Source organism: Streptosporangium sp. G12 (genome assembly GCF_052983175.1).
In genome coordinates, this window is sequence record NZ_JBRIQO010000025.1 from 1 (window position 1) to 57,319 (window position 57,319).

At 71.6% G+C, this 57,319-nt stretch carries 48 protein-coding genes and 2 riboswitches (1 of these 50 cut by a window edge); of the genes, 26 read left to right on the forward strand and 22 right to left on the reverse strand.

The annotated features are described in order from the left end of the window. Positions 1-261: 261 nt before the first annotated feature. Positions 262-1,425: a serine hydrolase gene (locus ACVCAG_RS33190; RefSeq protein ID WP_440087423.1), complete on the reverse strand. Its 1,164-nt coding sequence runs from the start codon at positions 1,423-1,425 to the stop codon at positions 262-264. 809 nt (positions 1,426-2,234) lie between these two features. On the opposite strand from ACVCAG_RS33190, the gene ACVCAG_RS33195 reads away from it, so the two are divergent. Both ACVCAG_RS33195 and ACVCAG_RS33200 read left to right on the forward strand, forming a co-directional pair. Continuing rightward, on the forward strand, positions 2,235-3,422 hold the full coding sequence (locus ACVCAG_RS33195) for a TIM barrel protein (protein ID WP_440087422.1): 1,188 nt from the start codon (positions 2,235-2,237) through the stop codon (positions 3,420-3,422). A 167-nt stretch (positions 3,423-3,589) separates the two neighbouring features. After that, complete coding sequence (locus ACVCAG_RS33200; protein WP_440087421.1) at positions 3,590-6,916, forward strand: PQQ-dependent sugar dehydrogenase; 3,327 nt, start codon at positions 3,590-3,592, stop codon at positions 6,914-6,916. 138 nt (positions 6,917-7,054) lie between these two features. Here the strand turns inward: ACVCAG_RS33200 and mctP are convergent, their stop codons facing one another. From mctP to ACVCAG_RS33225, 5 genes are all read right to left on the reverse strand, one after another. Further along, positions 7,055-8,650 carry a monocarboxylate uptake permease MctP gene (gene mctP, locus ACVCAG_RS33205; RefSeq protein ID WP_440087420.1) on the reverse strand — a complete coding sequence of 532 codons (1,596 nt, stop codon included), beginning with the start codon at positions 8,648-8,650 and terminating at the stop codon, positions 7,055-7,057. Between the two features lie 4 nt (positions 8,651-8,654). After that, the gene (locus tag ACVCAG_RS33210; RefSeq protein WP_440071415.1) at positions 8,655-8,867 is read right to left on the reverse strand and encodes a DUF3311 domain-containing protein; all 213 of its coding nucleotides are present in this window, start codon (positions 8,865-8,867) and stop codon (positions 8,655-8,657) included. Positions 8,868-9,394: 527 nt separating this feature from the next. Then, positions 9,395-9,949, reverse strand: a complete 555-nt coding sequence (locus ACVCAG_RS33215) for a VOC family protein (RefSeq protein ID WP_440087419.1) — start codon at positions 9,947-9,949, stop codon at positions 9,395-9,397. A gap of 101 nt (positions 9,950-10,050) precedes the next feature. Next, complete coding sequence (locus ACVCAG_RS33220; RefSeq protein WP_440087418.1) at positions 10,051-10,872, reverse strand: MBL fold metallo-hydrolase; 822 nt, start codon at positions 10,870-10,872, stop codon at positions 10,051-10,053. 156 nt (positions 10,873-11,028) lie between these two features. Beyond that, complete coding sequence (locus tag ACVCAG_RS33225; RefSeq protein WP_440087417.1) at positions 11,029-12,219, reverse strand: cytochrome P450; 1,191 nt, start codon at positions 12,217-12,219, stop codon at positions 11,029-11,031. Between the two features lie 362 nt (positions 12,220-12,581). On the opposite strand from ACVCAG_RS33225, the gene ACVCAG_RS33230 reads away from it, so the two are divergent. After that, positions 12,582-13,496 (forward strand): SDR family oxidoreductase, encoded by a 915-nt coding sequence (locus ACVCAG_RS33230; RefSeq protein ID WP_440087416.1) that lies wholly within the window; start codon positions 12,582-12,584, stop codon positions 13,494-13,496. 76 nt (positions 13,497-13,572) lie between these two features. On the opposite strand, the gene ACVCAG_RS33235 is transcribed toward ACVCAG_RS33230, so the two are convergent. Together ACVCAG_RS33235 and ACVCAG_RS33240 are read right to left on the reverse strand one after the other, a co-directional pair. After that, positions 13,573-14,760, reverse strand: coding sequence for an HTH domain-containing protein (locus tag ACVCAG_RS33235; RefSeq protein ID WP_440087415.1), 1,188 nt, complete (start codon positions 14,758-14,760; stop codon positions 13,573-13,575). Positions 14,761-14,899: 139 nt separating this feature from the next. Beyond that, a complete protein-coding gene (locus ACVCAG_RS33240) occupies positions 14,900-16,585 on the reverse strand; it encodes a CocE/NonD family hydrolase (RefSeq protein ID WP_440087414.1) in 1,686 nt (561 codons plus the stop codon). 355 nt (positions 16,586-16,940) lie between these two features. On the opposite strand from ACVCAG_RS33240, the gene ACVCAG_RS33245 reads away from it, so the two are divergent. The 3 genes from ACVCAG_RS33245 (at position 16,941) to thyX (ending at position 21,504) form a co-directional block, all read left to right on the forward strand. Beyond that, a complete protein-coding gene (locus ACVCAG_RS33245) occupies positions 16,941-19,082 on the forward strand; it encodes an anthranilate synthase component I (RefSeq protein ID WP_440087413.1) in 2,142 nt (713 codons plus the stop codon). Positions 19,083-19,205: 123 nt separating this feature from the next. Beyond that, entirely contained in the window at positions 19,206-20,699 is a 1,494-nt protein-coding gene (locus ACVCAG_RS33250; protein WP_447191063.1) for an amidohydrolase, read from the forward strand. 112 nt (positions 20,700-20,811) lie between these two features. Beyond that, positions 20,812-21,504, forward strand: a complete 693-nt coding sequence (gene thyX / locus ACVCAG_RS33255) for an FAD-dependent thymidylate synthase (protein WP_440087411.1) — start codon at positions 20,812-20,814, stop codon at positions 21,502-21,504. Between the two features lie 104 nt (positions 21,505-21,608). Here the strand turns inward: thyX and ACVCAG_RS33260 are convergent, their stop codons facing one another. Further along, complete coding sequence (locus tag ACVCAG_RS33260) at positions 21,609-21,938, reverse strand: hypothetical protein (protein ID WP_350977370.1); 330 nt, start codon at positions 21,936-21,938, stop codon at positions 21,609-21,611. A gap of 347 nt (positions 21,939-22,285) precedes the next feature. Continuing rightward, positions 22,286-23,401, reverse strand: a complete 1,116-nt coding sequence (locus ACVCAG_RS33265; protein WP_440087410.1) for a globin domain-containing protein — start codon at positions 23,399-23,401, stop codon at positions 22,286-22,288. A 489-nt stretch (positions 23,402-23,890) separates the two neighbouring features. Between ACVCAG_RS33265 and ACVCAG_RS33270 the strand changes: the two genes are divergently transcribed. Together ACVCAG_RS33270 and ACVCAG_RS33275 are read left to right on the forward strand one after the other, a co-directional pair. Next, positions 23,891-24,577 (forward strand): gamma-glutamyl-gamma-aminobutyrate hydrolase family protein, encoded by a 687-nt coding sequence (locus ACVCAG_RS33270; RefSeq protein WP_440087409.1) that lies wholly within the window; start codon positions 23,891-23,893, stop codon positions 24,575-24,577. Between the two features lie 212 nt (positions 24,578-24,789). Next, positions 24,790-25,704 carry an alpha/beta hydrolase gene (locus tag ACVCAG_RS33275; protein ID WP_447191064.1) on the forward strand — a complete coding sequence of 305 codons (915 nt, stop codon included), beginning with the start codon at positions 24,790-24,792 and terminating at the stop codon, positions 25,702-25,704. 133 nt (positions 25,705-25,837) lie between these two features. Here ACVCAG_RS33275 and ACVCAG_RS33280 read toward each other — a convergent pair whose 3' ends face one another. From ACVCAG_RS33280 to thiC, 4 genes are all read right to left on the reverse strand, one after another. Further along, positions 25,838-26,254 carry an SRPBCC family protein gene (locus ACVCAG_RS33280; RefSeq protein ID WP_447191065.1) on the reverse strand — a complete coding sequence of 139 codons (417 nt, stop codon included), beginning with the start codon at positions 26,252-26,254 and terminating at the stop codon, positions 25,838-25,840. A gap of 80 nt (positions 26,255-26,334) precedes the next feature. Beyond that, positions 26,335-27,516: an acyl-CoA dehydrogenase family protein gene (locus tag ACVCAG_RS33285; RefSeq protein WP_440087406.1), complete on the reverse strand. Its 1,182-nt coding sequence runs from the start codon at positions 27,514-27,516 to the stop codon at positions 26,335-26,337. 85 nt (positions 27,517-27,601) lie between these two features. Then, on the reverse strand, positions 27,602-28,210 hold the full coding sequence (locus ACVCAG_RS33290; RefSeq protein ID WP_440087405.1) for an rRNA adenine N-6-methyltransferase family protein: 609 nt from the start codon (positions 28,208-28,210) through the stop codon (positions 27,602-27,604). A gap of 61 nt (positions 28,211-28,271) precedes the next feature. Continuing rightward, on the reverse strand, positions 28,272-30,005 hold the full coding sequence (gene thiC, locus ACVCAG_RS33295; protein ID WP_447191066.1) for a phosphomethylpyrimidine synthase ThiC: 1,734 nt from the start codon (positions 30,003-30,005) through the stop codon (positions 28,272-28,274). Next, positions 29,998-30,110: riboswitch (TPP riboswitch) on the reverse strand. (Overlaps the previous gene by 8 nt.) Before the next feature lie 94 nt (positions 30,111-30,204). Here thiC and ACVCAG_RS33300 point away from each other — a divergent pair. The 8 genes from ACVCAG_RS33300 to ACVCAG_RS33335 all read left to right on the forward strand — a co-directional run bounded on the left by ACVCAG_RS33300 (position 30,205) and on the right by ACVCAG_RS33335 (position 40,156). Next, on the forward strand, positions 30,205-30,801 hold the full coding sequence (locus ACVCAG_RS33300; protein WP_440071431.1) for a CDP-alcohol phosphatidyltransferase family protein: 597 nt from the start codon (positions 30,205-30,207) through the stop codon (positions 30,799-30,801). 3 nt (positions 30,802-30,804) lie between these two features. Continuing rightward, a complete protein-coding gene (locus tag ACVCAG_RS33305) occupies positions 30,805-33,306 on the forward strand; it encodes a sugar phosphate nucleotidyltransferase (protein WP_440087403.1) in 2,502 nt (833 codons plus the stop codon). 290 nt (positions 33,307-33,596) lie between these two features. Further along, entirely contained in the window at positions 33,597-34,109 is a 513-nt protein-coding gene (locus ACVCAG_RS33310) for an FHA domain-containing protein (RefSeq protein ID WP_329079681.1), read from the forward strand. A gap of 26 nt (positions 34,110-34,135) precedes the next feature. Further along, on the forward strand, positions 34,136-34,786 hold the full coding sequence (ftsR, locus tag ACVCAG_RS33315) for a transcriptional regulator FtsR (protein WP_440087402.1): 651 nt from the start codon (positions 34,136-34,138) through the stop codon (positions 34,784-34,786). A 79-nt stretch (positions 34,787-34,865) separates the two neighbouring features. Further along, positions 34,866-35,336, forward strand: coding sequence for a bifunctional nuclease family protein (locus ACVCAG_RS33320; RefSeq protein WP_326639501.1), 471 nt, complete (start codon positions 34,866-34,868; stop codon positions 35,334-35,336). A gap of 144 nt (positions 35,337-35,480) precedes the next feature. Beyond that, on the forward strand, positions 35,481-36,101 hold the full coding sequence (locus ACVCAG_RS33325; RefSeq protein WP_440087401.1) for a MerR family transcriptional regulator: 621 nt from the start codon (positions 35,481-35,483) through the stop codon (positions 36,099-36,101). Between the two features lie 15 nt (positions 36,102-36,116). Then, positions 36,117-36,209: riboswitch (glycine riboswitch) on the forward strand. Positions 36,210-36,391: 182 nt separating this feature from the next. Beyond that, complete coding sequence (gcvP, locus tag ACVCAG_RS33330; protein WP_440087400.1) at positions 36,392-39,247, forward strand: aminomethyl-transferring glycine dehydrogenase; 2,856 nt, start codon at positions 36,392-36,394, stop codon at positions 39,245-39,247. 126 nt (positions 39,248-39,373) lie between these two features. After that, positions 39,374-40,156 (forward strand): hypothetical protein, encoded by a 783-nt coding sequence (locus ACVCAG_RS33335; protein WP_440087399.1) that lies wholly within the window; start codon positions 39,374-39,376, stop codon positions 40,154-40,156. Positions 40,157-40,333: 177 nt separating this feature from the next. Here ACVCAG_RS33335 and ACVCAG_RS33340 read toward each other — a convergent pair whose 3' ends face one another. After that, positions 40,334-40,684 carry a hypothetical protein gene (locus tag ACVCAG_RS33340; protein ID WP_440071437.1) on the reverse strand — a complete coding sequence of 117 codons (351 nt, stop codon included), beginning with the start codon at positions 40,682-40,684 and terminating at the stop codon, positions 40,334-40,336. Positions 40,685-40,817: 133 nt separating this feature from the next. On the opposite strand from ACVCAG_RS33340, the gene ACVCAG_RS33345 reads away from it, so the two are divergent. Beyond that, a complete protein-coding gene (locus ACVCAG_RS33345) occupies positions 40,818-41,450 on the forward strand; it encodes an alpha/beta family hydrolase (protein WP_440087429.1) in 633 nt (210 codons plus the stop codon). Between the two features lie 6 nt (positions 41,451-41,456). Here ACVCAG_RS33345 and ACVCAG_RS33350 read toward each other — a convergent pair whose 3' ends face one another. After that, positions 41,457-41,648 (reverse strand): DUF5999 family protein, encoded by a 192-nt coding sequence (locus ACVCAG_RS33350; RefSeq protein WP_329094021.1) that lies wholly within the window; start codon positions 41,646-41,648, stop codon positions 41,457-41,459. A gap of 425 nt (positions 41,649-42,073) precedes the next feature. Beyond that, positions 42,074-42,661, reverse strand: coding sequence for a TetR/AcrR family transcriptional regulator C-terminal domain-containing protein (locus ACVCAG_RS33355; RefSeq protein ID WP_440087398.1), 588 nt, complete (start codon positions 42,659-42,661; stop codon positions 42,074-42,076). 216 nt (positions 42,662-42,877) lie between these two features. On the opposite strand from ACVCAG_RS33355, the gene ACVCAG_RS33360 reads away from it, so the two are divergent. Next, positions 42,878-43,279 (forward strand): hypothetical protein, encoded by a 402-nt coding sequence (locus tag ACVCAG_RS33360; protein WP_362695838.1) that lies wholly within the window; start codon positions 42,878-42,880, stop codon positions 43,277-43,279. Positions 43,280-43,883: 604 nt separating this feature from the next. Further along, a complete protein-coding gene (locus ACVCAG_RS33365) occupies positions 43,884-44,093 on the forward strand; it encodes an MbtH family protein (RefSeq protein WP_440087397.1) in 210 nt (69 codons plus the stop codon). A 240-nt stretch (positions 44,094-44,333) separates the two neighbouring features. Here ACVCAG_RS33365 and ACVCAG_RS33370 read toward each other — a convergent pair whose 3' ends face one another. From ACVCAG_RS33370 to ACVCAG_RS33380, 3 genes are all read right to left on the reverse strand, one after another. Further along, complete coding sequence (locus tag ACVCAG_RS33370; protein WP_447191067.1) at positions 44,334-45,746, reverse strand: RNA polymerase sigma factor; 1,413 nt, start codon at positions 45,744-45,746, stop codon at positions 44,334-44,336. Between the two features lie 195 nt (positions 45,747-45,941). Beyond that, positions 45,942-46,316 (reverse strand): hypothetical protein, encoded by a 375-nt coding sequence (locus ACVCAG_RS33375; RefSeq protein WP_440087395.1) that lies wholly within the window; start codon positions 46,314-46,316, stop codon positions 45,942-45,944. Positions 46,317-46,366: 50 nt separating this feature from the next. Beyond that, positions 46,367-47,527 (reverse strand): AMP-binding protein, encoded by a 1,161-nt coding sequence (locus tag ACVCAG_RS33380; protein WP_447191068.1) that lies wholly within the window; start codon positions 47,525-47,527, stop codon positions 46,367-46,369. A 151-nt stretch (positions 47,528-47,678) separates the two neighbouring features. On the opposite strand from ACVCAG_RS33380, the gene menB reads away from it, so the two are divergent. Together menB and menD are read left to right on the forward strand one after the other, a co-directional pair. After that, the gene (menB, locus tag ACVCAG_RS33385; RefSeq protein ID WP_440087428.1) at positions 47,679-48,530 is read left to right on the forward strand and encodes a 1,4-dihydroxy-2-naphthoyl-CoA synthase; all 852 of its coding nucleotides are present in this window, start codon (positions 47,679-47,681) and stop codon (positions 48,528-48,530) included. A 197-nt stretch (positions 48,531-48,727) separates the two neighbouring features. Beyond that, on the forward strand, positions 48,728-50,386 hold the full coding sequence (gene menD / locus ACVCAG_RS33390; RefSeq protein ID WP_440087393.1) for a 2-succinyl-5-enolpyruvyl-6-hydroxy-3-cyclohexene-1-carboxylic-acid synthase: 1,659 nt from the start codon (positions 48,728-48,730) through the stop codon (positions 50,384-50,386). 116 nt (positions 50,387-50,502) lie between these two features. On the opposite strand, the gene ACVCAG_RS33395 is transcribed toward menD, so the two are convergent. Together ACVCAG_RS33395 and ACVCAG_RS33400 are read right to left on the reverse strand one after the other, a co-directional pair. Next, complete coding sequence (locus tag ACVCAG_RS33395) at positions 50,503-51,237, reverse strand: ABC transporter permease (RefSeq protein ID WP_440087392.1); 735 nt, start codon at positions 51,235-51,237, stop codon at positions 50,503-50,505. Continuing rightward, a complete protein-coding gene (locus ACVCAG_RS33400; RefSeq protein ID WP_440087391.1) occupies positions 51,234-51,920 on the reverse strand; it encodes an ATP-binding cassette domain-containing protein in 687 nt (228 codons plus the stop codon). The genes ACVCAG_RS33395 and ACVCAG_RS33400 overlap by 4 nt, the downstream gene beginning before the upstream one ends. 156 nt (positions 51,921-52,076) lie before the next feature. On the opposite strand from ACVCAG_RS33400, the gene ACVCAG_RS33405 reads away from it, so the two are divergent. The 5 genes from ACVCAG_RS33405 to ACVCAG_RS33425 all read left to right on the forward strand — a co-directional run. Further along, positions 52,077-53,177, forward strand: coding sequence for a histidine kinase (locus tag ACVCAG_RS33405; protein WP_440087390.1), 1,101 nt, complete (start codon positions 52,077-52,079; stop codon positions 53,175-53,177). Beyond that, the gene (locus ACVCAG_RS33410; protein ID WP_440087389.1) at positions 53,174-53,989 is read left to right on the forward strand and encodes a response regulator; all 816 of its coding nucleotides are present in this window, start codon (positions 53,174-53,176) and stop codon (positions 53,987-53,989) included. The genes ACVCAG_RS33405 and ACVCAG_RS33410 overlap by 4 nt, the downstream gene beginning before the upstream one ends. Before the next feature lie 141 nt (positions 53,990-54,130). Then, the gene (locus ACVCAG_RS33415; protein ID WP_440087388.1) at positions 54,131-54,613 is read left to right on the forward strand and encodes a general stress protein; all 483 of its coding nucleotides are present in this window, start codon (positions 54,131-54,133) and stop codon (positions 54,611-54,613) included. 159 nt (positions 54,614-54,772) lie between these two features. Further along, entirely contained in the window at positions 54,773-56,662 is a 1,890-nt protein-coding gene (gene dnaK, locus ACVCAG_RS33420; RefSeq protein ID WP_440087387.1) for a molecular chaperone DnaK, read from the forward strand. Further along, positions 56,655-57,319 carry the 5' portion of a nucleotide exchange factor GrpE gene (locus ACVCAG_RS33425; protein ID WP_447191069.1) on the forward strand. 133 nt of this gene lie beyond the right edge of the window, so 665 of the gene's 798 nt are visible here — the first part of the coding sequence; the start codon lies at positions 56,655-56,657; the stop codon falls past the right edge of the window. The genes dnaK and ACVCAG_RS33425 overlap by 8 nt, the downstream gene beginning before the upstream one ends.

The following is a 57,319-nucleotide window of genomic DNA, read 5'->3' on the forward strand; positions in this document are numbered from 1 at the left end:
CTCCACCGTTGGTGGGGGCCCTCAGGCATGTCCGGACCCTTTTTCCGGCCTGTTCCCGGGCTCCTTTTCCGGGACCTACCGGCGACCCGTTTCGAGGCCTGCCCGCCACCGCTTTCGGGGGCCTGTTCGGGACTGTTGCGGGGTCTGCTCGGGGCCCTGTGCGACACCTTCCCCACGGGAAACTCCAACGGGAGACTCCCGAGATCCCATCATTCCCCGGACCGGGGAAGTCCCCTATAGGGCGTTCGGCCGTCAGGCGGCTCATCGGCACATGAGCCTTCCCGCCGTCGCGATCGCCTGCCCGGCCGCCGGGGAGTTGAGCTGCACCACCACCTGGCGCCGGCCGTCCTCGCTACTCATGGCGACCCCCGAGTATCCGTAGATCATCCCGGAGTGGTTCCACACCCGGATGCCGCACGGCAGCCTGTCGGCGAAGATGCCCAGACCGTCCGCGCGCTTCAGCGCGGCCCCCTCGAGTAATCGCCTCGGCGCCGATCCTTCGGCGGATTCGCCACCGGACACGGCCTGTTTCCCGCCGAACAGTGCCTCGTAGAATGCGCCCACATCCCTCGCGGTCGACACCAGCCCGCCCGCGGACCAGAAGATCGAGGAGTTCACGACCGTCGCCCCGGGACCGTCGCCCTGCCTGCCCGTGGCGAGCCCGGGCGGCCGTAGATCTCGCGGCAGTTCGGTGTCGCGCAGTTTCAGGGGCCCTGTGACGCGCTCTCGGAGCGCCTCGGCGTAACTCTGGCCGGTGACCTTCTCGATGATGAGACCGAGAAGGATGAAGTTGCCGTTGGAGTAGCGGTTCACCCCGCTTCTGCCCGGTCTTCCGCCGTAACCGAGCAGCTCCCGCGGCGGCCAGTCGCGCGTGTACATGCCGCCGTCGACGATGGCGTCCATGAAGCGGGAGTCGGTGAGATAGTCCGGTATCCCGCTGGTGTGGTTGAGCAGTTGTTCCACGGTCACCCGGCCGGCGCCGGGAAGGACCCCGGGAAGCAGCTCGCCGAGCGTGTCGTGGAGGGCCAGCCGCCGCTCGCGTACCAGCTGGAGCGTGATCGTCGCGGTGAACGTCTTGGTGATGCTCGCGATCCGGAAGCGGTGGTCGACCCGCATCGGGGTGCGCGTCGCCGGGTCGGCGAACCCCGCGGCGGCCTCCTGGACCTTTCCGTCGTCACGGACGTGCACGACGGCCCCCGGGGAACCGGCCGCCGCCACCAGGTCGTCCGCGATCGCCTGGAGGGTGGAGGCCGAGCCGGCCGGGCCCGGTTCCGTGGGAGGATCCGGCCGCTCGGAGGAGGGCGAAGGGGGCGCGGGCGCGGGGCTCGTCGCCGAGGGAGAGGCCGGTGGTGCGGCGCCGGGCGCCGGGACGCAGGCGGTCAGTGCGATCACCAGTGAGATGGCTCCGAGTCCGGCCGCGCGCATCCGGCGTTTCCCTTCTCGTTCCTCGTGTTCCTCGCCGGGACCATGACTTCTCCTTGAGCGCGGAAACCTCGAGCGCGGAAACCTCCGCCTCCGGGCGGGAAGGATGTCAAGACGCTACAAGCGGCGAGGCGAATGGGAAAGCCCGCCTGATGAGGCCCGGTGTCGGATGGAGGTTCGGTGTCGCCGGTCGGCGAGACGCCCGGCGGCCCGTGCGACCTGATGTGCCGCCTGATGTCTTCCGGTACGTCACTGTCACCCGATGGGTGAACCAACACTTCTGCCGATTGTGAGCGAAACTTTCAGCCTTCTCCACCAAAGTGCCCGCTGGACAGGTCCCGTGACCGTTGTGGCGAGGCGAACCGCTCGTTGATCGGCGAGCCCGTAGGGCCGGTCGAGGCGGGCCGTCCGAGGGTGTTATCTGCTCATATCGTTACAAACCAAGTCTATTGCGGCGCCCTGGGAGGCGGACACCCCGATCCATCAGGGAAGATCCACCGTTCACCGGTCTGTCGGGCCTGGTGGACGGGGTCGCGCACCGGGGTGACTTCGGTTGTGGTTCGTAGAAAGTTAAATTGATCATGACAAAAGTTCTTCCAAAAACGTCAGAAGACGCGTAACTTCCACGCCAAGTTCTCTGCACAACATCAAGAGTGCGCAGTGAGTCGGCCGGCGGCGTTCGCGGGCGGATCTCCTCGGAGAGGCGATCCGCCGGGCGGGGCCCCGGCCTGCGGCGGAAAGGAGTCGGCGGTCACTCGGCTGAGGCATCGGGGATCACGGGGCTCCATCCACCCACACGGAGGTAGGAAACCATGAGTGCACACGAAGAAGAGTTCGACGAGGTCGCGGGCGCGCTGCGCCGCAGGCTCGGACTGAACCGCCGCCAGTTCCTCGCGGCCACGACAGGAGTCACCGCGGTGGCCGCCGTCTCGGCGGTGGGCCCGCTCGCGTCGGCCGCGTACGCCTCCCCCGGCGGCGACCAGGAGCGCGGTCAGGGCCACGGTCACGGCGACCGGAACGCCCTGGTGCCCGAGGCCAAGCGGGGCATCATCCTCTACACGGTCCGTGACGTGATCTCCCGCGACCCGGCGGCGAACACGAGCCTGCCGGCCGGCTTCCGGCGTGTGTTCGAGGAACTCTCGCGGATCGGCTACAAGCAGGTGGAGTTCGCCGGCTACCGCCAGCACGCGAACGCCGAGGGCGGGGCCGACCTGGAGACCGTCGAGGGTGCCAGGCTGCTGCGCCGGTGGCTCGACGACAACGGGCTCAAGGCCCAGGGCAACCACGGCTTCATCCCCGGCTCCTGGCCGCTCACCCAGGCCGACCTCGACCGCTTCAAGCTGACCCTGGAGATCGCCAACATCCTCGGCATGGAGCATGTGGGCACCGGCGGAGACCCGACCAACAGCGCCTACAAGGCGGACTGGGACCTCGCCGCCCAGAAGTGGAACGGTCTCGGCTCGATCGCCTCGGCCGCCGGGCTCAAGCTGTACACGCACAACCACGACGCGGCGTACGGCTTCCTCCTCGACGAGGGCCCGCTCGACGAACTCGGCCGGCCCACCCGCTCGTCGGGCATCAGGAAGCTGGAGTACTTCCTGCGGATCACCAGCCGCAGGCACGTCTATCTCGAGATGGACATCTTCTGGGCGCACGTGGCGCAGTACAAGCACCGCTCGTACGTCGCGGGCGACGGCTCCACCCGGGCCGACATCTTCGACCCGCTGAAGCTCGTACGACAGAACGAGAAGCGGTTCCCGCTGTTCCACGCCAAGGACGGGAAGGCCAACACGGCGACCGGCAACGGCTACGACATGGTGCCGTTCGGCACCGGTGACATCGACTACCGCGCCTTCTTCTCCAAGCTGGACATCGAGCGGCGCCACAACCCGATGTACGAGCAGGACAACGCGCCCGGAGGAGCCGAGGCGCCGGGCCGCTCGCTCCAGTACTCCGAGCTCAGCTACAAGAACCTGGCCGCCCTGCGCCGCCGTCGCTGAGAGTCCGGCGGACGACCGGGCGAACTCCTTGGAGGCCCCCCGAAGGGCACCTCGAAAAAGAACCCGGAGACGGGTTCGGCGGACCGCCACGTGATCGAAGCCGTTGCCGCGGCACGCGTGGCGGCCCGCCCTGTCCTGACACCCCCCTGAAGAAGAGGCTCAGGAAGTTGAAGCGTACCCGCGCCATGCTCGGTGGAGCACTGGTCGCCCTGCTGTTCCCCCTGGTGGTGCCCGGCACCGCCCCCGTACAGGCCCATACCGACGTCCTGGCCGCGCCCACGGACTGGTCGAACTACGAGAAGATCACGCTGACCAAGAACGTCGGCGAACCGATCGACCTGGCGGTCCTGCCCGACAAGCGGGTCCTGCACACCGCCCGCAACGGCGACATCCGGCTGACCGACGGCGCCACCGGCCTCACCAAGGTCATCAACACGATCCCCGTCTACGCGAACTCCGAGGACGGTCTCCAGACGATCGCGATCGACCCGAAGTTCGCCGAGAACAAGTGGGTCTACGTCTACTACGCGCCGAAGACGATGACGGCGCCGTACCCGGAGACGACCCCCACCGGTTCGGCGCCCAACTCGCTGCCCGCGGGCGCGGACGAGTCGTACTGGAACCAGTGGAAGGGCTACAACCAGTTGTCGCGGTTCAAGTGGACCGGTGACGCGCTGGACCTGTCCACCGAGCAGGTCATCATCAAGGTCGAGGCTCAGCGCGGGCAGTGCTGCCACGTAGCGGGCGACATGGACTGGGACGCCGCGGGCAACCTCTACCTCGTCACCGGTGACAACACCCCCGCGGGCACGCCCGGGGCCAACGGCATGGCGCCCAACAACGACGCCCCCGGGATGAACCCCGGCCTCGACGCGCGGCGCGGCGCGGGCAACAGCAACGACCTGCGCGGCAAGATCCTGCGGATCACGGTGAAGGAGGACGGCTCCTACACCGTCCCGGCCGGCAACCTGTTCCCGCCGGGGACGGCCAAGACGCGTCCTGAGATCTTCGTGACGGGCGTGCGGAACGCCTTCCGGATGGACGTCGACGACGTGACCGGCACGGTCTCCTGGGGCGACTACGGCCCCGACGCCGGGGCGGCAGACCCCGCCCGCGGGCCCCTGGGCTACGTCGAGTGGAACGTCACCCCCATCGACAAGCCGATGAACAGCGGCTGGCCCTACTGCACCGGGAACAACTTCAACTACAACGACTGGAACTTCGCGACCTCGACACCGCGCGCGTGGTTCGACTGCGCGGGAGGGCCGACGAACACCTCCCGCTGGAACACCGGCGTCGACAAACTGCCGGCCGCGACCCCGGCGGACCTCTACTACGGCGACAACAACACCCACCAGCCCGCGGAGTGGGCCGGGCTCACCGACTTCGAGCCGGCGGGCGGCCAGGGGCCGATGGGCGGCCCCGTCTACCACTACGACGCGGCGAACCCGTCGACGACGAAGTTCCCGGCGTACTGGGACAAGAAGTTCTTCTTCGGCGAGTTCTCCCAGGACTACCTCGCGGCGTTCACCGTGACGGGGCCGGACGGGCCGGTGACCAAGCTCGAACACTTCCTGCCCAACAGCGCGCTGACCACGGCGGCGATGCCGATCACCGACAGCCCGATGGACATCGAGTTCGGTCCCGACGGGTCGCTGTACGTGCTCGACTACGGCGACGGCTTCTTCCGCGCGAACCCCGACGCGGGCCTCTACCGCATCGACTACGCCGAGGGGAACAAGACGCCGCAGGCGAAGATCGTCGCCAAGCCGACGTCGAGCAGCGCCGCGCCGCTGACCGTCGCGTTCAGCGCGGAGACGTCCACCGACGCCGAGCCGGGCGCGCTGCGCTACGAGTGGGACTTCGACGGCGACGGGACCTTCGACGCCACCGGCGTGACGGCCTCGCACACCTACCCCGCGCTCGGGCAGTATGCCGCCAGGCTCCGCGTGACCGACGCGCAGGGCAAGTTCGGGCTCACCTCGACCGAGATTACCGTGGGCAACACCGCGCCCGAGGTGACCATCCAGACGCCGGGCAACGGCTCCTTCTTCAACTGGGGCGACGCGGTGCCGTTCCAGATCAAGGTCTCCGACAAGGAGGACGGCGACACCCCGGTGTGCGGCCGGGTGCAGTGGACCTTCGGCCTCGGCCACGACGCGCACGCCCACCCCGAGACCCTCGGTTCGGGCTGCTCGGGCGCCTGGCCGACGCCCGCCGACGCCCCCGAGCACGGCGAGACCGAGAACATCTTCGGCGTCGTCGTCGTGAGCTACCGGGACAACGGCGCCGGTGACATCCCCGGGGCGCTCGGCGACGCCACGCTCATCCTCAACCCCAAGGAACTGCAGGCCGAGCACGCGGACGCGAGCAGCGGCGTCACCAGGGTGGAGGACGAGAGCGCGTCCGGCCTGGCGAAGATCACGTCGTTCGACGCCGGGGACTGGATCGCGTACGACCCGGTGAACTTCGCCGGCGTCACCGGTGTGAAGACCCGCGCCTCCGGTGCGGGAACGCTGTCCCTGCGCTGGGGCTCGGAGACGGCGGAGCCGTTCGCCACCGTCACCGTGCCCGCCGGATCGGGCTGGCAGAGCGTGGACACCTCGCTCACCGGCGCCCCGACGGGCAGCGGGAAGCTCTACGTCACCTCGACCGGCGGCGTGGAGGTCGACGGGTTCACCTTCCAGGGCGACGGGGTCTCCGACGAGACGCCTCCGACCGTGTCGGCCACGCTCGCCCCGGCCGAGCCGGGCGGGGAGAACGGCTGGTACACCGGCAACGTCACGCTGACGGTCACCGCGACCGACAACGGCACGGTGGCGAGCCGCCAGTACTCGCTCAACGGCGGCACGACGTGGCTGAACGCCAACAACCCGGTCACCCTGACCGCCGACGGGACGGCCACCGCGCGCTACCGGGCGACCGACAACGCGGGCAACGTCTCGCAGGTCGGCACCGTCACGGCGAAGATCGACAAGACCGCCCCGGTCCTGTCCGTGAGCGGGGTGCAGCCCGGGAAGTACGGCGACTCCGCGTCCGTCACGCCCGTCTTCTCGGCGGCCGACGCGACGTCGGGGGTGGCGAGCGTGACGGCGGCCATCGGCGACCTGCAGGTGGTCTCCGGCAAGCCTCTCGCCCTGTCCGAGCTGGCGCTCGGCGCGCACACGCTGACCGTCACCGCGAAGGACGAGGCGGGTCACGTCACGAAGCAGACCGTCGCGTTCGAGGTCACGACCTCCTTCGCCGACGTGCGGAATCTCCTCGACCGCTTCAAGGCGGAGGGCTCGGTGCGGGGCGTCCTGCTCGGCGTCCAGCTCGACCAGGCCAGGAAGCACGCGGAGGCGGGAAGGAAGCAGCTCGCGATCGCCTCGCTGGAGGCCTTCGTGGCACTCGCCCGCCTCAAGCTCTGGGTGCCCGACACCGCGGCGCGTGACGTGCTCGTCCGGGACGGGAAGGCGCTGATCGCGCAGTTGCGCGCCCCGGCCAGCGGGTAACGACGACGCGGCGCGGGGGGAGAGCCGGACAGGCTCTCCCCCCGCGCTCGGTTCCGGGGGCCGGTGGGTGATCCTCCGGGGTCCCGGTCCTCGATCCTGAGGTTCTGGCCGCCCGGAACGGGCGGCGCGTCCGGTGGGTCAGTGGGGGGCGAGGTCGAGATCCTTGATCCTGGGGTCGCCCTCGTCGGCGAAGTAGTGGTCGGGCTGGGTGGCGTCGACGCCGTCGGTCGTCTTCATTGCGCGCGCGATGACCGTGCCGAGCGCGGCGACGGCCAGGTTGACCGCGAGCGCGAGGATGCCCGCGTAGATCGTCATCTTGGTGTCCAGGCCCAGTTTCTCCAGCGGGAACGCCGACCCGGCGAAGTGCAGCTTGCCGGTGGCCGGGTTGCCGATGTTGTAGAGCAGGAGCATCCCGGCCCCCATGCCGGCGACCCATCCGGCGATCAGGCCGCTGCGGTGGAACCAGCGGGTGTAGAGGCCGAGCGCCACCGACGGGAGCGTCTGCAGGATGATGACGCCGCCGATGAGCTGCAGGTCGATGGAGAAGCCGGTGTCCAGGAACAGGATGCACAGCACCGCGCCGACCTTGACGAGCAGCGAGGTGATCTTCGAGACACGGGCCTCGTCGGCGTCGCTCGCGTCCGGCTTGAGGTACTCCTTGTAGATGTTGCGGGTGAAGAGGTTCGCCGCGGCGATGGACATGATGGCCGCGGGGACCAGCGCGCCGATGCCGATCGCGGCGTACGCGACGCCGGTGAACCAGTCGGGGAACATCTTGTCGAACAGCTGCGGCACGATCGTGTTGTTGTCCTTGCCGATGGGCTGGATGCCGGCCGCGATGGCCATGAAGCCGAGCAGCGCGATCAGGCCGAGCAGCAGGCTGTAGGCGGGCAGCGCCGACATGTTCCGCTTGATCACGTCGCGGTTCTTGGAGGCGAGCACGCCGGTGATGCTGTGCGGGTACAGGAAGAGCGCGAGCGCCGATCCCAGGGCCAGCGTGACGTACTGCAGCTGGTTGTTCGCGTTGAGCAGGATGCCGTCGCCGGGCGGGGCACTGGCGGCGAACTTCGCCTGGGCGGAGTCGAAGATGCCCGACCAGCCGCCCTCGATCTGGGCGGGGATCGCGAAGATCGCCACCAGGATCACGACGTAGATCAGCGTGTCCTTGACGAACGCGATCAGCGCCGGGGCGCGCAGGCCCGACTGGTAGGTGTACGCGGCCAGGATCGCGAACGCGATGATGATCGGCAGGTGGCCGGTGATGCCCATCGACTTCAGCACGGCCTCGATGCCGATGAGCTGGAGGGCGATGTAGGGCATCGTCGCGACGATGCCGGTGATCGCGACCAGCAGCGCCAGCGTGGGGGAGCCGAAGCGGGCCCGGACGAAGTCGGCGGGGGTCACGAAGCCGTGCACGTGCGAGACCGACCAGAGGCGGATCAGCACCAGGAACACGATCGGGTAGACCACGATCGTGTACGGCACCGCGAAGAAGCCCATCGCGCCCGCGCTCCAGAGCAGGGCGGGCACCGCCACGAACGTGTAGGCGGTGTAGAGGTCGCCGCCGACCAGGAACCAGGTGACCCACGAGCCGAAGTTCCGGCCGCCGAGCCCCCACTCGTCGAGGCTTGCCAGGTTCTCCGGGCGGCGCCAGCGCGCGGCCACGAATCCCATGCCGCTGACCAGCAGGAACAGTGCGGAGAAGACGATGATTTCTGTCAGGTGAGCTTCCATCGGGTCACCGCCGCCGCTTCGTCATCTGGTACACGATCGTGGTGCATGTGACACCGACCGCGATGAAGGCGAGCTGGAGCCAGTAGAACATCGGAAAGCCGAAAAGCCGGGGCTCGTCGGAATTGAAGAGAAACGGGAGCAAAGGTAGGATGATCGGCACGATGAGCAGCCAGTTCCATGGGCTGTGATCGCTCCGGTTCCCGTTTGGAGTGGTCAACGCGGTCTCCTTGAGCTGGAGAAAGGGTGTCCGGGCAGGACCGTCCCCTTCGGCTGACCGGCAGCGTAATTACACGGCCGTTTCATTCAGGTCACCGAGCGCCGAGCGGCACCGGTGGCGCGACGAACGGTAGCCCGGCTCCTTCGTCGAGGTCGCCGGCGAGGTCGCGGGGGTCATGCCTCCCGGATGGGCCCACTTCGCCGACGGGATCCCACCGGTCACCGAATTCCCGGCGCGGCTTCCTTGACATGATCGAGCAAGTCCTCGTAAAGGCGTGATAGGTGAAGGCGTGTCACACGGCGCGCGATGTGTCCCACGGCGTGACACGTCACACAGCACCCGGAGCCGCCGGTCGCGGTCTCGCGCGATGCCGTCATTCCCGCCTGCGAGATCCGGCGCGATGTCCCGACCCCGCCGGCGCGGTCTCGCACGCCGCCGTCGATCCCGCCGGTGCGCGGTCTCACTCGGCGCCGCCGGCGCCCGGAGGCCCCGCCGGCGGGCCTCACGTGGTCCGCCGGAGCGCGGGCTCAGACGGTCCTGTCGGCGGCGGTCCTCGGCTCGTGCCGTACGTCCTCCGGCAGGCCGAGGTCCCTGGTCCAGGCGGCGAACTCCACCAGGATGCCGTCGGGGTCCTTGAAATAGATCGACCGGACGAACACGCCCTCTCCCATGGCGGGCGCTATGCCGAACTCGCTGTCGTCATGGTTGAGGATCACCCCGACGTCCACGCCCTTGGCGATGAGCTTGTCGCGGTACTCCTCGATCCGGTCCGGGGCGACGTCGAGGGCGATGTGGTTCATCGAGCCGACCGCGGAGAGCAGCTCACCCCGGTCGGGCAGGTTCTTGGGCGCCGAGACGCCGGGAACGCCCTCGGGCGCGTCGGGGAACCAGAAGAACGCCAGCGCGTTGCCGCCGCCGCAGTCGAAGAAGAAGTGCTGCCCCCAGCCCATCGGCAGCTCGATCGTCTTGATCAGGGGCATGCCCAGAACGCCGGAGTAGAAGTCGACCGTCTGCCTCATGTCCGAGCACACCAGCGCGAGGTGGTTGATCCCGCGCAGCTCGAACTCGGTGTTGTCCGCCATGTTCTCCTCGCTCCCTCGGGTAATGAACTGCTTATCACAGGAGATGGGAAGGCCGAGCGGGCGGCCGCCGGGAAGGCGGCGGCGCGACCCGCCCGTACCGCTCACGGCCGCTCGAACACTTCGGGCAGCCGATGGCTCTCGCCCCTGGACAGGTAGACGACCCGGTCTCCGTGGCCACTCCGCTCGACGTGGTCGCGGAAGTCGGAGAGCGGTGAGCTGAAGGCGCCGTAGTCGTCGTAGTGCACCGGCAGCACGTGGCGCGGCTTGATCAGACGCACCCATTCGGCCCCCTGCCGGCCGTCCATCGTCACCAGCAGGAGGCCCAGCAGCTTCGTGCCGCCCAGGTGGACGACGCCCACGTCGACGTCGGGGAAGCGCCGCGGGATGGCGTCCAGTTCCCTCGCCATGAGAGTGTCGCCGCTGATGTGCAGGCGCAGGCGCACACGGCCGTCCGTGCCGGAGAACTCCAGCATGCTTCCCATGACGGGCGGCAGGAGGAGGTCCACCAGGCCGGGGCCGTGGCGCGCGGGCAACGAGGTGATCTTCACCGAGCCGGCCGGGTTCCGGAGCTCGTGGTCATGCCAGGTGGCCACGCCGACCGCCCCGCCGAAACCCTGCCGCTTCAGCTTCCGCGCCGCGTGCGGCGTGGTGACGATCGGTGTGCTGTGGTCCAGCCCCTTGCGGGCCACCCGGTCCCAGTGGTCGCCGTGCATGTGCGAGAGGAGAACGGCGTCGAGGGGCGGGAGCCGGTCGACGTTCAGCGCCGGTTCGGTCAGTCGCCTGGTGAACAACCCGTAGCCCAGATAGGCGTGCTGGCCACGGTGCAGGAAGTTGGGGTCGGTGAGGATGGTGAACCCGTTGTAGCGGATGAGCGTCGTGGCGTTCCCGATGAACAGCACACTCGCCGCCTCCTGGTCGGACATGCCGTGGTCCCCCGTGTCGGATCGGTCGAATGGTCGTCGTGCTCGAACCCGGCAGGCCGCGCATCCGGCCGTCCCGGGACCGCCACGCCTACCGGCGTTCTCCGCCGGTGGCCGGAACCCCCGTCCGGCGGGCCGGCGTACGGTCTTACCGTGACGTCACCAGGCGACCTTCAAGGACGACAGGCCGTACACGAAGCTGAAGGAGCGGAAGTGCGCGTCGGGTTCGATCGCGCGCAGCTCGGGGAATCGCCTGAGCAGCGCGGGGAAGGCGATGTGCATCTCCATCCTCGCCAGCGGCGCACCCAGGCAGTGGTGCACGCCGTGGCCGAAGGCCAGGTGGCCGGGCGCCCCCCGGGTGATGTCCAGCACCTCCGGATCGGACAGGAACGCGGGGTCGCGGTTGGCGGCGAGCAGCGCGCACATCACCAGCTCGCCGGGCCCGATCCTGCGGCCGGCGATCTCGACCTCCGTGGTGGTCGTCCTGAAGGTGCTGGAGTGGACGATGCTGAGCCAGCGCAGCAGCTCCTCCACCGCGGCGTCGATGAGCTCGGGTTCCTTCTTGAGCAGTTCCAGCTGGTCGGGGTGGCGCAGCAGGGCCAGCGTGCCCAGCCCGAGCATGTTGGCGGTGGTCTCGTGACCGGCCACCAGCAGCAGACCGCCGATGCCGACGAGCTCGTCCGTCGTCAGGTCGTCGTGCTCGCGCACCAGCGTGCCGAGCAGCTCCTCCCCGGGATCGGCCTGGGCGCGAGCGACCAGCTCGGCCATGTAGGCGCGCGATTCCAGCTGCGCCGCCCTGCGCTCCTCGATGGGCGCCGACACGTCGAGCAACAGGCCGGTCCTGCGCTGGAAGTCCGCCCGGTCGGTGTACGGCACGCCCAGCAGCTCGCAGATCACCAGGGAGGGGATCGGCAGCGCGAACGACGACACCAGGTCGGCCGGGGAGCCCGCGCTCTCCATCGCGTCCAGGTGGTCTTCGACGATGCGCGTGATCCGCGGCTCCAGCCGGCGTATCCGGCGGAGCGTGAACTCCGGCGTCAGTATCCGGCGCAGCCGGGTGTGCTCGGGGGGATCGAAGGCGAGCAGGTTGCCCGCGCGGAGCACGGCGAGCTCCTCCTCGCTGCTCTGGTCGCCGGGCAGCTGGAACGTGGTCGTCCGGGCGTTGCTGAACCGCTCCGCGTCGCTCAGCACCGCGCGCACGTCCTCGTGGCGGGTCACCAGCCAGGCGTCGACGCCGGGCGGTGTCCTGACGAGCCCGACTCCCTCCCCGTCCCGCATCGCCTCCAGCTCCGGGTCGGGACCGAATTCGGCTCGCCGCATGTGCAGCGGTGGTGTCGGAGACTCGCTCATGGGACCCCCTGGATGACTCGCCGTTCTGGCCACTCCGAAAAAACGCTAGCGACCCATCGATTGCGCGCAAAGGACCCCGACGGCCGTCCGAGGTCTGTGTTGTGTCACTGACCAGCAACTACTTGCTTCGACGGCGTCGTGCGCGGTGAGGTCCCCGACCTGGAACCGGGACGCCCGCCGCCGGTTTCCCGGCGGGGCCGCCGGACGCCGCGGTGTCCTTCCCGCCCCTCCCACCGGCCGTTCCGCGCCGCGCCGCGCCGCGCCGCGCCGCGCCACGGCCTTCCGCCCCGGTCCGGGTCCCTCGGCCGGTGTGACGCGAAAACATGACAGTAGATGTCCTGTTTTCGCGTCACGCTGGCCTCATGACAAGAACGCTGGAAGGAAAGGTCGCCCTGGTCGCGGGGGCGACGAGGGGGACCGGCCGGGGAATCGCGGTGGAGCTGGGCGCGGCCGGTGCCACGGTCTACTGCACCGGGAGGAGCACACGGGAGCGGCGCTCGGAGATGGACCGGCCGGAGACCATCGAGGAGACGGCCGAGCTGGTGACCCGCGGGGGCGGTCACGGCATCGCGGTCCAGGTGGACCACCTGGACCCGGAGCAGGTGCGCGCCCTGGTGGAACGGATCAGGAACGAGCAGGGCAGGCTCGACATCCTCGTCAACGACGTCTGGGGCGCCGACCCGCTCACCGAGTGGCACGTCCCCGTCTGGAAGCACTCCCTCGACGACGGCCTGCGCATCCTCCGGCTGGCGGTGGACACCCACCTGATCACCAGTCACCACGCCCTGCCCCTGCTGATCGAGAATCCCGGGGGCATGGTGATCGAGGTGACCGACGGCACCCTTGAGTACAACACCGTCAACTACCGGCTCTCGGCCTTCTACGACCTGGCCAAGATCTCGGTGAACCGCCTCGCGTTCAGCCAGGCCCACGAGCTGCGCCCGCACGGCTGCGCGGCGATCTCGCTGACCCCCGGCTGGCTCAGGTCGGAGAGCATGCTGGAGACCTTCGGCGTCACCGAGGAGAACTGGCGGGACGCCACCGCCAAGCAGCCGCACTTCGTGATCTCCGAGACGCCCGCCTACACCGGCCGCGCGGTCGTCGCCCTCGCCGCCGACGAGGACCGGATGCGCTGGTCGGGCCGGTCGGTGTCCAGCGGGCAGCTCGCCCAGGTGTACGGCTTCACCGACGTCGACGGCAGCAGGCCCGACGCCTGGCGCTACATCGAGGAGGTCGAGAGCAAGGGCAAACCCGCCGACGCCACCGGCTACCGCTGACCACCATCGGGACCGGCGCCGCGACCCCGGGCCGGGACCACCGGCCGAGATCCTCGGCTGGGATCCCCGGCCGGGGTCAGCGGCCTGGCGCGCCGGTGTCGGAGATGTCGGGGGCGGGGTCGGCGGGGGAGCGGGGAGAGGCGTACAGGTCGCGCAGGCGGGTGGCCGCTTCGGCGAGGCGGGCCCGGAGGCCGGGCGGGTCGACGACCTCGGCCTCCGGGCCGAAGCGGAGGATCTGGCTGTAGGCGATCTCCGGTGACTCGACGGGCAGGCGGAACGTGACCCACCCCTGCCCGTCGGGCTCGCCGGCGGAGGCCAGGGCGGAGCCGAGAGCGGCGGGGTCGGCGACGGCGGGGAGCGCGCGGCGCCCGGCGGGGCTGAGCCGTACGGTGACGTGCGCGGTGAGCAGGGACCCGGCGAACTGCGCCGCCCGCTCGCCCCAGAACGCGGCCAGGTCGAAGGTCTCGTCCCGCTCGAAGCGCAGGCCGGAGTGGATCTCGACCTCGTCGAAGCGGTCGACCCGGTAGATGGCGAACCGGGTCGCCAGGTACCAGACTCCCGCCTTCAGCACGAGCCCGTACGGCTCCAGGCGCCGCCGGGCGGCCCCGGCCTGCTCGGACCGCCCGCTCTCCCCGGCCCGTCCGTCACGCTCGGTCCGGCCGCCGCGTTCAGCCTGTCCGGTTCCTTCGGTCCGCCCGGTTTCCCGGGTTTCGCCGGGCTGACGGGGCTGATCGGGCTGTCCGGGCCGGTCGGTCTGTTCACCCGGCCGGGTGCGCGTGGCACGCCGGTAGAGGGCGGTGACCGGGTGGTCGCCCCACACCGCCCTGGCCAGGGGCGCCAGCGCCGCCGGTGGGGGACGCTCGCTCGCGAACCAGCCGGGGGCGTCCAGGTGGAAGCGCTGAGCCGCGGTCGCGGGGGCGTCGCGGAGGCCGGGGGAGAGCGCGGCGGAGGCCTTCAGCCGCGCCGTGGCCGCCACCTCGCTCAGTCCCATCTCCCGCAGCGCCTCCGGCACGCCCGACAGGAACAGCGCCTCCGCCTCGGCGCGGTCCAGCCCGGTGAGGCGGGTGCGGTACCCGTCCAGCAGCCGGTAGCCCCCGCCTCGCCCGCGGTCGGCGTACACCGGCACGCCGGCCTCCGACAGGGCCAGCACGTCACGGTGGACGGTCCGCTCGGAGACCTCCAGCTCCCTGGAGAGCTCCGCCGCGGTCATCCCGCCCCGGGCCTGGAGCAGCAGGACCAACGACATCAACCTGGCCGCGCGCACCCTCCGACCCTAGCCCCGGCGCACCCGTGACCGCGGCAGGGTGGGGCACGGGCGGGACCTGGGTGAGGTCGGCCGGTGCCGGCCGGAGGCGGCCGGGCGAGGGCGGAACGGGACCGCGCGGGAGGGAGACCCGGCCCGGTCAGGAGGGGACGAGGGGCAGCACGACCGCGGACGGGTGGGACGGGTCGTGGAAGATCTCGTGGTCGGTCGTGACCATCGCGCTGCCCGTGCCCAGCGGCTCACCGGTGCCGAGGTTGCGGGCGATCCGGGGGTACGCGCCTCCGGCGACGTGCACGCGGATCCGGTGGCCGCGCCGGAAACGGTGCCCGATCGGCCACAGATCCACCCGGACCTGGCGGATCCCGTCGTCCCCGGCGGGCGGGTCACCGGGAGCCAGGCGGCGTACGCCCTCGCACACGTTGTAGGAGGCGCCGTCCGGGTGCACGTCGCAGACCCGGACCACCACGTCGGCGTGCCCGGTGCCCGTGCGCACGTACAGGTCGGCGAAGACCGGGCCGATCATCTCCGTGTCCCGCCGCAGCTCGGGGCCGGTGTAGACGAGCACGTCGCGCCGGGCCTCCAGCCTGCGGTTGTCACGCGGTTCCGAGTTGCCCAGCAGGACCGGGCCGCCCAGCGCGGGCGTCGGGTGCGCGGGGTCGTAGCGGAAGCGGTCGGGCTCGGCGCCGTACGGGCCGCCGGTGCCGCCAGGGCCTTCGACGGCATGAGGGGCATGAGGGACGTCAGGGGCGTCAGGGGCCTCGGGGGCGTCGGGGGCGAGGCCGAAGCCGGGACGCAGGCGCCAGCGCTGCTCCCGCACGCCGGGCACCGGCCAGTCGGAGTAGTCGCGCCACTCGCCCGCGCCCGTCACGTACAGCCTGACCGGCTGCTCGCGCAGCCCCGACGGGTCGCCGAGCAGGTGCGCGCGGAACCAGGCGAGCGCCTCGGCGTTGGCCACCCGGCCGTGCCGCACGTCCGCGTGGTACCAGGGGCCGATCGTCAGGTACGGGCGCCGCCCCGCCGCCCGCATCGCCGTGTAGTCCTTGACCTGCCAGGGCAGGAAGACGTCGTACCAGCCGCCGACCATGGTGACCGCGGCCTCCACCTCGCCCACGGAGGCGGAGAAGTCGCGCCTGCCCCAGTAGGCGGCGGGCTCGGCGTGGTGGGCCAGCAGGTCCTGGAAGAACGGCATGCCCCTGCCCGCCGACAGCGTGTCAAGCTCCCCGAGGGGGCGCCCGGAAAGGGCCGCGCGACGCGTTCTGCGCGGGATGAACAGAGCGCTCGCCCCGCCGAACGGCCGTTCCATGGAGGCGGTCAGCGTGGTCCACATCAGCGACGACTCCAGCGCGAACGCCCCGCCCACATAGGCGGCGTCCCGGAACTGGGAGGCGGTCACCGAGGTGGACATGGCCTTGAGGTCAGGCCCGGCGAACGGGGCGATCGCCCACTGCGCGTATCCCAGGTAGGAGGGGCCGTGCATGGCCAGACTCCCGCCGTACCAGTCCTGGGCGCGCAGCCAGGCCAGCGTGGCCAGCCCGTCGTCGTGCTCGTCGCCGAGCGGGTCGAGCAGGCCGCCCGAGCCGAAGCCGCCCCGGCAACTCTGTATCACGACCTGGAACCCGTGCCTGGCGAACCCGCGCCCGAAGGTCCGCCCGAACACGCCGCGCCTTCCGTACGGGGAGCGGATCAGGATCGTGGGCGGGCGCACGGCGCCGGCCGGCGCGTAGCGGTCGGCCAGCAGGGTGACCCCGTCGGGCATCGGTACCGGCAGGTCGCGCTCGACCGTGACCCGGTGGACGGCCGTCCGCGGCCAGGTGATCGTCCCCATGTGCTCTCCTCGCGCAGCCCCGTGATTACCCACTGGTAACAGAACAGGGCTCGCGATGGCCAGGGCTCTCCGGTGTGAGGCTCGTCATCCTCCGGCCCGCCGGCTCCGTACCGGCGCCTGCCCACCTCCCTGGATTCCCCGCCGGTACGGGGCCGGCGCGGTGTCACGTTGCATGATCGCGGTCACCGCCGGTACTCTGGCCACATGCGAGACCCGATTACCCTTCAGTGGTGGCGCCGCTTCTAGGCGGCGCAGGTTTCGCATTCGCGAGCAGACAGGCGGCCGCCCAGGGAGGCGGCCTTTTCTGCGTCCGCTCCCTCTGGGCATCAGGGACATCAAAAGGGGCGATACCGCAGTGGAGACGAGCCGATATACCACCGCAGGCGGCATAGGGGTCGAGGTCACCGCGTCCGACGTGCCCGAGACGGTGCTTGAGGACGTCGTCACGACGCTCGGCGAGCGCCGTGGCGGAGTGCTCTCCTCCGGGATGGAGTATCCCGGCCGCTACAGCCGATGGCACCTCGCCTACGTCGACCCCTGCCTGGAGATCGTCGCCAGGGGGCGCAGGATCTCCGCCCGCGCGCTGAACGCCCGGGGCAGGGTGGTCCTGCCCGCCGTCGTGTCCTGCCTGCTGGCGGCGGGCAAGCCCGTCGAGGAGCCGACGGCCGACCTCGTCGAGGTCTACGTGGCGGAGTCGGAGGACATCCTCCCCGAGGAGATGCGCAGCCGCCGTCCCACGGTCTTCACCGCGATCCGCGAGGTCATCGCCGCGTTCAAGGGCGAGAACGAGCACCTGGGCCTGTACGGCTCCTTCGGCTACGACCTGGCCTTCCAGTTCGAGCCGATCAGGCAGGTTTTGACGCGGGCCGCGGACCAGCGCGACCTCGTGCTGCACCTGCCCGACCGGGTGATGGTGATCGACCGCAAGAGGGAGACCAGCAAGGAGTTCCGCTACGAGTTCACCGTGGACGGCGTCTCCACCCACGGGCTCGCCCGCGAGGGGGAGGTCGTGCCGCTGACCCCGCCGCCGTCCGAGCTCCCGGCCGACCCCGAGAGGGGCTCCTACGCCAAGGTGGTGGCGGCGGCCAAGGAGAAGTTCGTCCGCGGCGACCTGTTCGAGGTCGTTCCCGGCCAGGTCTTCCACGCGCCCTGCACCGACCCGGCCGCCTTCTACCGGGGGCTGCGCAAGGTCAATCCGGCGCCGTACGAGTTCCTGTTCAACCTCGGCGAGGGCGAGCACCTGGTCGGCGCCTCCCCGGAGATGTACGTCCGGGTCAGCGGCGACCGCGTCGAGACCTGTCCCATCTCCGGCACCATCGCCCGCGGCGGCAACCCCATCGAGGACGCCGACGCGATCCGGACCCTCCTGTCCAGCGTCAAGGAGGAGTCGGAGCTGACCATGTGCACCGACGTGGACCGCAACGACAAGTCCCGCATCTGCGTGCCGGGGACGGTCCAGGTGATCGGCCGCCGCCAGATCGAGATGTACTCCCGGCTCATCCACACCGTCGACCACATCGAGGGCCGGCTGCGCCCGGAGTTCGACGCCCTCGACGCCTTCCTCACCCACATGTGGGCCGTCACCGTCACCGGCGCCCCCAAGACCTGGGCGATGCAGTTCATCGAGGACCACGAGGCCACCACGCGGCGCTGGTACGGCGGGGCGGTCGGCTACATCGGCTTCGACGGCTCGATGAACACCGGCCTGACCCTGCGCACCGCGCAGATCCGCGGCGGGGTCGCCACCGTCAGGGCCGGGGCCACGCTGCTGTTCGACTCCGACCCCGAGGCCGAGGAGCGGGAGACCGAGCTCAAGGCCAGCGCCCTGCTGGGCGCCCTGGCCGCGGTCGGCGCGGCCCCGCAGGAGCGGGCCGAGGCCGAGGTGGCCGCCACGCCGCCGGGCAGCGGGATGAAGGTGCTGCTCGTCGACCACGAGGACTCCTTCGTCAACACCCTCGCCGACTACTTCCGCCAGCAGGGCGCCGAGGTCGTCACGCTCAGGCACGGCTTCCCCGTCACGATGATCGACGAGATCGCGCCCTCCCTGGTGGTCCTGTCGCCCGGCCCCGGCTGGCCGTCCGACTTCGGGCTGCCCGCCCTGGTCGGCGCCCTCTACGAGCGCGACCTGCCGGTGTTCGGCGTCTGTCTCGGCCTGCAGGGCATGGTGGAGCAGGCGGGCGGCACGCTCGAACTGCTGTCCTATCCCGAGCACGGCAAGCGCGGCCAGGTGCGGCGGCTGGGTCCCAGCGCCCTGCTCGACGGGCTCCCCGAGGAGTTCACCGCCGCGCGCTACCACTCGGTCCACGCCAAGCGGCCGGGCGTCGCCGGGTTCACCGCCACCGCGCTCACCCCGGACGGCGCGGTGATGGCGATCGAGGACGTGGAGCGACGCCGTTTCGCGGTGCAGTTCCATCCCGAGTCGATCCTCACCGCCGAGGGGGGCTCGGGAGCGAAGATCATCGCCAACGTTCTCCGCCTCTGCCGCAAGAACGGGTAAAGAACCCGTACTTCGCGCCCGGCGGTCCCGCCGGGTGACCCTAGAGTTCTCCCCGTCGTGGAGACCGCCGGGCGTACCGGGCCAGGACCGGCCGGTACGCCCGGCGGCGGGGGAGGAGCGGGCATGAGGTCGGACGGCGTGCTGCCCGTCGAGTTGCCCGACGCCGTACGGGAGGCGCTGCTGGCGCCGCTGGTCGACCACAACTGCCGCGGTGTGCGCCGCGACGAGCTGACCCGGGCCCGGTTCGAGACGCTGCTCACCGACGCGGAGACCCCCGCGCCGCCGGGCACCACCCACTTCGACACCCCCGCGGGCGCCGCGGTCCGCCGCTGGTGCGCCCCCGTTCTCGGCCTCGCCCCGCACGTGCCGCCCGCCGTCTACCTGGCCCGCAGGGCGGAGCTCGGCGCGACGGAGGTGAACCGGCGGCTGCTGGGCGCCGCGGGGATCTCCACCTTCCTGTTCGACGGGTCCGACGACTCCGATGATTCCGGCGACTCCGACGGGGAGGGCTTCGGCGGCCCCGGCGGTCGCGGCGGTGTCGGACCCCGTGGTGCCCTCGGTGCCCTTGGCGGCTCCCGCGGGTTCGAAGGTCCCGGAGTCCTGGACCGCCTGGAGCGTCCGGACCGCCGGGACCGTTTCGACGGCGGCCCCGGCGGTGCCGACGAGGTGCCGCCACCGGCCGGGACGGGGCACGCGGGCGGCGCGGACACCGCGCGGGTCGTCCACATCGAGCGGGCCGAGGAGGAGGTCGCCGGCACCGCCGTCTCGGGCGCCTCCTACATCTCCGCCCTCGCCCAGGAACTCGCCGAGCGGGCCGTCCGCGCCGTCGCGCTGAAGTCGGTCACCGCCCACCGCTCCGGCCGGTCCCTCGAGCCGGCCAGGCCGAGCCGGGGAGCGGTGATCGCGGCGGCCACCCGGCGGCTGGCCTGCCCGGGGGAGAGGCTCACCGACCAGGTGCTCCTGCGCCACCTGCTCTGGACGGCGATCGACGTGGCCAGGGAGTACGGGCGGCCGCTGCAGTTCCACACCGGCCTCGCCCGCCACGCCGGCGGTACGCGCCACGGCGCCCACCCGGGGCGCGCCGGCCGTGCCACCTCCGGCGGCCGCGGCGCGTACGGCGGCCACGAGACCCATCGGGTCGGCGGTCACGGCGGCTTCGGCGCCGCCGGAGGTCTCGCCGGTTCGGGCTGGGGTCCCGACTCCGGTCCTTACGGCGCGGGTCCGGCGCCGCTGGCCGGCTTCATCACGGCGACGCAGCCGATGGGCGTCCCCGTCGTCCTGTTGCACTGCCATCCGTTCCATCGCCAGGCGGCTTATCTGGCGGGTGCCCTCCCGCACGTCTACGTCGACGTGGGAGCGGCCCTGGCCCGCAGCGCCACGGGGTCGGCCGCGGTCATGGCGGAACTGCTGGAACTCGTGCCGTTCCACAAGCAACTGTTCGGTTCCGGCGGCCACGGTGTGGCCGAGACCTGCCACCTCGGGGCCCTGCACTACCGGCGCGGCCTGGCCGGGGCACTCGCCGCGCGACTGGCCGACGGCGAGTGGAGCGCCGCGGACGCCGCCCGGGTGGCGCAGATGATCGGCTCGGGAAACGCCCGCCGGATATACCGGTTGTGACGGGTGCCCGCCCCCGGGACGGCTGGGCCCCTGGAATAATGTGGCGACTGTTGGTGCGACGAGGGGGGACCAGTTGACGGGCGATGGGGCAGAGGCACGTTTTCTCGACGACGTGACCGTGGAGTTGGTCAAGCACAGTGCCTCCGACACCGACGTGCTCTGGGCCGCGCGGGTGTCGACCGCGGGGGAGCAGTCCCTGGAGGAGATCGGCAAGGACCCCGAGCGCTCCAGGGGGCTGCTCAACTTCCTGATGCGCGACCGGCACGGCAGCCCCTTCGAGCACAACTCGATGACGTTCCTCGTGTCCGCGCCGATCTTCGTGTTTCGCGAATTCCATCGCCACAGGGTCGGATGGTCATATAACGAGGAAAGCGGGCGTTACCGGGAGCTTCAGCCTAATTTCTACGTTCCGGGTCCGGAGCGGAAGCTGGTCCAGGAGGGCCGTCCGGGCAAGTACGTCTTCGCCGAGGGCAGCGCCGAGCAGCACAAGATCGTCACTGAGGCGATGGAGTCGTCGTACCGGCAGTCCTACGCCGCCTACCAGGAGATGCTGGAGGCCGGGATCGCCAGGGAGGTGGCCAGGGCGGTGCTGCCCGTCGGTCTCTTCTCCTCGATGTACGCCACCTGCAACGCCCGCTCGCTCATGCACTTCCTCTCCCTGCGCACCAAGAACGAGCAGGCCAGGGTGCCCTCGTTCCCGCAGCGCGAGATCGAGATGGTGGCGGAGAAGATGGAGGCGGCCTGGGCGGAGCTGATGCCCCTCACGCACGCGGCCTTCGTGGCCGCCGGCAGGGTCGCCCCCTAGAGGAGCCGCCGGGCGTGCGGGCCGGAGAGCTTCCCGCCCGCCGCCTCCTCGGTTCTCCTCGGTCTCCTGCCCGCCGCGCTCGGCCCGGTGTTTCTCGCGGGCGGTCAGCTCGTGGTCTCCTGGCGGCGGGAGAGGGCGGGCAGGACGAAGATCTCGGCGCCCGGGGGCAGCGCGCAGTCGAGGCCGCCGAGGTGCCGGGCGTTCTCGCCGCAGACGAACATGCTGATGTGGCGGCGGATGCACCCGTAGTCGTCGCGGAGCCGCTGCTCCAGGGACGGGTGGGTGCGGCGGAGCATGTCGAGGGCGGAGCCCAGCGTGGGGTGGCCGTCGTCGTGGTCGGCGATGGCGAAGACGCGGATCTCGGTGGTCTCGCCCGCCCAGTGCCGGAGCGTGGCGGGAAGCATGAAGGTCACCAGCGTGACGGGTCTGGCCATCGGCTCAGCGCACCGTGTCGCGAGGGGAGGGCGCGGCCGCAGGGCCCGGACCGGCCGGGGGCCGGGGACGGGTGTCGTCCTGACCCCGGCGGAGCCGCCGCCGGTGGAGGGGGCCGGGGACGGGCGCGTGCGGGCGGACGACTCCGGCCGGAGAGCCGGACGGATGACGATGGCGGCGGACGGGTCCGCGCGGGTGGCGGTCGAGAGGTGGGCACGGGCTGGGAGGGGGGCCGTCGTGCATGACCATCTCCTTTCGGATTGGGCCTCATGCTGCCATGCCACGCCGTGTCCCGCCGTGCTCTATGAAATTTGCGTGATCAGTTCGGGGTGTTAGTCCCGATTGTCGTTCAGAGCTCACCCTGCACGATGTCCCGGTGGATGTGCGGCAGCGGCATTCCGCCCCGCTGGAGCCTGCGGACCGTCTCGTTGACCATGGCGGTCGGGCCGCAGACGTAAGCCTCGTGGCCGGCCCACGAGTGGAACCGCTCCATCACCTCGGCCACCTGACCCCGCATGCCGTCGTACCCCGGTTCGCCGGAGACCACGGGCAGTACCCGCAGCCACGGGAAGGCCGACTCCATCCGTACCAGGTCGGTCAGGTCGTAGAGTTCGGCGGCGGTGCGGGCCCCGTAGAGCAGGTGGACGTTGGGACGGCGTCCGGAGCCGATCACGTGCTCCAGGATCGCCTTGATGGGGGCCAGGCCGGTGCCGCCCGCCACGCACAGGATGTCGCGCCCGGAGTCGGCGGGCACCATGGTGCCCATCGGAGGGCCCAGCATCAGGGTGTCGCCGATCCGGGTGTGCTGGACCAGCGTGGTGGAGACCCAGCCGCCGGTGATCGCGCGGACGTGCAGGCGGACGGTGTTGTCGTCCCTGGGCGCGTTCGCGATGGAGAACGTGCGCCAGACGCGCGGCCAGCGTGCGGTCTGCACGTTGACGTACTGGCCGGGCGTGTAGGGCAGCTCCTGGTCGAGCCGCAGGGTGATCACCGCGATGTCCGGCGTGCGGAGCTCGTGGTCGATCACCTCGGCCAGCCACCAGGCGGGCGACACGCCCGCGTCCGACTCGGCTGATTCGATCATGAGATTGGCGGCGGCCGTGTACGCGGCCACCCACGCCGCCTCTATCTCGTTGTTCCAGATCTCGGCGGCGAAGCGCCTGATCGTGGCGAGGAGCGCGTTGCCGACCGCGGTGTAGTGCTCGGCGAGGACCCCGTACTTGCGGTGGTCGCGACCGAGCTGGCCGAGGAACGACGCCAGGCTGCCGGGGCTGTCCAGGCTCCAGACGATCCTGGTCAGCGCGCTGAACAGGCGGTCGCGCTGGACGTCCATCGCCGGGGGGAACATCGCCCGCAGGTGCGGGCTCTCGGCGAACAGGCGCCCGTAGAAGTACGCCGCGGCCTTGTCCGCGACGGGTTCGACGAGAGCGAAACTTTCCTTGACGAGATGCGGATTCAACGACATTTAACGAACCCACCCTAATTGATCGGATCAAAGTCCGATCATGCAGATCCACCTCCCTGACGGCTCCGGGTGACGAGCGACCGGGAGCCCCGGCTCACCTGGCCACTCGAATTTGAGTCTTCCATCACCATGTAGACGTCACAACCGTTTCTCAGCAATATGGTGGGAAATCTAACTATCCGTAATTGAAAAGTTATTTTGCGTGACCAACTAATTGTCGGCGATCGATGTAAGCGAATAATAATCACGTTCGATTTGAACCGAGAGTTCACTGGTCGTAAACCATGTGGTCATGTCGGAGTTCCGGATCGCCGGGGGTGTGAACCGTCCCCGCGGTGAGAGTTGAGGACTCCTGGCGAGACGACACTGATACCTCGAATGTGTGACATGACCGAAATGGAGTGCGCCATGATAGGGGAGCTGTTGGAGGTGGGATCGGTGCTGTCCGAAACAGGTGGCGCCACCTCGCGCACGCCCCCTGGAGAACGCATGCCCCGACCCTTGATCGGTATCACCACCTACCTCGAGGCCGCCCGCTGGGGCGACTGGGTCAGGGAGGCCGTCCTGTCGCCGCCCTCCTACGCGCGGGCCGTCGAGAAGGCGGGCGGCGCCCCGGTGCTGCTGCCCCCGCTCAACCTCGGCGGGATCGACGACTACGTCGGCGGCCTGTCGGGCGTGATCCTCGCCGGCGGGGGTGAGCTCGACCCCTCCCTCTACGGGGCCGCCCACGAGGAGCGCGTCAGGGACCCCCAGCCGCACCGCGACCGCTTCGAGCTGGCGCTGGCCCGCGCCGCCGTCAAGGCCGACCTGCCGCTGCTCGCCTCGGGGCGGGGCATGCACGTCCTGAACGTCGCCCAGGGCGGGACCCTGATCCCCTGGCTCCCCGAGGTGGTCGACCACGACCGCCACGCCGCCGCCCAGGCGCACCGCATCCAGATCAGCGTCTCCAGCAAGCTCGGCAAGACGGTGGGCGACACGGCCGAGGTGACCGCGCCCCATCACCAGGCCGTCAAGCGGCTGGGCACCGGCCTGCTCGCCGTGGCCTGGGCCGACGACCAGATCGTCGAGGGCGTCGAGCTGCAGGGGCACCGGTTCTGCGTCGGGGTGCAGTGGAATCCCGGGCGCGCAGGGGACAACCGGCTCATCGAGGCCCTGGTCGAGGCGGCCCGGCGGTGACGTCCGACGGTGACGTCCGGCGGTGACGTCCGACGGTGCGGCCCGGTGGCATGGCCCAGGCGGCCCGGCGCCGAGGCCCGGCGGTGACGCCGAGGCCCGACGGTGGCGATGCCGAGGCCCGGCGGTGACGCGCGTCCGGTGTTCCGCGACGCTCAGGGGCCGTCGCGCGCGGGGTCACGCCGTGCGGGGATCCGGCGGGTAAAGTGCCGATCATGCCGTTGCACCCGCAGGCCGAGGCCTACCTGAAACTCTTCCAGACGGACCTCGGTGCCCCTCTCTCCACGCTCACCCCCGAGATGATCGCCGAGCTGCGGACCCTGGACGCCTTCGCCGAGCAGCGTGGTCCGATCATTCCCCTCCCGACGGTCAGGGACGAGGTCGTCGGGGGCGTACCGGTCCGGGTCTACCGGCCCGAGGAGGGCGACGGTCCCCTCCCCGCGATCGTCTACTTCCACGGCGGAGGCTGGGTCTTCGGGAGCGTCGAGCGCAACGACGCCCTCGGCCGCGACCTCGCGGTGCGCAACGGGGCGGTCGTGGTCTCGGTCGACTACCGGCTCGCGCCCCACCACCCCTTCCCCGCGGCGGCCGACGACGCGTGGAGCGTCGTCCAGGACGTCTTCGCCCGTCCCGGCGCCTACGGGATCGACCCGGGGCGCGTCGCGGTCTGCGGTGACAGCGCCGGGGGCAATCTCGCGGCCGTGGCCGCCTGGCAGGCCAGGGACGCCGGGCTCGAACTGGCCCATCAGCTGCTCGTCTACCCGGTGGCCGACGTGGCGATGGACACCGGGAGCTACCGTGCCTACGCCACCGGTTTCGGGCTCGGCGCGGAGGAGATGGCCTGGTTCGTCGCGCAGTACGGCGGTGACCCGGCCGACCCCCGGCTGGCTCCGGCCCGGCTGGCCGACAAGTCCGGCCTGGCTCCGGCGACGGTGATCGTCGCCGAGTGCGACCCCCTCTGCGACGAGGGCGAACAGTACGCCGCCCAGCTCGCCGCGGCCGGGGTGCCGGTCGAGGTCAGGAGATACGAGGGGGCCATCCACGGGTTCTTCGGCCTGCCGGGCTTCTTCGACCAGGCGACCGAGGCACGCGAGTACGCCGCGGCCCGTCTCGCGGAGGCCTTCCGGTAGCCGGTTCTTTCCGGCCGGCCGATATCCGCCCGGCGAGCGGAGTCTTCCCGCGGGGCGTCTCCCGCGGGAAGGGGCCGCGCCGCGACATCCGCCGGAGACGCCGCCCGGACCGCGCGGCAGCGACGGCGCCCGGTCAGAAGCGCCCGTGCAGGGCGGCCAGGCCGGGCTCGAAGACCTGGTCGACGACGAACCTCCGCACCTTCGCGGCGTCGCCGGTCTCGAAGGTGGCCGACCACTCGACGAACGCCCTCCCGCTGTCGGTGACGGGGGCGACCCGGTAGAGCGCCCGGTAGTCACGGACCGGCAGCGGGCTCTCCAGGATCTCGTACGTCGCCGAGCGCGAGGTGTCGTCGAGGGTGAGCAGCCGCTCCCTGAAGACTCCGCCGGGGCTCTCCAGCCTGCGCACCGCGCCCGGCCGGGAGTCCCCGCCGTCCTCGATCTCGCAGCCGGTGATCGCCGGCAGCCACTCCGCCAGGTTGCCGAAATCCCTCAGGTACTCCCACACCTCGTCGGCGGAGGCGTTGATCACCGTGCTGGCGTACGCGGACATCGGTCACTCCTCGTGCTGGCCGTCGCCGACGGTCATGCCCGCGCGCGCCACCGGGTAATCAGGGCCACCGGGTGATCGGGTCAGAAACTCCTGGGCAGCCCGAGCACCTGGGTGGCCAGGTAGTTGAGCAGGAGTTCCTCGGTGACCGGGGCGACCTTGCCGATGCGGGCGTCGGCCAGCAGGCGGGCCACCGGGTACTCCAGCGAGTAGGCCATGCCGCCGTGCGTCTGGAAGGCGTGGTCCGCCGCCTCCCACGCGGCCTGCGAGGCGGTCAGCTTGGCGATGTTGGCCTCGGTGCCGCAGGGCAGCTGCCTGTCGAACAGCCAGGCGGCCTTGTAGAGCATCAGCCTGGCCAGCTCGATCTTCGCCTTGACCTGGGCGAGGGGGAAGGCGATGGCCTGGTTGGCGCCGATCGGGCGGCCGAAGACCTCGCGCTCCTTGGCGTACTGCACGGCCACCCGCAGCGCCACCTCGGCGCCGCCGAGCGCGGAGGCGGCCAGCAGGACGCGCTCGGGGTTGAGGATGTCCCACAGCACCAGCGCGCCCTGGTCGACCTCGCCGACCACGTTCCTCTCCGGGACCCGGAGGTCGTCGAGGAAGACCATGTTGGACGGGGTGGTGTTGGCGCCCAGCTTCGGGATCGGCTGGAAGGACAGCTGCCCGGCGGCGACCGCCTCGGGGACGTTCACCAGCAGGACGGTCAGGCCGTTGGAGCGGGGTTTGGCCTCGGCGGCCGGGATGGTCCGGGTGACCAGGAGCATCCAGGTGGCGCGCTGCACGCCGGTGATCCAGATCTTCTGGCCGTTGACGACGAACTCCGCGCCGTCGCGGCGGGCGAAGGTGGAGATGCCCAGGGCGTTGGACCCGGCGTCGGGCTCGGTCAGCGCGAAGCAGGTCTCCAGCTCGCCGGTGGCCAGCCTGGGCAGCAGCTCGTCGCGCTGCCACCGGCTGCCGTGCCTGGACAGGGTCATCGCGCCGAACCCGGGGGTGAGCACGTAGGTGAACGCCGAGCCGCCGGCCGAGCCCGAGGCCGACAGGGTCTCGGTGGCCACGGCCAGCTCCAGCAGGCCCTGACCGCCGCCGCCGTACTCCTCGGGCACGGCCAGGCCGAGCCAGCCGCCCTTGGCCAGGTCCTGCCAGACCTCCTCGGGCCAGCGTTTCTCGCTCTCGCACCGCTGCCAGTAGTCCAGGTCGTAGCGGGCGCAGATGTCGCCGATGCCGCGTTGCACGGCGAGGGCGCTCTCGGGGAGGGTGAAGTCCACGATGATCAACTCCATTCTGGCTGCGGGCGCAATCGTAGAACGTAGTTCGGTATCTTCGTGGCGTCCCGGCCCCGGGCCCGCGGGATCAGGCCTCCCGGGCGGGGTCCAGCCGCGGCCTGCGCGCGTGGTAGACGAAGGCCGGCGGCACGTTGCCCCACACCGTCCGGCCCGTGACGACCTCCTCGAAGGTGTCGATCAGGCGCCTCCTGAAGCGCCGCGCCGGAGGAAGGCGCTTGGCGAAGCTGTAGGCGAAGGTGGTGAAGGCCGTGTGCGGGCCCATGATCCCGGTGACCGCGCCCAGCAGGCGGGCCTGGATCTCCTCGGAGAACGCGGCCCAGGGGAGCCCGCTCACGATCGCGTCGGCCTGGGGCAGGCCGCGCTCCTGGAGCAGCTGGGGCAGCCGTACCGCGTCGTCGACCACGACGTCCACTCCCGGGTTCCTGGCGGCGAGGAACTCGGCCAGCTTCGGGTTGATCTCGACGGCGATGTGGTGCCCCCGGCCGCCCAGCCGGCGCTGGATCTCCGCCGTGAACGCGCCCGTGCCGGGGCCGAGCTCGACGATCACCGGGTCGCCCCGGTGCGGGATCGGCGAGGCCACCGTCTCGGCGAGCCGCCGCGAGCTCGGCGCCACCGCTCCGACGGTGCCCGGCGAGCGGATCCACTGCCCCAGGAAGAGCGTGGTGTCATTGGTCATGGTTTGAAGGGTAGAGGGTACGGAAGCGCGGGCAGTACGCCACCTGGTCGATCTTGGCGGCTCAGAGACCCTCCACGGGCAGGTAGACCCGGCCGCCCTCGCGGGAGAACTCCTCCGACTTCTCGCGCATCCCCGCCTCCAGGGCCTCGGCGCCGGTCAGGCCGCGCTCCTCGGCGAACCTGCGCACGTCATGGCTGATCCTCATCGAGCAGAACTTCGGACCGCACATCGAGCAGAAGTGCGCGGTCTTGGCCGGGGCGGCGGGCAGCGTCTCGTCGTGGAAGGACCGGGCGGTCTCGGGGTCCAGGGAGAGGGCGAACTGGTCCTCCCAGCGGAACTCGAACCGGGCGTCGGACAGCGCGTCGTCCCATGCCTGCGCGCCCGGGTGGCCCTTGGCGAGGTCGGCCGCATGTGCCGCGATCTTGTAGGTGATCACGCCGGTCTTCACGTCGTCCCTGTCCGGCAGGCCCAGGTGCTCCTTGGGCGTGACGTAGCAGAGCATCGCCGTGCCGTACCAGCCGATCATCGCCGCGCCGATGGCCGAGGTGATGTGGTCGTAGCCGGGCGCGACGTCGGTCGTCAGCGGGCCGAGGGTGTAGAACGGGGCGTCGGCGCAGAGCTCGCGCTGCAGGTCGACGTTCTCCTTGATCTTGTGCATGGGGACGTGGCCGGGCCCCTCGACCATCACCTGGACGTCGTGCGCGTGAGCGATCCCGGTGAGCTCGCCCAGCGTCCTGAGCTCGGCGAACTGGGCCTCGTCGTTGGCGTCGGAGATCGATCCGGGGCGCAGGCCGTCGCCCAGCGAGAACGCCACGTCGTAGCGGGCCAGGATCTCGCAGATGTCGGCGAAGTGCTCGTAGAGGAAGCTCTCGCGGTGGTGCGCCAGGCACCAGGCCGCCATGATCGAGCCGCCCCGGGAGACGATCCCGGTCCTGCGCCGCGCGGTCAGCGGCACATGGGCCAGGCGCACCCCCGCGTGGACGGTGAAGTAGTCCACGCCCTGCTCGCACTGCTCGATCAGGGTGTCGCGGTAGATCTCCCACGACAGGCGGGCCGCGTCGCCGCCCGCCTTCTCCAGCGCCTGGTAGAGCGGGACGGTCCCGATCGGCACCGGGGAGTTGCGGATGATCCACTCGCGGGTGGTGTGGATGTTGCGCCCGGTGGACAGGTCCATCACCGTGTCGGCGCCCCACCGGATCGCCCACGTCATCTTGTCCACCTCCTCCTCGATGGTCGAGGCGACGGCCGAGTTGCCGATGTTGGCGTTGATCTTCACGAGGAAGTTGCGGCCGATGATCATCGGCTCGCTCTCGGGGTGGTTGACGTTGGCCGGGATGATCGCCCGCCCTGCGGCCACCTCGGCGCGGACGAACTCCGGCGTCACGCCCTCGCGGACCGCGACGAACTCCATCTCCCGGGTGACCAGGCCGCGGCGGGCGTAGGCGAACTGGGTGACCGGCGCCCCCGCCGCGCGCAGCGGCCGGTCGCCGCCGCCGGTGAAGACCGCGTCGAGGGAACGCAGGTCGCGGGCCCAGGCGTCGCGGTCGCGGTAGCCGTCGTCGCCGGGGGCGCCGGGCCGGCCGCCGTACCGGACCGTGTCGCCCCGCTCCAGGATCCACTCCTCGCGCGGGCGCGGCAGGCCGCGGGTGACGTCGGTGGTCACGGACGGGTCCGTGTAGGGGCCCGAGGTGTCGTACAGCGTGACCGCGGTCCCGTCGGTCAGGCGCACCTCGCGCATGGGGACGCGCAGGTCGCCCTGGTAGATCTTGGAGCTGGAAATACGCGCGTCGGTCATCGCGCAAACTCCCTTCGCCGGCATTACCCGGAGCAGGTTCTGGCGGTCGGCGGCTGTCTCGGCCGTCCTCTCAGCCCGGTTCTCCGGGCTCCCGCGTTGGTCGAACGGAACGATAACGCGTATCCCCCGCGCCCACCATCCACCCGGCCGCATCCGACGCAGTAGTGTCACCATCAGGTACGGGGAGGGAGATCAGCCGGTGAATCCGGAAGCATCGGGGGCCGAGGACCGAATCTGGACGGTTCCCAACGCGTTGAGCCTGGCCAGGCTTCTGGGGGTGCCGGTTTTCCTGTGGCTGGTGCTGGGCCCGAAGGCCGACGGCTGGGCCGTCGCCCTGCTGATGCTGGCGGGGTTCTCCGACTGGCTCGACGGCAAGATCGCCCGTGCCTGGAACCAGACCAGCAGGCTCGGCCGCCTGCTCGACCCGCTGGCCGACCGGCTCTACATCCTGGCCACCCTGTTCGGCCTCGCCATGCGCGAGATCATCCCCTGGTGGCTGGCGCTGGCCATCCCGCTGCGCGACGTGATGCTGCTGGGCATCCCGATCATCCTGCGCCGCCTCGGGTACGGTCCCGCGCTGCCCGTGCACTTCCTCGGCAAGGCCGCCACGGCCAACCTGCTCTACGCCTTCCCACTGCTCTTCCTGGCCCACCATCCCTCCTGGTACGGCGAGGTGGCGGGGATCGTCGGCTGGTCCCTGGCCATCTGGGGCACCGGCCTGTACTGGTGGTCCGGGGTGCTGTATTGGGTACAGGTGCGTCAGCTGACAAGCGAGGCCAAACGCCTTAAGAGGTGATCTGTGAAGGCCGTCGTCATGGCGGGCGGGGAGGGGACACGGCTCCGGCCGATGACCGCGAACCAGCCCAAACCTCTCCTACCCGTGATCAACCGGCCGATCATGGAGCATGTGCTTCGCCTGCTGAAACGGCACGGCTTCACCGAGACGGTGGTCACCGTGCAGTTCCTGGCCGCCCTGGTCCGCAACTACTTCGGCGACGGCGACGAGCTCGGCATGAGCCTGTACTACGCCACCGAGGACACGCCGCTCGGCACCGCGGGCAGCGTGAAGAACGCCGCCGACCGGCTCCGCGACGACCGCTTCCTGGTCATCTCCGGCGACGCGCTGACCGACATCGACCTGACCGACATGATCCGCTTCCACCGCGAGAACGGCGCGATGGTCACGATCGGGCTCAAGCGCGTCCCCAACCCGCTGGAGTTCGGCATCGTCATCGTCGACGACCAGGGCAGGGTGGAGCGCTTCCTGGAGAAGCCGACCTGGGGCCAGGTCTTCTCCGACACCGCCAACACCGGCATCTACGTGATGGAGCCCGAGGTCCTCGACGAGATCGCGGCCGGGGAGTCCGTCGACTGGTCGGGCGACGTGTTCCCCAGGCTGCTGGAGCGCGGCGCCCCGCTGTACGGCTACGTGGCCGACGGCTACTGGGAGGACGTCGGCACCCACGAGAGCTACCTCAAGGCCCAGGCCGACGTCCTGTCCGGCCGGGTCAAGGTCGACATCGACGCCTTCGAGGTCTCGCCGGGCGTCTGGGTCGCCGAGGGGGCCTCGGTCGACGCCGACGCCGTCCTCAAGGGCCCCCTCTACGTCGGCGACTACGCCAAGATCGAGGCGGGCGCCGAGCTGCGCGAGTACACCGTGCTGGGCAGCAACGCGGTGGTCAGGGAGGGGGCCTTCCTGCACCGCGCGGTCGTCCACGACAACGTCTACGTCGGGCCCAGCGCCCACCTGCGCGGCTGCGTGATCGGCAAGAACACCGACCTGATGACCGGCGCCAGGGTCGAGGAGGGCGCCGTCGTCGGCGACGAGTGCATCATCGAGGCCGAGGCGTACATCTCCTCGGGCGTCAAGATCTACCCGTTCAAGACCATCGAGGCCGGGGCGGTGATCAACAACAGCGTCATCTGGGAGCCGCGCGCCCAGCGCAACCTGTTCGGCCCCCGGGGGGTCTCGGGGCTGGTCAACGTCGAGATCACCCCCGAGCTGTGCGTACGGCTGGCCAGCGCCTACGCCACCACCCTGAAGAAGGGCACCTCGGTCATCACCTCCCGCGACTCCTCCCGCGCCGCGCGGGCGCTGAAGCGGGCCGTGATCAGCGCCCTGAACGCCAGCGCGATCAACGTGCTCGACCTGGAGGCGTCCCCGCTCCCGGTGGCCCGCTTCCACACCGCCAGGGAGAACGCCGTCGGCGGCATCGCGCTGCGCACCACCCCCGGCGACCCGCAGAGCGTCGACATCGTCTTCATGGACGAGCACGGCGCGGACCTGTCCCCGGCGGCCCAGCGCAAGCTGGACCGGGTCTTCTCCCGGCAGGAGTTCCGCCGCGCCTTCCCCGGGGAGATCGCCGAGCTGAGCTTCCCCGCCCGGGCGGTGGAGGACTACACGCACGAGCTGCTGCGCCTGGTCGACATCAGCGGGGTGCGCGACGCCGACATGAAGGTCGTGGTCGACTGCGCCGGAGGCACCTCCTCGCTGGTGCTGCCCAGCCTGCTGGGCCGGGTCGGGGTGGACGTGCTGACCGTCAACAACCGGCTGGACGACGCCTCGCCCACCGAGACCCTCGCCGAGCGCCGCCGCGACCTGCAGCGCCTGGCGGAGCTCGTCAGCTCCTCCAGGGCGGCCTTCGGGGTGCGCTTCGACCCGGTGGGGGAGCGGGTCGCGCTGGTGGACGAGAAGGGCCAGCTGATCAGCGAGGAGCGCGCCCTGCTGGTGGTGCTCGACCTGGTCGCCGCCGAGCGGCGCGGCGGCAGGGTGGCGCTGCCGGTCACCACCACCCGGGTGGCCGAGCAGGTCTGCAGGTTCCACGGCGTCCAGGCCGAGTGGACCTCCACCGCGATCGACGCGCTCACCGCCGCCGCCAGGGGACCAGAGATGATCTTCGCGGCCGACGGGCGCGGCGGTTTCATCGTGCCCGAGTTCGGCCCCACGGTGGACGGCCTGGCGGTGTTCCTGCGCCTGCTGGGCCTGGTCGCCAGGACCCGGCTCTCGCTCAGCCAGATCGACGCCAGGATCCCCGAGGCCAAGCTGCTGCGCCGGACCGTGCCGACCCCGTGGGCCGCCAAGGGCGCGGTGATGCGCTCGGTCATCGAGGCCGCCGAGCACTACCGCATCGACACCACCGACGGGGTGCGGGTCGTCGCCGAGGACGGCAGCTGGACCCTGGTGCTGCCCGACCCGACGGAGGCGGTCACCCACCTGTGGGCCGAGGGGTTCGACGTCGACTCCGCGCAGACCCTGATCGAGCACTGGGCGCGGGTGGTCGAGGAGGCCGCGGGCGGCTGACGGGACCAGGCCCCGGCGGGCGCGCCGGAGGCGCGGGAAGGCGTCTGGACGGGGGCCGCGGGCCGAGCGGTTGCCACAAACACAGCGCGGCGCCATGGACCGGGGACAGTGCCCCCCTGTAACTTTGTCACCGACCGTACCCGCGGTTCAGCGTCAACCTTGACCTTCGCGCCTCATCACTGTATGTTGCGGCATTCGCAGTCCGAGAAAACACTTGAGAAGCGAAGAAGCGAGGCGCGCATCACTGAGCACCGTTGCCGCGTCTTCGCGGTAGGAGGCCGAGCCGATCGATGCCGAGCGTCTACTGCACGCAGTGCGGTCATGCCAATCCTGAGGATGCCCGTTTCTGTTCACGATGCGGGTCGCCGCTTACCAAAGCCGAGACCCCCGGAGACAGCACATCGACGATCTCCCTCTCCGGGATCGAGGCCTACGAGGCGGAGACAGGTGAGACGCTTCTCGCCGAACGGCAGGCCGTCGAGCAGTTGCCCCCGGGCACCGCGCTGCTGGTCGCGATGCGCGGCCCCAACGCCGGCAGCCGGTTCCTGCTCGACAGCGACCTGACCACCGTGGGCCGTCACCCCGAGAGCGACATCTTCCTCGACGACATCACGGTCTCGCGCCGCCACGTGGAGTTCTACCGGCGCGGCGGCGGGGTCTTCACCGTCCGCGACGTCGGCAGCCTGAACGGCACGTACGTGAACCGCGAGCGCATCGAGGAGGTCCCGCTGTACGGCGGTGACGAGGTGCAGATCGGCAAGTTCCGCCTCGTCTTCCTCACCCGCGGCGCCGCTGGAGGATGATGAGCTCGCAGGCCGCTCGTGCGCACATGAGCATCGGGGAGGTGCTCGCTCTCCTGCAGGGCGAGTTCCCCGATGTCAGCATCTCCAAGATTCGTTTCCTGGAGGGCGAGGGGCTGATCGAGCCGGAGCGCAGTCCCTCCGGTTACCGCAAGTTCACCTACGCCGACGTCGAGCGGCTCCGTTACATCCTCAGCGAGCAGCGTGACCGCTACCTGCCGCTGCGCGTCATCAAGGATCATCTGGAGGCGGCCGACCGCGAGGAGCGCCCGGCCGCCAGGCCGCGCGCGGTCCCCGACGACGCGCCCTCCGAGATCCGGCTCACCCGCGAGGAGCTGCTCGCCGCCGCCGAGCTCGACGAGGAGACCCTCGCCGAGCTGGAGGACTACGGCCTGCTGGCCGCCGTGGCCCGCTACTACGACGCCGAGGCGCTGGCCGTGGCCCGCAGCGTCGGAGCCCTGGCCGCCTTCGGCCTGCGGGCCCGCCACCTGCGGGCCGTCAAGGCCGCCGCGGAGCGCGAGGCCGGCCTGGTGGAGCAGGCCGTCGCCCCGCTCCTGCGCCGCCGCAGGCCCGGGGCCATCGACCAGGCCGACGAGACGGCCAGGGAGATCTCCGGCCTGCTGCTGGAATTGCACGCCTCTCTGCTGCGTTCCGGCGTTCGTGGGGCCCTGGGTCGGTGAGAACCTGACCAGGCACTCGTACCCCCACGAGTGTTACGTTGAACAAACCGGTCGGAATCCAGCGAAGACGGAGCAGCCCGTGTTGCAGATGGAGGTCGTGGGCGTTCGAGTTGAGATGCCCTCCAACCAGCCGATCGTCTTGCTGAAAGAGACGCATGGGGAGCGTTACCTACCTATATGGATCGGCATGACGGAGGCCACGGCGATCGCCATGGCCCAGGCCGAGGAACCACCACCCCGGCCGCTCACGCATGACCTGTTCCGTGACGTGCTCGAAGGGCTCGGCGTTCGGCTGAGCACGGTCAACATCGTCGCCCTGCGCGACGGCATCTTCTTCGCGGATCTCGTGTTCTCCAACGGGGTCGAGGTGAGCGCGCGTCCCTCGGACTCGATCGCCTTGGCACTTCGCACCGGCGCACGTATCTTCGCGAGTGAGGACGTGGTCCGGGAGGCAGGGGTGATCATCCCGGACGACCAGGAAGACGAGGTGGAGAAGTTCAGGGAGTTCCTTGACACGATCACGCCCGAGGACTTCGGCCGCGCGGGGTAGGAATTTCGGTGCATTTACGCTTCACGACGCGCCGAGTGGGGTCGTTGACTGGACTTGGCCCCAGTCCTACGGTGCAAGTGAAACCCGCGGTCGTGCGTAAACCCCCAGATCAGGCCGTGGGATGAGAGAAAGCCGGAGGTCCGCGTGGCGGTCAGCAGCGGCGAGGGTAGAAACGCCGATCAGGATGACCCGGAACGGCGCCAGTCGGCACGTCAGCGCGCGGGTGAAGAGGGTCTGCTGTTCGACGGGCAACCGGTGAAGGTGCCCGCCGACATCGGCTACCGGGGCCCCACGGCCTGTTCCGCGGCCGGCATCACCTACCGGCAACTCGACTACTGGGCGCGCACCGGCCTGGTCGAGCCCACCGTGCGGGCCGCCCACGGCTCCGGCTCCCAGCGGCTGTACGGCTTTCGCGACATCCTGGTCCTCAAGGTCGTCAAGCGGCTCCTCGACACCGGTGTCTCCCTCCAGCAGATTCGCATCGCCGTGCAGCACCTGCGCGACAGGGGCGTCAACGACCTGGCCGGGATCACCCTGATGAGCGACGGGGTGAGCGTCTACGAGTGCACCTCGCCCGACGAGGTCATCGACCTCCTCCAGGGTGGCCAGGGAGTCTTCGGCATAGCACTGGGACGGGTGTGGCAGGAGGTGGAGGGCTCCCTCGCGGATCTGCCCGGCGAACGCGCGGAGTCGAGCGAGGGCCCTTTAGGAGATCATCAGGCCGATGAGCTGGCCCGTCGTCGCAGAGCACGACGAACCGGGTAAACTCGGACCTGCCACTGACCCTGTGCGGGAGAGACCCCGACCAGGATCGGGGCGCCGAAGGAGCAACCTCCCCGGAATCTCTCAGGCACCCGGTACCGCACGGACGAGGCAACTCTGGAAAGCAGTCGCGCTCGCCAGGCGCGACTCACCGACGGTGCAAGCCTCCCGACAACGGGCAGGTGAAGCTCTCAGGTCACGACCCCGCACGACGGTCGTGATGACAGAGGGGGAGACCAGGCATACGCCCGCGCCCAGCGCCGGTCTCCACCCCGTCCCGGGAGGCTTCACCAATGACCGACCTGTCATCGCTCAGCGAACTCGGCTCTCCTCCGTTCGCGACCCGTCACATAGGGCCGGACGACGCCGGCCAGACCCGCATGCTGGAGGCGGTCGGATTCGCCTCCGTCGCCGACCTGGTCGCGGTGGCCGTGCCCGAGGCGATCCGTTCCTCGGAGCGGCTGAGCCTGCCCCCGGCGGCCGGGGAGTCCGAGGCTCTCGCCGAGCTGCGGGTCCTCGCCGGGCGCAACACCGTGCTCACCTCGATGATCGGCCTGGGGTACCACGACACGATCACCCCGGGCGTCATCCGCCGCAACCTCCTGGAGAACCCGGGCTGGTACACCGCGTACACGCCCTACCAGCCGGAGATCTCCCAGGGCCGCCTGGAAGCCCTGATCAACTTCCAGACCGTCGTCTCCGACCTGACCGCCCTCGACGTCGCCGGGGCCTCCCTGCTGGACGAGGCCACCGCCGCCGCCGAGGCGATGACCCTGGCCCGCCGTGCGGGCCGCAGCCCCTCGAAGGTGTTCGTGGTGGACGCCGACGCGCTGCCGCAGACCAAGGCGGTGCTGCGCACCCGCGCCGAGCCGCTCGGCATCGAGCTGGTCGAGAGCGACTTCACCGCCGAACTCCCCGAGTGCTTCGGGGTGCTCGTGCAGTATCCCGGCGCCAGCGGCAGGATCCGCGACTTCCGCGCCATCGCCGACGCCGCCCACGCCCGCGGTGCCCAGGTGGTCGCCGCCGCCGACCTGCTGGCCCTCACCCTCCTGGCCGCGCCCGGCGAGCTCGGCGCCGACATCGCGGTCGGCTCCTCGCAGCGCTTCGGCGTCCCCCTCGGCTTCGGCGGCCCGCACGCCGCCTACATGGCGGTCCGTGACGGCCTGCAGCGCCAGTTGCCGGGCCGCCTGGTGGGCGTCTCCCAGGACGCCGACCAGCGCCCCGCGTACCGGCTCGCGCTCCAGACCCGCGAGCAGCACATCCGCCGCGAGAAGGCCACCAGCAACATCTGCACCGCGCAGGTGCTGCTCGCCGTGATCGCCGGCATGTACGCCGTCTACCACGGCCCCGAGGGCCTGCGCAGGATCGGCCGTCGCACCCACCGGCACGCCGTCGTGCTCGCCGAGGGCCTGCGCCAGGGCGGCGTCGAGGTCGTGCACGACACCTTCTTCGACACCGTGCTCGCCAGGGTGCCCGGCCGCGCCGAGGCGGTCGTCGCCGCGGCCCGCGACAACGGGGTGAACCTGCGCCTGGTCGACGCCGACCACGTGGGCGTCACCTGCGACGAGAGGACCGAGCTCCTCCACCTGGAGCAGGTCCTGGCCGCCTTCGGGATCAGCGGCGCCGTGCTGGCCGACCTCGACGCCGCCGCGCACGACGCGCTGCCCGCCGCGCTGGCCCGGGTCAGCGACTACCTGACCCACCCGGTCTTCCACAGCCACCGCTCCGAGACGGCCATGCTGCGCTACCTGCGCAGGCTCCAGGACAAGGACATCGCGCTCGACCGGTCGATGATCCCGCTGGGCTCCTGCACCATGAAGCTCAACGCGACCACCGAGATGGAGCCGATCACCTGGCCGGAGTTCGCCGGGCTGCACCCCTACGCGCCCGAGGACCAGGCCGCGGGTTACGTCGAGCTGATCGGGCAGCTGGAGCGCTGGCTGGCCGAGGTCACCGGCTACGACGCCGTGTCGCTCCAGCCGAACGCCGGCTCCCAGGGCGAGTTCGCCGGGCTCCTGGCGATCCGCGCCTACCACACCGCCCGCGGCGAGTCCGGCCGCGACGTCTGCCTGATCCCCTCCTCCGCGCACGGCACCAACGCCGCGAGCGCGGTGATGGCGGGCATGCGCGTGGCCGTGGTCGCCTGTGACGACCAGGGCAACGTGGACGTCGACGACCTCGTCGCGAAGATCGACAAGCACCGCGAGCAGCTTGCCGCGATCATGGTGACCTACCCGTCCACGCACGGCGTGTACGAGGAGACGATCGTCCGGATCTGCGAGCTGGTGCACGAGGCCGGCGGGCAGGTCTACGTCGACGGCGCCAACCTCAACGCGCTGGTCGGTCTGGCCAGGCCGGGGGAGTTCGGGGCGGACGTCTCCCACCTGAACCTGCACAAGACCTTCTGCATCCCGCACGGCGGCGGCGGTCCCGGCGTCGGCCCGGTCGCGGTCCGCGCCCACCTGGCCGACTACCTGCCCGGCCACCCGCTGCGCGAGGGCACCGCCGTGGGTCCCGTCTCGGCGGCCCCGTACGGCTCCGCGGGCATCCTGCCCATCTCCTGGGCCTACATCCGGATGATGGGCGCCGACGGGCTGAAGGCGGCCACCGAGCAGGCCATCCTGTCGGCCAACTACCTGGCCCGCAGGCTCAGCCCCCACTACCCGGTCCTCTACACCGGCCGCGGCGGCCTCGTCGCCCACGAGTGCATCGTGGACCTGCGCCAGATCACCAAGGAGACCGGGGTGACGGTCGACGACGTGGCCAAGCGCCTCATCGACTACGGCTTCCACGCCCCGACCATGTCCTTCCCGGTGGCCGGCACGCTGATGATCGAGCCGACCGAGAGCGAGGACCTGGCCGAGCTCGACCGGTTCTGCGAGGCGATGATCGCGATCCGCGAGGAGATCGCGAAGGTCGCCTCCGGGGCGTACGACAGGACCGACAACCCGCTGCGCAACGCCCCGCACACGGCCGACAGCCTCGTCGCCGACGAGTGGGGCCACCCCTACAGCCGCACCGAGGCGGCCTACCCGCTGCCGTCGGTGCGCGAGGGCAAGTACTGGTCGCCGGTCCGCCGCATCGACCAGGCCTACGGAGACCGCAACCTGGTCTGCTCCTGCCCTCCCCTGGAGGCGTACGAGGACTGATCACCGCAGGGCCCCGCCGGGACCGGAAAGCCCGTGCGACCCGCGATATTCGCGGGGAATGCGACAGGACGGAGGGCGCCCCGAGTCGTTAGGCTCGGGGCGTCTCCGTATCCGGAAGGATCCTGCATGCCTGAGGTGGACACCCGTCCCTTGGACACCGCGCGAAGACTGGCCGAGGCGGGCGACCTCGACGGCGCCGCCGCGATCTTCGCCGAGCTGGTCGCCGATCCCGACGAGCCCGACCGGGCCCAGGCGGCGGTGGGTCTCGCGGTGGTGCTGGAGGAGAGCGGGGACGTGGCGGGTTCCCGCGCGGCCGCGCGCACCGCGCTGGCGACCGGGCATCCGGAGTTCGCCGCCCAGGCCGCCTGCCTGCTCGCGGGGAGCTTCGAGCGGGAGGACCTGGCCGACCAGGCCCGCGCCGCCTGGCAGGCCGCGCTGGGCGTCGGCCATCCCGCCTACGTCCCGCTGGCGCACATGGCCCTCGCCAGGCTCGCCACGGGCGAGGAGGAGGCCGAGCGGTCGCTGCGTGACGCGCTGGCCACCGCCGACCCGGAAATCGCTCCTCGTGCCGCCCAGCGGCTGGCGGAGGCACTCCTGGAGGAGGGCGAGCCGGGGGAGGCCGCCCAGGTGCTCCTGGAGGCGCTCGCGGTGCCCGACGCGGCAGAGGTGCCGAGGCTGCGGGTGATGCTCGGCATCGCTCACCTGGAGCTGGCGTGTGCGGAGTTCTCCGCCGCGATCGAGGAGGGCGGCGACGTCGAGACCGGTGCGCTGGCCATCGAGCTCCTGGCCCGCACGCTCCCGCTCAGGGGCCGCGACGAGGACGCCGAGCGCGTGTGGCGCTACGGCCTGGACAGCGCCGACGAGGATCTCGCCGGTGAGGTCCGCCTCCGCCTCGACCGGGACCTCTGACCCCGGGGCGCGCGGCGCGCCTCCCGGGCGAGGGCGCGATGCTCGTCGTGCCCGTGGGAGACCTCGCACGGGCACCGGCCTTTCCGGCGGCCTGGCCTCGCGGATTCCGGTCCGCCCGAAGCGGGGGACCGGGGCGGGGAACCGGAGAGGAGAGACCGGGTGGGACTCCGGCGGGTGTCAGTCGCGCTCCCGCCAGCGGCTCAGGGCGTGAGCGAAGTTGATCGCCACGATTCCGCCCCAGGCCAGCAGCAGCCCGGCGGTGCCGGAGGTCTGCGCCGCGATGGCGGTCAGCGGGATCCCGATGCCCATCGAACCGAGGGCGATCGGGATCGAGCTGTTCGAGTTCTTGCGCGACTTGGCCTTCGGCGCCCCGGAGGCGTGCATCTCGGCGCGCACCCGGTGGGCGATGGTCGCGTCCAGGCGTGACACGAACGACTCGATGAGGGCGGCCTCGTACTCGGGGCCGAGGTCGCGCCGGGCCTCGACGGTGGCACGCATGTCCTGGCGGATATCTTGATAGTCCTGCACGCTTCGATTGTTCCCTCACGCCGGCCGCCGGGCATCAGTCAATAGGAGGAGATCCGTGTCCACCTCCGAGTCCACCCCTCCCGACGGCGCGTCCACGCCGGGATCGGGGTTCCCGGCGCGCGCGGTCCCGCCCGTGGAGATCGCGACCCCGCACGGCCCGGCGCTGGTGGAGATCGACGAGGTGGCCGCCCCGCGTTTCCTGCTGGTGCTCACCCACGGCTCGGCCGGGGGAGTGGACGCCCCCGACCTGCTGGCCGTGCGGGACGCCGCGACGGCGATCGGCGGGACGGTCGCGCGGGTGCTCCAGCCGTTCCGGATGCGCGGAGCCCGCGCGCCGGGGTCGGCGGTCAAGCAGGACGAGGCGTGGGAGACGCTGGTGGCCGGGCTGCGCGGGCGCTATCCGGGGCTGCCGCTGGCGCAGGGCGGGCGGAGCAACGGGGCCAGGGTCGCGTGCCGTACGGCCGGGAGGGTCGGGGCCCGCGCGGTCGTCGCGCTGGCGTTCCCGCTGCACCCGCCGGGGAAGCCGGAGCGGTCACGTGCCGGGGAGCTGCGCGCGGCGGGTGTGGACGTGCTGGTGGTGAACGGAGACCGTGACCCGTTCGGCGTGCCCGAGGCGGCGGACGTCGCGCGCCTGGTGGTGCTGCCGGGAGAGGGTCACGACCTCGGGAGGAATCCCGCCGGGGTGGGCGAGGTGGTCGCCGAGTGGCTCGACACGAGGATGCGGCCGGACTCGGTGGACCCGCTCAGCGTGACCGGTCGGGTGTGACGGGCCTCAGACCACGCCGGCCAGTGGCCGGTGCGGCTCGATGACGGCACCGTCCGGGAGGAGCTCGCCGGTGTCGTCGAACAGCACCACACCGTTGCAGAGCAGGCTCCAGCCCTGCTCGGGGTGGGCCGCCATGGTGCGGGCGGCTTCGCGGTCCAGCGCGTCGGCGGACGGACAGGACGGCTCGTGCGGGCACATCGGCGTGCCTCCGGATCTCTCGTGTCGGCTCGCCCGGGTCACACCGGGCACGGGTGGGCATCGGACATCCGGCGGCACCGTCACCGATGGGTCTCCGTTCCCACGTATGACGGGGACGAGCATCTGAATGTTGATATATGGCCATGCGGTCCCTAACAGAACGGGAGCCGCACATCAAGCAGATCAAGTGTGCGATCGATCGCACCTTGGCGACATAGCCCGTTAGGACTGTTTGAGAACTGGTAAGGGGTCAGTCCGTCAGGGCTTTATCAGGGGATGTGACCTATAACACAGCATGCCTCATATAAGGACATTCGACCAAGTGCGACACGCCGCCAGGCAGGTAAACGATCGGTTACAAGTTGCTGACGTGCGCCGACGCGGGTTTTCCCACCCCTGACCGTCCCTTACCGGGTCCGATGCGCTCACCGCGCGCCCAGGCCGGCCAGGAGCGCGTCCAGCCCGTGCTCGAAGTCGGCGTCCGCCCCCGGGCTGCCGCCTCCCCTGGACGGGGGACGCCAGGGCTCGTCCTCGTCGCCCGAGGGCTCGGCCCAGCCCGACTGCTGCACCTCCACCGCCACCGCGCCGAAGACGTAGGCCCGAAGGGCCCGTACCGCGCCCGCGGCGTCGGCCAGTCCCGCGTCGGCCAGCTGGTCGGTCTGCTCCCTGATGGCGATCGCCGCCCTGCCCCTCGGCGGCTTGGTCAGGGCCAGGGCCAGCACCCCGGGATGCTCCCTCAGCGCGGCCCGGCTCGCCCGGCACCAGGCCCTCGCGCTGTCCTGCCAGCTCCCGCCGGGCTCGGCGTGGACGGTGGTGACGTGCTCGGCCAGCGCGTCCATCAGGGCGTCCTTGCCGCGCGGCAGGTGGTGGTAGATGGCCATCGCCTCCACCTGGAGCGCGTCGCCCAGCCGCCGCATCGTCAGGCGCCGGAGGCCCTGGCCGTCGGCGATGTGGAGGGCGGCGTCGATGATGCGCTCCCTGGAGAGCGGGACGGGAGGTCGCTTGGCAGGCATGGGAGGCATCCTGCCACCCCTTACCTTACTGCGTAAAGGACGGCGCGCCGGGCGGGACGAAGGTTCTTCGGCGTCGCCGCACGGCGAGGCGGCCGGCGGCGCGAACCGCTTCGCGGGAGGGCCCGGTCCCTGAGTGTGTGGGGCGGGGGCGGACCGCGTAGGCTACGAGCGGTGATCTGCCGGAGGAGACCGGCGACCGGCGAGAGAGGGAAGAAGATGGCGTTTTTCCGACCGCGCGTGAGCCGGGAGGCGGAGGTTCGTCACCACGCTGACCAGGAGGTCGGGAAGAGCTTCCCCGAGCTTCTGGAGAAGGCGCGCGAGGCCGAGGCCGAGGTGCGCCGGGCGCAGGCCGCCGCGGCCCCCGTGCAGGAGCTGCGAGCCGCCGGGCTGGCCTTCGACAGGGCGCTCACCGAGGCCCTGCGCGCGGCCGAGGCCAACCAGCGCGCGACGTTCGGGATCAGGTCGTACGACGACCGGATCCGCCGCCGCAAGGGCAGGGCCACCCCGAAGGGCGCCGAGTGGACCGCCGAGGTCAACCGCCTGCGCACCCTTCGCGAGCAGAACCGGCTGACCGGCATTCCCAGGGTCCCGCGCCCGGTCGCCGCCTCGGCCCGCTGATCTCCGTTCCCGGCCCTCGTCCCCGGCCCTCGCCGGGGCTTTCGACCGCGGGTGCCCGGGCGCGGATCTGATCCGCCCACCGGTCTCCATCCGCGGACCCGGTTCGAACGGCCTCTCGCCGCCCGTCACGCGTTCCCGTGACGGGCGGTTTCGCCGTTCCGGAACGGGTCCGGGGGAGGTGACGGTGGTCCGGCCCTGATGACCGGTCGTCTGGGCCCGGCCTCCCGGTTTGGCGGATTTTAGGTTAGGCTTTCCTAATAAGGTGTTCCGCTTCGGTGGCCTCTCCGGCCACTCCCTCAACGCCGTGACCAGGCACTTCGCTGAGGTGCACGCAGTTATGTCATTTTCGTCTGCCTTTTCTCGCGCCCGGACGGCTCCTCGCGCCCGGACGGCTCCTCGCGCCCGGACGGCTCCTCGCGCCCGGACGGCTCCTCGCATCCGGCGGGGGACGACGGTCGCCGATCCCTGGGCGCGCCGGCGGGAAACTCCCGCGCCGGCCGCCCGCCCGCCCGCGCGGGCGGCCGGCGCCGGCCGGGCATCCCGGTGCCGGGCGAGTCCACACAGCCGGGTTCGCCACCCGGTACACCCATGCTGGAGGTATCCGATGACCAACCCCTTCGACGACGAGAGCGCGTCCTTCCTGGTGCTGGTGAACGCCGAGGGGCAGCACTCGCTGTGGCCCGCGTTCGCCGACGTCCCCCCGGGGTGGGAGATCGTCCACGGTGAGGATTCCCGCGCCGGCTGCCTGGCCTACGTCGAAGGCTCCTGGACCGACATGCGCCCCAGGAGCCTCGTCGCCGAGATGGGCGGCTGACCCCCTTCGAGACCTTCGAGGGCCGGTACGGGGACCGTCGCCCCGGTTCCCGCGCCGGGCCCCTCGGGGAGGGGCGCCTCGCGCTCCCGCCGGTCCCTCCGGGGGGCACTCCCCGCGGGGGCCGGAACACGCCGAAGGGCGCCACCGCGGACCGGGAGGTCTCGCGGTGGCGCCCTTCGGGACTTCGGAACGGCCGGACGGCTCAGGTGGCAGGCGGCGCCGTGCCGGCAGGCCCGCCGGTCAGCTGGCCCAGTCGAGCAGCGGGCGGGTGTTGCTGGGGTGGCGGAGCTTGGAGAGCGACTCCTTCTCCAGCTGGCGGATGCGCTCGCGCGTCAGGCCGAGATACTTGCCGATCTCGTCGAGGGTGTGGGGCTTGCCGTCGACGAGGCCGAAGCGCAGGGCCATGATCTTCGCCTCCCTGGGAGAGAGGTTGCCGAGCACGCCGCGCAGCTGCTCGCCCAGCAGCTGGCGGTCGACGACCTCCGACGCCTCGGGCGAGTCGACGTCCTCGATGAGGTCGCCGATGGTGGTCTCGCCGTCCTCGCCGATGGTGGCGTTGAGGCTGATCGGCTGGCGGCTGGTGCGCAGCAGCTCCTCGATCTGGTCGGGGGTCTTGTCGAGCTCGACGCCCAGCTCCTCCGGCGTGGGCTCGCGGCCCAGACGCTGGTGCATGTCACGCTCGACGCGCGACAGCTTGGAGAGCATCTCCAGCACGTGCACCGGAAGCCTGATGGTGCGGGCAGAGTCGGCGAAGCCGCGCTGGATGGCCTGGCGGATCCACCACATGGCGTAGGTGGAGAACTTGTAGCCCTTGGTGTAGTCGAACTTCTCCACCGCGCGGATCAGGCCCAGGTTGCCCTCCTGGACCACGTCGAGCAGGGCCATGCCCCGGTCGGTGTACTTCTTCGCCACGGAGACGACCAGGCGGAGGTTGGCCTCCAGCATGTGGTCCTTGGCCCGGCGGCCGTCCTCGGCGATCCACTCCAGGTCGTCGCGCGCGGCCGCGGACAGACCCGGCTCGGCCTCCAGCTTGGACTCGGCGTACAGCCCGGCCTCGATGCGCTTGGCCAGCTCGACCTCCTGCGCGGCGGTGAGCAGGGTGCGACGGCCGATCGACTTCAGGTAGGTGTGCACCGAGTCGCCCATGACGGAGGACTGGTCGTCGAGGTCGAGGGTCGGCTCGACCTCGACCTCGACCTCCTCCGGCGGGTTCCACTCGTCGTCGAGCTCCGCCGCGGTGTCCTTGGTGTCCCTGGCGTCCTTCGCGGCCCCGGTCTTCCTGACGGGCTTGGCGGTCTTGAGGTCGCCCGTGGGCTCCGCACCGGTCGTGGCGGCGTCCGGGGCACCGGCCGTGGTCTCGGTCTTCACCGCCCCCTTCCTCGCGGGCGCGGCCTTGACCTTGCGGGCGGGGGTCTTGCGGGCGCTCTTGGTGCCGGACGCGGACAGCGCGGGCTCGTTCTCGGCCGCCAGGCTGACGCCCGCCTCGGTGAGCTCGCGCAGGATCGACCTGCCCTCGGTCGGGCTGATGCCCGCCTCGGCGAAGGCGTGGCGCAGCTCCGCGAGTGAAAGGTGGCCCTGGACTCGCCCTCGGTCAAGGAGCTGGTCGAGGGTCGTCGGGGCCTCAGATGAGGTCGCCACGGCGGTTGGGGGCATGAGGACACCTCCTCCATCACGGAGTCGTCTGAATTTACGGTCTGCTGGTCTTGGGGTGGGGCGGTCTGGGGGCCGCTCAGCGCACCAGTACCAATAACCCCAGGCAAGAACTTTCTGTTCCCGACTCGACCCGGAAAATATGAAGGGCGGACCGCCTTCCCGGCGATCCACCCGCACGTGGGCGCCCGAGAGAGCCTATTCGATCACTTCCACGGGGCCCTCTTGCGCCGGGTCAGCGGAGCCTTCGAGCACGGGGCCGTCGACCATGGGCATCGGGAAGGGCTCCGCCTTCTCCAGACGGTTCTCGCTCCAGTACTCGACGACCTTCTCGGGGTCGGGATTGACCTCCCTGGACACCACGAAGTCCTCCGCGGGAGGGACGGGTGCGGTCGGGGACGGCTCCTGGGAGGGCGCTCCGGGCTCGTTCGGGGCGACCGGCACCGGCTCGGCCGACGGTTTCTCCGCCTTCCCGATCCCGCCCGACGCGGCGGCCGCCGTCACGGAAATGCCGCCGGCGAGGACCAGGCTCACGATTCCAGCCGAGACCCATGTCTTGCGGGTGACGTTCATCGGGCTTGTCCTTCCTGCTTCGGCTACCTGTTGGACGTGTCACGGCACCTTCACGGTTCCCGATCACGACCATAACGAAGAGTTTCGAGATCCGGCTTGCCGTTGGCCAAAAGTGGTATTTCGGTCACAACGATCAGGTCGGCGGGGGCCGCGTAGGCGGGCAGCCGCTCCTTGGCGAAGGCGCGCACCTCGGCCAGGGACGGCGGGGAGGGCGAGACGACGACGGCCACCACCCGCTCGCCCCACTCGGGGTCGGGACGGCCGACCACGACGGCGTCGACGATCGCGGGATGCTCGGCCACCACGGCGGCCACCGCCGCGGCGACGACCTTCTCGCCCCCGGTGTTGATGACGTCGTCGGCCCGCCCCAGCACGCGCAGCCGCCCGCCCTCCAGGACGCCCAGGTCCGAGGTGAGGAACCACTCGCCGTCGCGCGCGGCCTCGGTGAGGTCGGGGCGCAGCCGGTAGCCGGAGAACAGCACGGGCCCGCCCAGGCGGATCCGGCCGTCGTCGCCGACGTCGACCCCCACCCCGTCGAGGGGCTCGCCGTCGTAGACGCACCCGCCGCAGGTCTCGCTCATGCCGTACGTGGTGATCACCCTGGCCCCGGCCGCGCGGGCCTCGGCGAGCAGGGCGGGGGGAGCGGCGGCGCCGCCGAGCAGGATCGTCCTGAACGCCGACAGACGCTGAAGACGCGCCGAACTCACCTGGAGCAGCCGGCGCAGCTGGGTCGGCACCAGCGAGACGTGGTCCGCGCCGCTGGAGAGCACGGCCTCGGGGGAGAACCCGTCGTGCACGATCGGCTCGGTCCCGCCCAGCAGCGACCTCACCAGGACCTGCAGGCCGGACACGTGGGAGGGGGGCAGGCAGCACAGCCAGCGCTCGCCCGCCCCGGCCTCCAGGCGCCGCAGCGAGGCCGACGCGGAGGCGAGCAGGGCCTCGGCGGACAGCTGCGCGCCCTTGGGGGTGCCGGTGGAGCCGCTGGTGGCGATGACCACCGCGACCTCGGCGGGCACGCCGACGCCGCCCTCGCGGCGAACCCCGTCGACGTGGGTCGGGCGCAGCGCGTCGAGCGTCGCCCGCAACGCGGGGGCGGGCAGGGCGGGGGAGAGGGGCAGCACGGCGGGACCGCGGCCGTCCAGTGCCGCGCCGACGGCCCGGAACAGCTCCGGGCCCGGCGCCGACACCACGGCATGCAATTCCCGTTGCACGGAAAGCCACTCCTCATGCACAGGAATGGTCATCACAGTCGTAAGGTTAGTGCCGAATGCCGGACAACAGCCGGGGTGGTCCCGGTAAAGCGGAGAGGGTGAAGCCATCGTGAGCACGGAGCGGGTCGAGCCGGGCGTGGACGAGCAGGTGGTGGCGGAGACGGCCTCCGAGCGCGACGGTGCCGTCGACTGGAAGAGGTCCGGGCAGTACGAGGACATCATCTACGAGACCGGCGAGGGCATCGCCAAGATCACGATCAATCGTCCGGAGCGGCACAACGCGTTCCGCCCGACGACGCTCTTCGAGCTCAAGGACGCCTTCAACGTCGCCCAGGAGGACGCCGAGGTCGGTGTGATCATCTTCACCGGCGCGGGCGACAGGGCCTTCTGCTCCGGGGGCGACCAGAAGATCCGCGGCGACGACGGCTACGTCGACAAGTCCACCCCGCACGTCGGCCGGCTCAACGTGCTCGACCTGCAGGTCCAGATCCGCCGCTGTCCCAAGCCGGTCATCGCCATGATCGCCGGCTACGCCATCGGCGGCGGCCACGTGCTGCACGTGTGCTGCGACCTGTCCATCGCCGCCGACAACGCGGTCTTCGGCCAGACCGGCCCCAAGGTCGGCTCCTTCGACGGCGGCTACGGCTCCTGGCTGCTGGCCGAGACCGTCGGCCTGAAGCGGGCCCGCGAGATCTGGTACCTCTGCCGCCAGTACGACGCGCAGAAGGCCCTCGACTGGGGTCTGGTCAACGCGGTCGTGCCGCTCGCCGAGCTCGAGACCGAGACGGTCAAGTGGGCCAGGGAGATGCTGGACAAGTCGCCGCTGGCCCTGCGCATGCTCAAGGGCGCGCTGAACGCGGTCACCGACGGCGCCGCGGGGATGCAGCAGTTCGCCGGCGACGCCACCCTGCTCTACTACATGAGCGAGGAGGCGCAGGAGGGGCGCAACGCGTTCAAGGAGAAGCGCTCTCCCGACTTCGGCAGGTTCCCGCGCCGTCCCTAGGGGCGGCCGACGACAGGTTCCGGCGCGGCCGTGGGCGGCGAGGGCACAGGCGAGGGCACAGTGCCCCGCCGCTCCCGGGGGGCAGCGGGGATCCGAACGGACTCGGTCCCGGGGCGCGCCGCCCCGCGCAGGCGAGGGCGCTTTCGCGCGCCTCAGGACGGACTCACCCCCGGGTGCGGAGATAAGGAGGCGGTGCGGTGAATCCCGCGACCGCGCTCGCGACGGTGCTGGTCGACGAGCTGGCCCGCTGCGGTCTGACGGACGTGGTGCTCGCACCGGGTTCGCGTTCGGCGCCGCTCGCCCTGGCCGTGCACGCTGACAGCCGCCTCCGGCTGCACGTGCGGGTGGACGAGCGCTCGGCCTCCCACCTGGCGGTGGGCCTGGCCCGCCGCAGCGATCGTCCGGTCGTCCTGATCTGCACCTCCGGCACCGCGGCGGCCAACTTCCATCCGGCCGTCATCGAGGCGCACGAGTCGGGGGTGCCACTGCTGGTGCTCACCGCCGACCGCCCGCCCGAGCTGCGCGACACCGGTGCCAGCCAGACCGTCGACCAGATCAAGCTGTACGGCACGGCCGTCCGCTGGTTCAGCGAGATCGGCGTGCCCGAGGACCGCCCCGGCCAGGTCGCCTACTGGCGGTCGACGGCCTGCCGCGCCTACCAGCGCGCGATGGGCCCGTACGACCCGGGGCCCGTCCACCTCAACGTGGCCTTCCGCGAGCCGCTGATCCCGGACGGCGACCCGTCCTGGTCCGAGTCCCTGGAGGGCGACGCCGCGGGTCCGTGGGTGCGCGCCAGGGTGGGCTCCCCGCCGGTGGCGCTGCACCTGCCGCCGACCCGGCGGGGCGTGCTGGTCGTCGGCGACGGCGCGACCAACACCCGCAGGTACGTGGCGGCGGCGGGCATGGCCGGGTGGCCGATCCTGTCGGAGCCCAACGGCGGCGCCCGCTACGGCGACCACGCGATGTCGGCCTACCACTTCCTCCTGGGCACCCCGGAGTTCGCCGACCGGCACCGCCCCGACGTCGTGGTCACCCTGGGCCGCCCAGGCCTGTCCCGGCCGCTGCTCAACTGGCTGAGGCACGCGGGCGAGCACATCGTGGTCGCGGCCGACATGACCCGCTGGCCCGACCCGACCCGCTCGGCCACCCAGGTGGCACAGGTGGTGGAGATCCCGGTCGCCGCGGGCGACGACACGTGGCTGCACTCCTGGCGCCGCGCCGAGACGGCGGCCAGGGCCGCGATCGACGAGGTGCTGGACGGGTCGGGGCTCAGCGAGCCGCGCCTGGCCCGCGACCTGGCGGAGGCGCTGCCCAACGGGGCGCTGCTGTTCTCCGGCTCCTCCATGCCGATCCGCGACCTCGACCAGGCGATGCGTCCCCGGCGGGGCCTGCGGATCATGGCCAACCGGGGGGCGGCCGGGATCGACGGCGTGGTGTCGTCGGCGATGGGCGCCGCCCTCGCCCACAACGGCCCCTCCTACGCCCTGATGGGCGACCTGACCTTCCTGCACGACCAGAACGGGTTGCTCCTCGGCTCCCGCGAGCCGCGCCCCGACCTCTGCCTGGTCGTGGTGAACAACGACGGCGGCGGGATCTTCTCGCTGCTGCCCCAGGCCGCGCTGCGCGACCCCTTCGAGCGGGTCTTCGGCACCTCGCACGGGGTGGACCTGGGCTACGTGGCCGCCGCCACCGGCACGCCGTACACCTTCGTGGACGAGCCGGGCCAGCTGGTCAAGGCACTGCGCGGCGAGGGGCTGCGCGTGGTCGAGGTGCGCAGCGACCGGGAGTCCAACGCGAGGCTGCACGCCGTGATGCGCGACGCCGCCCACGCCGCCGTCCGCGACGCCATGGTGTGACGCGCGTTCCCGGGGACACGCCGTGACGCGTGCCCCCGGGACCACCCGGCACGGCCGGCCGTGCCGGCACGCCGTGCCGCCGTCCGTGTCGGGGGCCGTGCCGTCGTACGGCGAGGTCACGTGACGTCGCGGCGGAGCGTCAGCGCGCGGGCGGCGAGCACGGTCACCGCGACGTAGCCCGCGAACAGCAGCCCGCCGGCCCAGACGGGCAGCAGCTCGCCGCCCAGGGGCGTGCCGCTCAGGGCGCGGGCCGCCCCGGTCGGCAGCCACCTGCCCAGATCGGGCAGGAAGCTGACGAGCGCGTAGTCGGCGTACATGAACCAGAGCAGCGCCACCGTCACCGCCGCCACCTGGTTGCCGATCAGGGCTCCCAGGCCCACCCCGAGCAGGCCGTACAGGACGACCGCGAGCACCGAGCCGAGCAGGACCGCGGGCACCGCGGGGGTCCAGGCGGGATAGCCGGCCAGGCCGAGTATGACCAGGCCCCCCGCCAGCGTGACCAGCGCCGAGACCGTGGCGATCACCAGGCCGGCGATCCCGTACGCGGCCAGCTTGGCCGTCACCACCCGGTCCCGCCTGGGGCTGACCAGGAACTGCCAGGTGATCGTCTGGTGGCGGTTCTCCCCGGCCATGCCGAGGACGCCGAGCAGCAGGGTGAAGATGTAGGCCTGGTGGGCCATGCTGTAGACGTTCTCGATCTGCGCGTCGAGCGGCATCCCGCCGCCCTGCCCCATGAAGAAGACCATCAGCCCCGCCCAGGCCACGCACAGCGGGGGCGCCAGGGCGGCCAGGAGCCAGGTGGTGCGGTTCGCGCGCGCCTTGAGCAGTTCGGCGCGGACCAGGCCGTTCATGCGGTCACCTCCATGTAGAGCTCCTCCAGGTCGGTCTCCGGGGTGAGCGGGCCCTGCCAGGCGAGACGCCCCGCCCGTACGACGATCACGTGGTCGGCGATCTGCTGGATCTCGGCGAGCACGTGCGTGGAGACCAGGACCGTGCGCCCCTGGTGGGTGTAGGCCCGCAGGAAGCCCCGCAGCCAGCGCATGCCCGTCGGGTCCAGGCCGTTGGCGGGCTCGTCGAGGATGAGGATCTCCGGGTCCCCCAGCAGGGCGGAGGCCAGGGCGAGCCGCTGACGCATGCCCAGAGAGAAGCCCCCCACCTTGCGGCCGGCCGAGGCGGTGAGGTCGACCTGTTCCAGCACGTGCTCCACGCGCTCCGCGTCCAGCCCCGCGGCGAGGCGGAGCGCCTCCAGGTGCGTGCGGGCGCTCAGTCCCGGGTGGAAGGCCGCGGCCTCCAGTACCGCGCCGACCGTGGCGACGGGACGCTCCAGGTCGCGGTAGGGGCCGCCGCCGATGGTCGCGGTGCCCTCGGTGGGCGTGACCAGGCCGAGGATCATGCGCAGGGTGGTGGTCTTGCCCGCCCCGTTGGGGCCGATGAAGGCCGTGAGTGTTCCCCGTTCCACCGTGAACGACAGGTCGTCGACGGCTCGTACCCCGCCGAACGACTTGCCGAGGTGGGTGACGCTGATTGCTGACATGCCTCGACGATGGGCCCGGGGCGGGTGGGGACGCACGGTCCCGGGGGTGGAACCGGCGACGTCCACCCCCGGGGGAGGGCGCGGTGGCCGGGGGTGGAGACGATCTCCACCCCGGGGCCCATGGTCCGCCGCCGGGGGCACGGATAATTTGTGGTCGTGACGTTCTTCCGCCGCCCCTCGGTGCGCTGCCTCCTCGCCGTCGTGCTGGCGGGATACGTGCTCTACTGGCCGGTGGCCGCCGCGATCGAGGCGGGCTGGCCGGGCCTGCTCCCGGTGCTCCTCGTCTGCGCCGCCACCTCCGGCTGCTGCGTGTGGGCACTGCTGAGCCAGGACGCGCGGCGCGGCGCCTGGCTGCTCGCGGCCACCCTGACCGGCGGGCTCGCCCTGCAGGCGATCAGTCGCTTCGGCGGCATGGGCTTTCTGTACCTCGTCCTCTACGCAGCCCCGTTCAGGACCCGCTTCTGGCCGGGGATATTCCTGGTCACGGCAGACATCGCCGGAACGGCGGCCGTGTCCTTCCTGGCCGGGCTGCAGGGCTGGGAGTTGATGGGCAACGTCCTGGGCCTCACCTACGGCGCCATTCTCGTCTTCCTGATCCGGTATGTGAAGACGACCAGGGAGCACGCGGCGGCGCTCGCCGAGGCGCGGGCGGGTGAGGCCGTGCTGGCCGAGCGGGCACGGCTGGCCAGGGAGGTCCACGACATCCTGGCGCACTCGCAGTCGGCCCAGATCGTCCACCTGGAGGGCGCGCGGCTGCTGCTGGAGCAGGGCGGGGACCCCGCGGCGGCCCTCGACCGGGTCAACCGCGCCGTGCGGCTGGCGCGCGCCGGGCTGGAGGAGACCCGCCGGGCGCTCGACGCGCTGCGCGGGCAGGAGCTTCCGCTGGCCGAGCGGCTGGAGCGGCTGGCGGTGGAGTTCCGGTCGGTGACCGGGGCGCCCTGCGCGGTCTCGGTCACCGGGGACCTCGGCTCGCTGGAGGCGGGGGCCAGGCTGGCGGTGGCGAGGACCGCGCAGGAGGCGCTGACGAACGTGCGCAAGCACGCGCCGGGCGCCGCGGTGTCGGTGGCGCTGCGCCGCGCCGGCGCGTGGTGCGAGCTGGAGGTGCGCGACACGGGCGGTCCGCCGGACCCGCCGGCGTCGCGGGAAGGGGGGTACGGGCTGGTGGGGATGCGCGAGCGGGCCGAGCTGATCGGCGGTTCGCTGGCCGCGCGGCCGGGCGCGGAGGGCTTCGAGGTCCTGCTGCGGGTCCCGGCGTGAGCCGCCCGCGGCGCGGCGCCGCCGCGGGGGTGGGCGCCGCGCCGTGGACGGCTCACGCCGGTGCCGGTACGGTACGCCCCGACGCGCCGGTGCCGCGCGACCGCGAGGCCGTCCCGGCGAGGGAGCGGCGCGGGGACAGGCGGGCGGGTCCGAGGGACGAGGTGGTCGAGGTGGTCGTGCGGGTGCTGGTGGCCGACGACCAGACGGTGGTGCGCGAGGGGCTGGTGCTGCTGCTGGGACTGCTGCCCGGCGTCGAGGTCGTGGGGGCCGCGGCCGACGGGCGGGAGGCGGTCGAGCTGGCCGCCTCGCTCGGGCCCGACGTGGTCCTGATGGACCTGCGGATGCCCCGCATGGACGGGGTGGAGGCGACCCGCAGGATCAGGGCGGCCCACCCGGACATCCACGTGGTGGTCCTGACGACGTACTCCGACGACGAGTCGATCTTCGCCGCGCTGGGCGCGGGGGCGCGGGGCTACCTGACCAAGGACACCGACGCCGAGTCCCTGGCCTCGGCCATCGCCACCGTCGTCGAGGGCGAGGCCCAGTTCGACCCCACCGTCCAGCGGCGGCTGGCCGAGGCGGTGGCCGGGAGCCGCCGCGCGCCGGGCCTGCCGGACGGGCTGACCCGCCGGGAGAGCGAGGTGCTGGGGCTGATAGCGGCGGGCCGCTCGAACGCGGAGATCGCCGGGGAGCTGTTCATCTCCGAGGCGACGGTCAAGACGCACATCAACAACCTCTTCGCCAAGGCGGGACTGCGTGACCGGGCACAGGCGGTGACCTACGCCTTCCGGCACGGCCTGGGCCCCGGCTGACCGGGACCGGACACCGGCGCCGGGGACGGCGATGACTGTCAGGTGATGACTGTCAGGTCTGGGGATGTGGGGGCGCCGTCGCGGGGTCAGGGTGGATCGCGTACGGATTCACCTCGCGGGTGCCCGTCGAAGGGAAGTGCCATGCGACCTGACATCAGTTTGACCGGCCACGAGACGGTGGCGGATTTCGGCAACTACGCCGAGGCACAACGTGCCGTGGACAGGCTGTCGGACCAGAAGTTCCCGGTCGAGCACACGATGATCGTCGGAGTCGGTCTCCGGCTCGTCGAGCAGGTGCTCGGGCGGCTGACCTATCTTCGCGCCGCGGGGATGGGCGCGGCGACCGGAGCCTGGTTCGGACTGCTGATCGGCCTGTTCTTCGCGATCTTCACTCCCGGGCGGTTCCCCTTCATCCTGGTCCTGTGGGGCCTGATCTGGGGCGCCATCGCCGGAGCGATCTTCGGACTGGTCGGCCACGCGCTCACCGGGGGCAAGCGCGACTTCCTCTCGTCGAGCGCGATCGTCGCCGACCGCTACGAGGTGCTGGTCGCGGCCCCGCACGCCGCCGAGGCGCGCAGGCTGCTCGACGTGGGCACGTCCCAGCAGATGCACCAGCAGATCTGACCGGCGCCCCCCGAACCGAGCCCGCACGGACGGGGCGCGGGCGGTGTGGACGGCGTGGACGGCGCGGACGGCGCGGACGGCATTGCCCGCGCCGCCGTCCCGTGCCCGCCGCCGGGCCGCCCGGCGAGCGCCGGGGGCCACAGCGCACAGGAGGGCAGCATGTCCAAAGCAGTCGGAATCGATCTGGGCACCACCAACTCGGTGATCGCCACGATGGAGGGCGACAAGCCCACGGTGATCCCCAACGCCGAGGGGGCGCGGACGACGCCCTCGGTCGTGGCGTTCACCGACAGCGGTGAGCGCCTGGTCGGGCAACTGGCCCGCCGCCAGGCGATCCTCAACCCCAAGGGGACGATCTACTCGGCCAAGCGCTTCATCGGCCGCCGTCACGACGAGGTCGCCAGCGAGCTGACCGCCGTGTCGTTCGACGTCGTCCCCGGGCCCGACGGAGCCGTCCGCTTCAAGATCAAGGAGAGGCTTCACGCGCCCGAGGAGATCGCCGCGGCCGTCCTGCGCAAGCTCGTGGACGACGCCTCGAGGTTCCTGGGGGAGAAGGTCACCGAGGCGGTCATCACGGTGCCCGCGTACTTCAACGACTCCCAGCGCCAGGCCACCAAGGACGCGGGGAAGATCGCCGGCCTGGAGGTCCTGCGGATCATCAACGAGCCGACCGCGGCGGCGCTCGCCTACGGCCTCGACCGCCAGGAGAGCGAGACCGTGCTCGTCTTCGACCTGGGCGGAGGCACCTTCGACGTCAGCGTCCTCGCCATCGGGGACGGCGTCGTGGAGGTGCGGGCGACCGCGGGAGACTCCCACCTGGGCGGCGACGACTTCGACCGGCGCATCGTCGACCACCTCGCCGACGAGTTCCAGCGGGACAACGGCATCGACCTGCGCCAGGACCCGCAGGCCCTGCAGCGGCTGTTCGAGGCCGCGGAGAAGGCCAAGGTCGAGCTGTCGGCGGTCACCCAGACGCAGATCAGCCTGCCCTTCATCACCGCGGACGCCTCGGGCCCCAAGCACCTGAACACCACGCTCAGGCGCTCGACCTTCGAGGAGATCACCGCCGACCTGCTCGAACGGTGCAAGGGGCCCGTCCAGCAGGCCATGGCCGACGCCAAGCTCACCGCCGACGACATCGACGAGGTGATCCTGGTGGGCGGCTCGACCAGGATGCCCGCCGTGCAGAACCTGGTACGCCGGATGACGGGCGGCAAGGAGCCGAACATGACGGTCAACCCGGACGAGGTCGTGGCGCTGGGCGCCGCGGTCCAGGCCGCCGTCATCAAGGGCGAGCTGAGGGACGTCGTCCTGCTCGACGTGACACCGCTCTCCCTCGGCATCGAGACGCTCGGCGGGGTGATGACGAAGGTCATCGAGCGGAACACGACCATCCCGGCCCGCCGTTCCGAGACGTTCAGCACCGCCGAGGACAACCAGAGCGCCGTGGACGTCGTCGTGCTGCAGGGCGAGCGCGAGCGCGCCGCCGACAACCGTCCCCTGGGCCGGTTCCGGCTGGAGAACATCCGGCCCGCCCCGCGCGGCGTGCCGCAGGTCGACGTGACCTTCGACGTCGACGCCAACGGGATCCTGAACGTCTCGGCCAAGGACAAGGACACCGGCGCCGAGCAGCGCATCACGATCAGCGAGAGCTCGAACTTGGACACGAGCGAGGTCGAGCGGATGGTCGCCGACTCCGAGCGGCACCGCGAGGAGGACCAGCGGATGCGGCAGGTGGTGGACGCGCGCAACGAGCTCGACAGCGCCGCCTACCAGGTGGAGCGCCGCCTGACGGAGCTGGGCGACTCGGTACCCGTCCACGAGAGGGCGCGGGCCGACATGCTGGCGCACGACGCCCGCGACGCGATCAAGCAGGAGGCCCCGCTCGACCGGGTCCGCTCGCTCACCGCCGAGCTCCAGCAGATCTACCACAGCCTCGGCGCGGCCGGCTCCGGCGCCCCGGGCGGCCCGGGGGCCGCGGGGGCGTCCGGTTCCCCGGGCGGCCGGGACGACGACGTCATCGACGCGGAGTTCACGACCGATGAGTGAGACACCCGGGCGTGGCCGGCAGGTCCCGCGCCGTGACGGGGATCCGCGCGGCGGGTACGACCCGCCCGGCCGGGAACCGCGGGACCGGGAGCCGTACGACCGGGAGGACGACCGGGAGCGGGACGCCGGCCGGGAGGCGCGAGCCCACGACGGGCCCCCCGACCGGCCCCCGGACCGGCCCCCGGGCCGGCACGGACCCCGGGGACCTCAGGGCGCTCAGGGGTCCGAGACCCGGCGCGGTGGTCAGGAGGCGCGTGACCGGGAGGCGCGTGACCAGGGGCCGGACGTCCAGGAGGGGTGCGGGTACGCCCCGGATGCCCCGGACGTCTCGGACGGCCTCCAGGAGCGCGTTCTGGAGCTCCAGGCCATGGTGGCCGATCTCGAGGATCGCTGGCGGCGCGCCCTCGCCGACCTCGACAACCTGCGCAAGCGCGTCGGCAGGGACGCCGAGCGGACGCGGTCGGACGAGCGGGCGCGGGCCGCCGGGGAGTGGCTGCCCGTCCTGGACAACCTGGACCGCGCCCTGGAGCACGCGGAGACCGATCCCGGCTCCATCGTCGCCGGGATGCGGGCGATCCGCGACCAGGCGCAGGAGGTGGTGTCCCGCCTGGGATACGCGCGCCGCGACGACACCGGGACCGTGTTCGACCCGGCCAG

Excerpts from the sequence above, each read along its gene's own strand:
- ACVCAG_RS33275 (WP_447191064.1), top strand. The coding sequence starts at position 24,790 with ATGCCGTTGCACCCGCAGGCCGAGGCCTACCTGAAACTCTTCCAGACG.
- ACVCAG_RS33265 (WP_440087410.1), bottom strand. The coding sequence starts at position 23,401 with ATGTCGTTGAATCCGCATCTCGTCAAGGAAAGTTTCGCTCTCGTCGAA.
- ACVCAG_RS33350 (WP_329094021.1), bottom strand. The coding sequence starts at position 41,648 with ATGTGCCCGCACGAGCCGTCCTGTCCGTCCGCCGACGCGCTGGACCGC.
- ACVCAG_RS33400 (WP_440087391.1), bottom strand. The coding sequence starts at position 51,920 with ATGTCAGCAATCAGCGTCACCCACCTCGGCAAGTCGTTCGGCGGGGTA.
- ACVCAG_RS33335 (WP_440087399.1), top strand. The coding sequence starts at position 39,374 with ATGCCTGAGGTGGACACCCGTCCCTTGGACACCGCGCGAAGACTGGCC.
- ACVCAG_RS33375 (WP_440087395.1), bottom strand. The coding sequence starts at position 46,316 with ATGAACGTCACCCGCAAGACATGGGTCTCGGCTGGAATCGTGAGCCTG.
- ACVCAG_RS33280 (WP_447191065.1), bottom strand. The coding sequence starts at position 26,254 with ATGTCCGCGTACGCCAGCACGGTGATCAACGCCTCCGCCGACGAGGTG.
- ftsR (WP_440087402.1), top strand. The coding sequence starts at position 34,136 with ATGAGCATCGGGGAGGTGCTCGCTCTCCTGCAGGGCGAGTTCCCCGAT.
- gcvP (WP_440087400.1), top strand. The coding sequence starts at position 36,392 with ATGACCGACCTGTCATCGCTCAGCGAACTCGGCTCTCCTCCGTTCGCG.
- ACVCAG_RS33355 (WP_440087398.1), bottom strand. The coding sequence starts at position 42,661 with ATGCCTGCCAAGCGACCTCCCGTCCCGCTCTCCAGGGAGCGCATCATC.
- ACVCAG_RS33225 (WP_440087417.1), bottom strand. The coding sequence starts at position 12,219 with ATGAGCGAGTCTCCGACACCACCGCTGCACATGCGGCGAGCCGAATTC.
- ACVCAG_RS33415 (WP_440087388.1), top strand. The coding sequence starts at position 54,131 with ATGCGACCTGACATCAGTTTGACCGGCCACGAGACGGTGGCGGATTTC.
- ACVCAG_RS33190 (WP_440087423.1), bottom strand. The coding sequence starts at position 1,425 with ATGCGCGCGGCCGGACTCGGAGCCATCTCACTGGTGATCGCACTGACC.
- ACVCAG_RS33270 (WP_440087409.1), top strand. The coding sequence starts at position 23,891 with ATGCCCCGACCCTTGATCGGTATCACCACCTACCTCGAGGCCGCCCGC.
- ACVCAG_RS33360 (WP_362695838.1), top strand. The coding sequence starts at position 42,878 with ATGGCGTTTTTCCGACCGCGCGTGAGCCGGGAGGCGGAGGTTCGTCAC.
- ACVCAG_RS33395 (WP_440087392.1), bottom strand. The coding sequence starts at position 51,237 with ATGAACGGCCTGGTCCGCGCCGAACTGCTCAAGGCGCGCGCGAACCGC.
- ACVCAG_RS33365 (WP_440087397.1), top strand. The coding sequence starts at position 43,884 with ATGACCAACCCCTTCGACGACGAGAGCGCGTCCTTCCTGGTGCTGGTG.
- dnaK (WP_440087387.1), top strand. The coding sequence starts at position 54,773 with ATGTCCAAAGCAGTCGGAATCGATCTGGGCACCACCAACTCGGTGATC.
- ACVCAG_RS33250 (WP_447191063.1), top strand. The coding sequence starts at position 19,206 with ATGAGGTCGGACGGCGTGCTGCCCGTCGAGTTGCCCGACGCCGTACGG.
- thiC (WP_447191066.1), bottom strand. The coding sequence starts at position 30,005 with ATGACCGACGCGCGTATTTCCAGCTCCAAGATCTACCAGGGCGACCTG.
- ACVCAG_RS33240 (WP_440087414.1), bottom strand. The coding sequence starts at position 16,585 with ATGGGGACGATCACCTGGCCGCGGACGGCCGTCCACCGGGTCACGGTC.
- ACVCAG_RS33290 (WP_440087405.1), bottom strand. The coding sequence starts at position 28,210 with ATGACCAATGACACCACGCTCTTCCTGGGGCAGTGGATCCGCTCGCCG.
- ACVCAG_RS33230 (WP_440087416.1), top strand. The coding sequence starts at position 12,582 with ATGACAAGAACGCTGGAAGGAAAGGTCGCCCTGGTCGCGGGGGCGACG.
- mctP (WP_440087420.1), bottom strand. The coding sequence starts at position 8,650 with ATGGAAGCTCACCTGACAGAAATCATCGTCTTCTCCGCACTGTTCCTG.
- ACVCAG_RS33195 (WP_440087422.1), top strand. The coding sequence starts at position 2,235 with ATGAGTGCACACGAAGAAGAGTTCGACGAGGTCGCGGGCGCGCTGCGC.
- ACVCAG_RS33260 (WP_350977370.1), bottom strand. The coding sequence starts at position 21,938 with ATGGCCAGACCCGTCACGCTGGTGACCTTCATGCTTCCCGCCACGCTC.
- ACVCAG_RS33215 (WP_440087419.1), bottom strand. The coding sequence starts at position 9,949 with ATGGCGGACAACACCGAGTTCGAGCTGCGCGGGATCAACCACCTCGCG.
- ACVCAG_RS33220 (WP_440087418.1), bottom strand. The coding sequence starts at position 10,872 with ATGTCCGACCAGGAGGCGGCGAGTGTGCTGTTCATCGGGAACGCCACG.
- ACVCAG_RS33370 (WP_447191067.1), bottom strand. The coding sequence starts at position 45,746 with ATGCCCCCAACCGCCGTGGCGACCTCATCTGAGGCCCCGACGACCCTC.
- ACVCAG_RS33310 (WP_329079681.1), top strand. The coding sequence starts at position 33,597 with ATGCCGAGCGTCTACTGCACGCAGTGCGGTCATGCCAATCCTGAGGAT.